Raw genomic sequence first — 56,122 nt, forward strand, 5'->3', positions numbered from 1 at the left:
TGCAACTAGCCTGTGCTGACGCATAAAAAAGCCTTCCTACCCCCTTGCCGCTGGCCGGGGGTGCATGACCGCGCGTTGGCGTTCCTGCTCGAGGAATTTCATGATGATCGGCGCGACGGCTTCGGCCCGGGTGATCAGGAACAGGTGGCCGTCGTCGATTATGTGTAGCTGGGCATTGGGAATTCGCCAGGCCAGCAAGCGCATGTTGATCAATGGGATCAACGGATCGTCGTCGCCGGCCAGCACCAGCGTGGGTTGGTGGATCTTGTGCAACCAGTGGATGCTGGTCCATCCGAGTCCGGCGAACAGTTGCCAGTAGTAGCCCAGCTTGCCGCCCGAACGGACCTTGGAGGCGTGGTGCATGGCCAGCTCAGGGTCGCGCCGGAAGCCGCCGCCATAGATCAGCGGGGCGATGCGGATCACATGGGAGGGTTGCACGTAGCGCCTTGGGCTGGCCATCATCCACAGCACCTTGGGCTTGCCCGGTACCATCACCGCGCCGGCGGCGGTGGCGGCCAGCACCAGCTTCTTGCAGCGCTCCGGGTAGTCGTAGGCGAACTGCTGGGCCAGGGCGCCGCCCCAGGACACACCGATGACGTTGACCTGGCCGTAGTCCAGGTAGTCGAGCATGCGCGCGGTCAGCTTGGCCAGGCCGGGAAAGCGGTAGGGGTGGCGCGGCGTCGACGAGCCGCCGACCCCGGGTACGTCGAAGGCGATGACTTCCAGGTCCGGGTCCAGCGCCTCGATGAAAGGGAATACCAGCTCGAGGTTGGCGCCGATGCCGTTGAAGATCAGCAACGGCGTCAGGTGTGGCTTGCCCGGGCGGACCGCGGTGCGGATGGACTGATCGTCCAGCTCGACGGTCCTGAAGATGTACGGTTGCGGCATGCGCGTGACTCTGTGGTGAAGGTAGCGCCGCGATGCGCCGACTGGCCCATCGCGGCGGTTCGGTTCAACGCTCGTGCACGTATGTTCCCGGTGCGGCCTCGCCTGCGGTATAGGTGCGGTTACCCAGCTTTGTAGGCGCCTTCTTGAGTTCGCCGGCGCGCTCGCCCAGCCAGGCCTGCCAGTGCAGCCACCAGGAGTCGGCGTGCTTGATGGCGTTCTCCTGCCAGGCCACCGGGTCGTCCGGGCGGTCCTCGCCGGTCATGAAGCGTGCCTTGGGGTTGCCCGGCGGGTTGAGGATGCTCTGGATATGGCCGCTGTTGGACAGCACGAACTCGATCTTGCCGCCGAACAGGTGCGCAGAGCGGTAGCACGACTGCCACGGGGTAATGTGGTCGGCGGTGCCGGCGACGCTGTAGATGTCGCAGTCGACCTTCTTCAGGTCGATGGCGGTGCCGCACACCTCGAGGGCGTCGGGGCGGGTCAGCGGGTTATTCTTGAACATCTCGATCAGATCACCGTGGAAGGCGGCCGGCAGGCGGGTGGTGTCGTTGTTCCAGAACAGGATGTCGAACACCGGCGGTTCGTTGCCCAGCAGGTAATTGTTGACCCAGTAGTTCCAGATCAGGTCGTTGGGGCGCATCCAGGCGAATACCTTGGCCATGTCGCTGCCTTCGAGCACGCCAGCCTGGTAGGAGTGGCGCTTGGCCGCCTCCAGCGTTTGCTCGTCGACAAACAGCGCGACCTGGGTGTCGACGGTGGTGTCGAGCACGCTCACCAGCAGGGTGAGGGCGTTGACCTTTTTCTCGCCGAGCGCGGCGTAGTGGCCCACCAGCGCGGTGCAGGTGATGCCGCCGGAGCAGGCGCCAAGCATGTTCAGGTCCTTGCTGCCGGTGATCGCCAGCACCGCGTCGACTGCTTCCTTGAGCGCGTCGATGTAGGTCGAAAGGCCCCACTCGCGCTGAGCCTTGGTCGGGTTGCGCCAGCTGATGATGAAGGTCTGCTGCTGGGAGCGCAGGCAGAAGCGCGCCAGGCTTTTTTCCGGGCTCAGGTCGAACACGTAGAACTTGTTGATCTGGGGCGGTACCACCAGCAGCGGACGGCTGTGCACCTGCTCGGTAATGGGGCTGTACTGGATCAGCTCCAGCACATCGTTGCGGTACACCACCGAGCCTTCGCTGGTGCCGAGGTTTTTACCGACCTCGAAGGCCTCCATGTTCACCTGGCTGGGCATGCCGCCGTTGTTGACGATGTCCTTGGCCAGGTTGGACAGCCCGTCGAGCAGGCTCTTGCCGCCGGTCTCGAAGAAGCGCTTGACCGCGGCGGGGTTGGAAAGGGTGTTGGTGGGGGCCATGGCCTCGGTCACCAGGTTGATGACGAACTGCCCGCGGCTGATGTCCTGGGGCGACAGGTCGCTTTCGCTGATCCAGTCGTTGAGCTCCTTGCGCCAGGCCAGGTAGGTCTGCAGGTAGCGGCGGTACAGGGGGTTCTTGCTCCACGCCGGGTCGGCGAAGCGACGGTCGTCGCCTTCGGGCTGCAGGGCCGACTTGCCCAGCAGCACGTTCTTCAGCTCCAGGCCGAAATGCGCCACGTGCTTGGCGCTGTGCAAGGGCTGGCGTATTGCCTGGCGCAGCACCGTGCGCGCCGATGTCAGCAGATCCTTGCGGCGAATGCCGATAACCGGGTTCAGCCCCAGGGTGTTTTCCGAGGCCTGCCGCTGCAACTCATCGTTGTTCTTGTTACTCATCTACGACGCTCCGTTGTCCTGAGACGAGTACCGGTGTGCTGTGACAGCCCGGTACTGCTACTCGGGTGACCAGTGATAAGGAACAGCGGTGCTGCGACCGGATGCGTGCCGATGATGAGCTGCGTGGGTTTCTGCGTGTGAAGACAACCTGCTTTCGCTCGCGACCTCTACATACCGGCCCGGCCCTGCCTGCCTTCAAGGCGATGCAGGGAACTTGCCAGCTCCATTGGTTACCCGACTTTCGTGTAATGCGCAAGACAGCCAATCTTTGGCTGTCATCAAGGCATTCAAGCAGATGAGATTAGAAAATGCGCTCTAAAGCCTGCGAGCCTTGAGCTAGAGCATCAATTTCACCACCGATTCGGACGGGTCGCGGGATTTGCCGGCCTTGTGCAATTCGTCGAGGTACTCGGCCCACAGCTGCTCCTGGCGCAGGCACAGCTGCTCGAGGTACTCCCAGGTGAACAATCCGGAGTCATGGCCATCGTCGAAGGTCAGTTTCAGTGCATATTGACCGGCCGGTTCCAGACCGCTGAGGCCGACGTTGATCTTGCCAAATTGCAGGATGGGGTTGCCGTGGCCCTGGACCTCGGCGGACGGCGAATGCACGCGCAGGAATTCGGCGGGCAGGTGGTAGACCTCGCCGGGGGCGTAGGTGAGGGTGAGGGTCTTGGAGGCTTTGTGCAGGTTGATGGCGGTGGGGAGGCGGGCCATGGCTGGAATCTCTGGTGAGCTGATGGTGCAAGCTTCGGGAGATTCAGGGGATTGTGCAAGGGGGCTGCTTTGCAGCCCTTTCGCGACACAAGGCCGCTCCTACAGATGATCGCGATTCCCTGTAGAAGCGGCCTTGTGTCGCGAAAGGGCCGCGCAGCGGCCCCCAGCGGTCTTACAGGATATAGCGCGACAGGTCTTCGTTCTGCGCCAGCTCACCCAGGTGGCTGTTTACGTAGGCGGCGTCGATGTGGATCGGCGTCTCGTCGTGGGCGCTGGCCAGGTCGCCGGCGCTGAACGACACTTCTTCGAGCAGGCGCTCGAGCAAGGTGTGCAGGCGGCGGGCACCGATGTTCTCGGTCTTCTCGTTGACCTGGTAGGCGATCTCGGCCAGGCGCTTGAGGCCTTCGTCGGCGAACTCGATGTTCAGACCCTCGGTCTTGAGCAGGGCGCTGTACTGTTCGGTCAGTGAGGCATGCGGTTCCTTGAGGATGCGCTCGAAGTCTTCCGGGGTCAGCGCCTTGAGCTCGACACGGATGGGCAGGCGGCCCTGGAGCTCGGGCACCAGGTCGCTTGGCTTGCTCAGGTGGAACGCGCCGGAGGCGATGAACAGGATGTGGTCGGTCTTGACCATGCCCAGCTTGGTGTTGACGGTGCAGCCCTCGATCAGCGGCAACAGGTCGCGCTGTACGCCTTCACGGGAGACATCGGCGCCGCCGACGTTGCCACGCTTGGCCACCTTGTCGATCTCGTCGATGAACACGATGCCGTGCTGCTCGACCGCTTCCAGGGCCTTGGCCTTGAGCTCTTCCTCGTTGACCAGGCGGCCGGCTTCCTCGTCGCGGACCATCTTCAGGGCGTCCTTGACCTTCAGCTTGCGGCTCTTGCGCTTGCCCTTGCCCATGTTGGCGAACAGGCTCTGCAGCTGGTTGGTCATCTCTTCCATGCCGGGCGGCGCGGCGATCTCGACGCCCATGTTCTCGGCGACTTCGATCTCGATTTCCTTGTCGTCCAGCTGGCCTTCGCGCAAGCGCTTGCGGAACAGCTGGCGGGTGTTGGAGTCGGTGCTGGACTGCTGGGCTTCCTCGCTGAAGCTGCTGACCCGCGCCTGCGGTAGCAGGGCGTCGAGGATACGGTCTTCGGCGGCGTCCTCGGCGCGGTGGCGCACGCGCACGATCTCCTGCTCGCGCAGCATCTTCAGCGCGGCGTCGGCCAAGTCGCGGATGATCGACTCGACGTCACGGCCAACGTAGCCAACTTCGGTGAACTTGGTCGCCTCGACCTTGATGAACGGCGCGTTGGCCAGCTTGGCCAGGCGGCGGGCGATTTCGGTCTTGCCGACACCGGTGGGGCCGATCATCAGGATGTTCTTGGGCGTCACTTCGGCACGCAGCTCGGCAGGGAGCTGCATGCGCCGCCAGCGGTTGCGCAGGGCGATGGCGACGGCGCGCTTGGCGTCGTCCTGACCGATGATGTGGCGGTTCAGTTCGTGAACGATTTCGCGGGGGGTCATGGACATGATGAATGTGGTCCTTCGGCAAAGTGGGTCAGCGTGGAAAAGCCCCATCACCGGGATGGGGCGCCAGAACAGCTGATCACTCGGCCAGGTCCTGCTCCTCGATGGTCAGGTTGTGGTTGGTGAACACGCAAATGTCGCCGGCGATGTTCAGGGCTGTCTCGGCGATCTCACGGGCCGAGAGGTCGGTCTTGTTCAGCAGGGCGCGGGCCGCGGCCTGGGCGTAGGCACCGCCGGAACCCATGGCGATCAGGCCGTCCTCGGGTTCGACCACGTCGCCGTTACCAGTGATGATCAGCGAGGCGTCCTTGTTGGCCACGGCCAGCATGGCTTCCAGGCGGCTCAGGGTACGGTCGGTACGCCATTCCTTGGCCAGCTCGACGGCGGCGCGCACCAGATGGCCGGAGTGTTTCTGCAACTGGGCTTCGAAGCGTTCGAACAGCGTGAAGGCATCGGCGGTGGCACCGGCGAAGCCGGCGATGACCTGGCCGTTGTACAGGCGACGGACTTTCTTGGCGTTGCCTTTCATCACGGTGTTGCCGAGGGAAACCTGGCCGTCGCCGCCCATGACGACTTTGCCGTTACGGCGGACAGAAACGATGGTAGTCAAGGGAGAGTCTCCACGCAGCGGGGCGAAAATGCCTGATGCAGACTCATATGGGGGGAGGGGGGAAGGATTTCAACCAGCGGGGATGAATGGTTGTTTCAGGTCTTTGCCGGCTCCATCGCGGGGCAAGCCCGCTCCCACGCCAGGTCGACCTTGCGTGGGAGCTCCTGCGTGGGAGCGGGCTTGCCCCGCGATAGGCGTTACTCAAGCCTCGTGGCAGACGTGCCCATCGACCAAGGTATAACGCACCGCGCCCGGCAGGCAGTGGCCGATGAACGGGCAGTTCGCACCGCGAGAGAACCACTGCTCGCCTGCCACGGTGGACGCGTTCGGATCGAACAGCACCAGGTCCGCGGCGCCACCCACCTTCAGCTCGCCGGCCGGCAAGCGCATCGCGGCAGCCGGGCCGCTGCTCAGGCGTGCCAGCAGGGTTGGCAGGTCGAGCAGGCCGTCCTCGACCAGGGTCATGGCCAGCGGCAACAGCAGCTCGACGCTGCTGATACCCGGCTCGGTGGCACCGAACGGCGCCAGCTTGGCATCACGCTCGTGAGGCTGGTGATGGCTGCTGATCGCCTGAATCACCCCGGACTTCACCGCCTCGCGCAGGCCATCGCGGTCGGCGGCGGTGCGCAGCGGCGGCTGGACGTGGTACAGGCTGGAGAAGTCGCGCAGCGCTTCGTCGGTGAGGATCAGCTGGTACAGCGCCACGTCGGCGGTGACCGGCAGCCCCAGCGCCTGGGCCTGGGCGATCAACCGGGCGCCGCGGGCGCTGGTGATCTGGGTGAAGTGGGCGCGCACGCCACTCTGCTCGACCAGCAGCAGGTTGCGGGCCAGGGCCACGGTCTCGGCGGTTTCCGGGATGCCCGGCAGCCCGAGGAAGCTGGCCATGGGGCCTTCGTGGGCCAGGCCGCCTTGCGCCAGGTCGCGGTCCTGGGAGTGGAACACCACGGTCAGGTCGAAGGTCGCCGCGTATTCCAGGGCGCGGGCCAAGGTGCGGTTGTTGGGGATTTCCTTCAGGCCGTTGCCGAAGGCCACGCAACCGGTGTCGCGCAGGGCCACCAGTTCGGCCAGTTGCTCGCCTTCCAGGCCCTTGGTCAGGGCGCCTATCGGGTAAACCTTGCTGTTGGCCGCCTCGCGGGCGCGGTCGAGGATCAGTTCGGCGACTGCCGAGGTGTCCAGCACCGGCTTGGTCTGCGGTGGGCAGCACAGGCTGGTGACGCCGCCAGCCACGGCGGCGCGGGTTTCACTGGCGATGTTGCCCTTGCGGCTGTAGCCCGGCTCGCGCAGGGAGACGCCGAGGTCGACCAGGCCCGGCGCGGCTACCAGACCGTCGGCCTGGATCGTGCGGCTGGCGTTGAAACCGGCCGGCGCCGCGCCGATGGCGGCGATGCGCCCGCCGTCCAGGTGCAGGTCGGTGATGCGGTCCAGGCCGCTGGCAGGATCGATGACCCGGGCGCCGATAATGCTGATGGTCACTGGGCGTTCTCCTGGTCGAATTGACGTTGCGCGTTCTGCCCGCTCATGGCCATGGACAGCACGGCCATGCGCACGGCGATGCCGTAGGTGACCTGGTTGAGGATCACCGAGTGCTGGCCGTCGGCCACCGCCGATTCGATTTCCACGCCGCGGTTGATCGGACCCGGGTGCATGACGATGGCATCCGGCTTGGCCCCGGCCAGGCGCGAGGTGGTCAGGCCGAACAGGCGGTAGAACTCGCCCTCGCTGGGCAGCAGGCCGCCGGCCATGCGCTCGCGCTGCAGGCGCAGCATGATCACCACGTCGACATCCTTGAGACCTTCGGCGAGGTCGGTGTAGACCTTCACCCCGTATTGTTCGATACCAATCGGGATCAGCGTCTTCGGGCCGATCACGCGGATGTCCGGGCAGCCCAGCGCCTTGAGCGCGAGCATGTCCGAGCGCGCCACCCGCGAGTGCAGGATGTCGCCGACGATGGCCACGGAGAGGTTTTCGAAGCCGCCCTTGTGCCGACGAATGGTGAGCATGTCGAGCATGCCCTGGGTCGGGTGGGCGTGGCGGCCGTCACCGCCATTGATTACTGCCACGTCCGGGCACACATGCTCGGCGATGAAGTGGGCGGCGCCGGAATCGGAGTGGCGCACGACGAACATGTCGGCGGCCATGGCCTCCAGGTTACGCAGGGTGTCGAACAGGGTCTCGCCCTTGCTGGTCGAGGAAGTCGACACGTTCAGGCTGATCACGTCGGCCGACAGGCGCTGGGCCGCCAGTTCGAAGGTGGTGCGGGTGCGGGTGGAGTTCTCGAAGAACACGTTGCACACGGTCTTGCCGCGCAGCAACGGGACTTTCTTCACGGCCCGGGCGCCGACTTCGAGGAACGAGTCGGCGGTGTCGAGGATCTCGGTGAGCAGTTCGCGGGGCAAACCGTCGAGCGAGAGGAAGTGGCGCAGCTGGCCCTGGTCATTGAGCTGCAGCGGGCGCTTGGCGTCGAGTGGCGTCATCGCGGGGGACTCTTAAAGGGCGGAAGCGGGAGCGAGGTCCTGGCGCTCGAGGGCGAGCGGCGTGGGTCCGGTCAATTTTACCCGTTCATGGGCGGCCAGGGACAGGGTGGCGCCGACTACATTCGGCCGGATCGGCAATTCGCCGGCATCCAGGTCGAGCAGGCAGGCCAGGGTCACGCTGGCCGGACGGCCATAGTCGAACAGCTCGTTGAGGGCGGCGCGGATGGTGCGCCCGCTCATCAGCACGTCGTCTACCAGCACCAGGTGCTGGCCTTCGATCTCGAACGGCAGCTCCGAAGGGCGCACCTGCGGGTGCAAGCCGTTCTGGCTGAAGTCGTCGCGGTAGAAGGACACATCCAGGGTGCCCAGCGGGCCCTGGTCGCCCAGCTCGGCCAGCAGGGCCTGGGCCACCCACACGCCGCCGGTGCGGATGCCGATGAAGCGCGGCTCGCTGATGCCGCGGCGGGCCAGGTGGGCGCGAAGGTCGACGGCCATCTGCCGGATCAGATCGGCGGGATTGGGTAGGCTCATTGCGTGCTCCTCGGAAGGCGGGCGCCGGCTCCAGCCGGCGGCAAAGCGGATTTAAGTGTTGGCCTCCAGCCAGCCTTGCAGCAGCAGGGCGGCGGCGATGGCGTCGACCGGGTTATCGCGGTAGCTGCCGTGGCGCCCGCCTCGGGCCATCTGCTCGCCCTTGGCCTCGAAGGTGGTCAGGCGTTCGTCGTGGGTGTGCACCGGCAGGTTGTAGCGGCCGTGCAGGCGCCGGGCAAATTTCTCGGCGCGTTCGCTCATCTCGCTGGGCGTGCCGTCCATGTTCAGCGGCAGGCCGACAACGATCGCGTCGGGTTTCCATTCCTTGATCAGCTTCTCGACCTGGTTCCAGTCCGGTACGCCGTTCTGGGCCTTGAGCGTGCACAGCTCGCGGGCCTGGCCGGTGATCACCTGGCCGACGGCCACGCCGATCTGTCGGGTGCCATAGTCGAAGCCCAGCAGTAGACGCAGTTCGGCCATCAGGCGTGGCCCGCCTGGCTGGTCAGCAGGCTGAGGTTGATCCCCAGGCTCGCGGCGGCGGCGCCCAGGCGTTGGTCGCTGGCCAGGCCAAAGATGATCTCGGGGTCGAAGGGGCAGTTGAGCCAGGCATTGTCGGCCAGCTCCGCCTCCAGCTGGCCGGCTTCCCAACCCGCGTAGCCCAGGGTGATGAGGCTCTTGCGCGGGCCATCGCCGGTGGCGATGGCGAACAGCACGTCCTGGGAAGTGGACAGCGACAGGCCCTCCAGCTCGACCGTGGCCTGGTAGCTGCGGTCGTTGCTGTGCAGCACGAAACCGCGGTCGGTCTGCACCGGGCCACCCTGGTAGATCGGGATATGCAGGGTGCTGGCGGGCGGCTCGTCGTCCGGGCGCAACTGCTCGAGGATGTCGGCCAGGTTCAGCTCCTGCGGGCGATTGACCACCAGGCCCATGGCGCCGTGGGCATTGTGCTCGACGATGTAGGTGAGGGTCTGGGCAAAGTTCGGATCGGCCATGTGCGGCATGGCGATCAGGAACTGGTGCTTGAGGTAGCTGGGGGCGAGGGTTTTCATGACCGCTAGTGTGGCGCCAGGTGGCGAGGCTGGCAAGGTGCGCGGAGGGCTGTTGGTACTCCCGTGGGAGCGGGCTTGCCCCGCGATGGCGTCAGATCAGGATTGCGCAGTGGCAAGACGGACGCGATCGCGGGGCAAGCCCGCTCCCACGATATTGTCAGCAGCTTCTACGGGTCAGTTGCTCGACAGCTTGTCCCCGCGGGCAAAGCGCCAGGTGCGGATGATCTCCAGGCGGTCGAACTCCGCCAGGTCGCCGGTGAACGGCGCGAATGGCGCCGCCAGGCGCACGATGCGCTGGGCCGCCTGGTCCAGCACCGGCTGGCCCGACGATTCCAGTACCAGCACTTCGTACAACGAGCCGTCGCGGTTGATCGACACCATCATCCGCAAGCTGCCGTACAGCTGCTGGCGCCGGGCCTCCTCGGGGTAGTTGAGGTTGCCGATGCGCTCGACCTTCTTGCGCCACTCTTCCTTGTACCAGGCGCCCTTGTCGCGCAGGGTCGAGGCGGCGTTCAGGCGATGGATGCGCGGGCGCTTGGCATACAGCTGCTGCTCATGGGACAGCTCGGCCTCGAGGCTGGCGATCTGGCTGGACAGCTGCGAGCTGTCGAAGTCCGGCACCTTGGCCTCGGGCTTGGGCTGCGGCTTGCTTTCCTTCGGCCTGGGCTCGACCTTCTGGGTTTTCGGCGCCTGGGTGGCGACCACGGACTTCGCCGGTGCGGGCGGGGTCTCTGGTTTCGCCGCCGGCGGCGGCGTGATCTTGTTGATCTTGCTGTCCTGGAACGGCGCGACCTCGGTGGTTTTGGGCACCGCCTTTTTTTCCAGGGTGCCGCTGCCCTGCTGGTTGTCCTGGGCCTGGAAGTCGGCCTTCTCGGGCGCCTTCTCACTCTTGAAGGTGGCCAGGGTGATGTCCATGGTGTGGCGGATGTCGGCCGGCTTGACCACGGTGAAGCCCACGCCCAGGATCAGCGCCAGGTGCACCAGGGCGGCCAGGAACAGGGTGAAGCCGAGCCTGTCCACCGGGCGAATGCGGGGTGGCAGCAGGTCGGCGGGGATGTCGGCAGGCAGCGTCATCAGGTATCCAGCAACCGCGAAACAGGGCGCAGGTCAGCGAAAAAGGACCGGCATCATACCCCACTCCGCGGGTTTGCCACGTGTCGGCGGTCAGCGCGCCTGCAGCTTGCGATCAATGGCGTCCATCAAACGGCCGCCGATGTCGGTGTTGTAGGCAGCATCGATCTCGCGAATGCAGGTCGGGCTGGTGACGTTGATTTCGGTGAGGTAGTCGCCGATCACGTCCAGGCCGACGAACAGCAGGCCCTTCTCGCGCAGGGTCGGGCCGACCTGGGCGGCGATCCAGCGGTCGCGCTCGCTCAGCGGCCGGGCTTCGCCGCGTCCGCCGGCGGCCAGGTTGCCGCGGGTCTCGCCGCTGGCCGGGATGCGCGCCAGGCAGTAGTCCACCGGCTCGCCGTCGATCATCAGGATGCGCTTGTCGCCGTCCTTGATCGCCGGCAGGTAGGCCTGGGCCATGATCTGCTGGGCGCCGAGCGCGGTCAGGGTCTCGAGGATCACCGACAGGTTGGGATCACCGGCCCGGTGACGGAAGATCGAGGTGCCGCCCATGCCGTCCAGCGGCTTGAGGATCACATCGCCGTGCTCGGCCGCGAATTCTCGGATGATGTCCGGGCGACGGCTGACCAGGGTCGGCGGCGTGCACTGCGGGAACAGCGTGGCGAACAGCTTCTCGTTGCAGTCGCGCAGGCTCTGCGGGCGGTTGACCACCAGCACGCCTTCGGCCTCGGCCTGCTCCAGCAGGTAGGTGCTGTAGACGAACTCCATGTCGAAGGGCGGGTCCTTGCGCATCAGGATTACGTCCAGCTCGGCCAGCGGGCTGTCCTGCTCCTCGTCCAGCTCGAACCAGCGGGCCGGGTCGGCGAACACCTTGAGCGGGCGCATCCGCGCGCGGGCCTTGCCCTGGGCCTGGTACAGGTCGCGCTGTTCCAGGTAGAACAGGCTCCAGCCACGGGCCTGGGCGGCCAGCAGCATGGCCAGCGAGCTGTCCTTTTTGTAGGAGATGGACGCGATGGGGTCCATGACAATCCCGAGGCGAACGCTCATGGGGTAGTTCCTCTTGGCGGCGGGTGGCCGCGATGGCACGAAAGAAAAGTGGCTCAGGGTGGCGCCGGGAGCGCCCACGGTCAAGGGGCGGGCGGATGGAATGGCCCTCTGGACTGTGTTAAAAAGGCCAGGCACATGGCCTGCACGGCCTTTTGGCGAATTCGCTCCCAGGCAGAAGCGCAACTATGGACCAACCCCTGAAGGTGATGGTGATCGACGACTCCCGCACGATCCGCCGCACCGCGCAGATGTTGCTCGGCGAGGCCGGCTGCGAGGTGATCACCGCCAGTGACGGCTTCGACGCCCTGGCCAAGATCGTCGATCACAAGCCCCGGATCATCTTCGTCGATGTGTTGATGCCGCGCCTTGACGGTTACCAGACCTGCGCCATCATCAAGCACAACAATACGTTCAAGGACACCCCGGTGATCCTGCTGTCTTCCCGCGATGGCCTGTTCGACAAGGCCCGCGGCCGGGTGGTCGGCTCCGACCAGTTCCTGACCAAACCGTTCAGCAAGGAAGAACTGCTCGACGCGATCCGTGCCAGCGTGCCCGGTTTCGCCGCGCAGGACCCACACGCACCCTGACGCCGCCCTCGCCGGACGGCGTCTCTATTTCCTGATGGGGAAACAGCATGGCCCGAATTCTGATTGTCGACGATTCGCCGACAGAGATGTACAGATTGACCGAATGGCTGGAGAAAAGCGGCTATGGGGTGCTCAAGGCCGACAATGGCGCCGACGGCGTGGCCCTGGCCCGCCAGGAGAAACCCGATGCCGTGCTGATGGACATCGTCATGCCTGGCATGAACGGCTTCCAGGCCACCCGGCAACTGAGCAAGGACCCGGAAACCAGCGCCATTCCGGTGATCGTGGTGACCACCAAGGACCAGGAAACCGACCGAATCTGGGCCCAGCGTCAGGGCGCCCGCGATTTCCTGACCAAGCCGGTGGAGGAGGAGGCGCTGATCGCCAAGTTGAAAGAAGTGCTCGGCGCTTGACCACCCGGCCCCAGGGCGCGTCGCTGACCGCCTTCGAGCTGTTGCTGGACATCGACCGGCGCTGCCGCCTGCTGGTGGCCGACCAGCCACCGCAGGACACCCGCCTGCAGCAGTGGAGCGGCATCGGCTTTCGCATTGCCGGGCAGTGGTTCGTCGCGCCCATGGGCGAGGTTGCCGAGGTGCTGCGCGAGCCCCGCAGCAGCCGGGTGCCGGGGGTGCAGCCGTGGGTCCGCGGGGTGGCCAACCTGCGCGGGCGGCTGTTGCCGGTGATGGACCTGTGCGCGTTCTTCGGTCTCGGCCCGGCGGCGGCGGGCAAGCAACGGCGGGTGCTGGTGCTGGACCATGAGGAGCTGTTCGCCGGGCTGTTGGTGGACGAGGTGGTCGGCCTGCAGCACTTCGCCCTGAGCAGCCTCGAGCTGTCGCCGCCGCAACCGCTGATTCGCGCGGCCACGCCCTTCGTGCAGGGCCATTTCCCCCGTGAACGCAATTGGGCGATCTTCAGCCCGTTCGCCCTGGCACAGGCCCCGGGTTTTCTCGATGTGGCGTTGTAGAGGATTTTCGACGTGAACAAGCCAGGACCTTCCGTAGCCACCGCAGGCGTCTCGCCAGCCGCCCTGGCCCAGCGCCCGCGCAGCACCGCGCAGATTACCGTGCTGTTCGTGGTGCTGATCCTGTCGATCGTCCTGCTGTTCGCCAACTTCGCTTACCTCAACACCCAGGCCAACCACGACAAGCAGTACATTGGCCATGCCGGCGAGCTGCGCGTGCTGTCCCAGCGCATTGCCAAGAACGCCACCGAGGCGGCGGCGGGCAAGGCGCTGGCGTTCAAGCTGCTCAGCGACGCGCGCAACGACTTCGAGCGGCGCTGGGGCTACCTGCGCGAGGGCGACAAGACCACCGGCCTGCCAGCCGCGCCGGTGACGGTGCGCGACGAGATGGACGCGGTGCGCCAGGACTGGGAGAACCTGCGCAAGAACACCGACACCATCCTCGCCAGCGAACAGACCGTGCTGTCGCTGCACCAGGTCGCGGCCACCCTGGCCGAGACCGTGCCGCAGTTGCAGGTCGAGTACGAGAAGGTGGTGGAGATCCTGCTGCAGAGCGGCGCGCCTGCCAACCAGGTGGCGGTGGCCCAACGCCAGTTGCTGCTGGCCGAACGCATTCTCGGCTCGGTCAATACCGTGCTGGCCGGCGACGAAACCTCGGTGCAGGCCGCCGATGCCTTCGGCCGCGACGCCAGCCGCTTCGGTCAGGTGCTCGAAGGCATGCTCGCCGGCAACCCGGCGATCCAGGTCACCCGGGTCGAGGACGCCGACGCCCGGGCGCGGCTGGCCGAGATCGCCGAGCTGTTCCAATTCGTTTCGGGCTCGGTGGATGAGATCCTCGAGACATCACCCGAGCTGTTCCGGGTACGTGAGGCCGCCGGAAACATCTTCAGCCTGTCGCAGACCCTGCTCGACGAGGCCTCGCACCTGGCCAACGGTTTCGAGAACCTGGCCGGCGGGCGCACCCTGGACACCGTCGGCGGCTACGTGCTCGGCCTGCTGGCGCTGGCTTCGATCATCCTTATCGGCCTGGTGATGGTGCGCGCCACCCACCGCCAGCTGCGCGAGACCGCCGAGAAGAACGAACGCAACCAGCAGGCGATCATGCGCCTGCTCGACGAGATCGAGGAGCTGGCCGACGGCGACCTGACAGTCACCGTATCGGTCACCGAGGACTTCACCGGCGCCATCGCCGACTCGATCAACTACTCGGTCGACCAGCTGCGCGACCTGGTGGCCACCATCAACCACAGCGCCGAGCAGGTCGCCGCCGCCGTGCAGGACACCCAGAACACCGCCCGCCAGCTGGCCAAGGCCTCCGAGCACCAGGCCGAGCAGATCAGCGAGGCCTCCGAGGCGGTGGGCGACATGGTCGAGTCAATCGACCGCGTCTCGGCCCACGCCTACGAGTCGGCCAAGGTGGCCGAGCGCTCGGTGGCCATCGCCAACAAGGGCAACGAGGTGGTGCACAACACCATCCACGGCATGGACAACATCCGCGAGCAGATCCAGGACACCGCCAAGCGGATCAAGCGTCTGGGCGAGTCCTCCCAAGAGATCGGCGACATCGTAAGCCTGATCGACGACATTGCCGACCAGACCAACATCCTCGCCCTCAACGCGGCGATCCAGGCCTCGCTGGCTGGCGAGGCTGGTCGCGGCTTTGCCGTGGTGGCCGATGAAGTGCAACGCCTGGCCGAGCGCTCCTCTTCGGCGACGCGGCAGATCGAGGCATTGGTGCGCACCATTCAGGCCGATACCAACGAGGCGGTGATCTCCATGGAGCAGACCACCGCCGAAGTGGTGCGTGGTGCGCGCCTGGCCCAGGATGCCGGGGTGGCCCTGGCGGAAATCGAGGGTGTGTCGCAGACCATGGCCGACCTTATCCACAGCATCTCCGACGCCGCCCAGTTGCAGACCTCCTCGGCGGGGCAGATTTCCCACACCATGGCGGTGATCCAGCAGATCACCGCGCAGACCTCCGCCGGCTCCGGCGCCACCGCTGACAGTATCCGCCACCTGGCGCGCATGGCCAGCGAGATGCGCCGCTCGGTGTCCGGCTTCACCCTGCCCAAGCCGGTGGAGCGCTCGTGAGCGAGGCGCACCTGAACCCGTCCGGCGAGCGCCACGACACGGTGGCCCTGGCCTGGACCAAGGCGCCGATCCTCGATTGCCTGGGCCAGGCGCGCCAGGCCCTGGAGCGCTTCTCGGCGGAACCGGGCGACCTGTCGATGCTGGCGTTCTTCGTTGACAACCTGCACCAGGTCCACGGCTGCCTGCACATGCTCGCGCTGCCGGGCGCGATGCGCCTGGCCGAGGAACTGGAGCTGCTCGGGCGGGCCATGGCCGACGGTCAAGTGAGCCCACGCGGCGATTGCCTGGGGGCGCTGTTCCGCGGGCTCGAGCAATTGCCGCCGTACCTGGACCGCCTGCGCGGCGCGCGCCACGACCTGCCGCTGGTGGTCATGCCGCTGCTCAACCAGTTGCGGGTCTGCCGTGGTGCCGAGCCCTTGGCCCAGGGCAGCCTGCTGGGCGACCTGGGGCAACGGCTGGCCGGGGCGGCGGACCTGGCCAACCTCGACCTGTCCCTGGGCAGCTGGCGTGAGCACATGCAGGCCGGCCCGGGGCGCGATGCGCTGCGCTCGGTGGTGATGGCCTTGTGCGACGACCTGATGCGCATCAAGGACCGCCTTGACCCCTTCGTCGGCGGCGAGCGCTCGCCCAGCGAGCCACTGGAGTCGCTGCTGCCGCCCTTGCGGCATGTGGCCGATACCCTGGCGGTGCTGGGCTTCCAGCAGCCGCGGCGGGTGATCATCGACCAGGTGCTGGCGCTGCAGGCACTGGTTGAAAAGGACAGCGCCGTGGATGAAGCGCTGCTGATGGATGTCGCCGGGGCACTGCTGTATGTCGAGGCCACCCTCAACGGCATGGTCGGCCCGTTGGAGGAAACCAACCCCGGCAGTTTGCCCGGCTCGGACCTGGCCGAAATCCGCCAGCTGGTGCTCAACGAGTCGCTCAACGTGCTGCAGCAGGCCAAGGACCTGATCGGCGATTGCCTGGAGTCCGACTGGTCGCGCCAGCGCCTGCAGGCCCTGCCCGGCTTGCTGCAGCAGGTGCGCGGGGCGCTGGCGATGCTGATGCTGCCGGCGGCCGCCGAGGTGTTCGCCGGTTGCGCGGGCTATGTGCAGGGCTGGCTGGTGCACCTGGAGGATGAGCCGCAAGCGGACGAACTGGCGCATCTGGCAGATGCCCTGAGTGCCGGCGAAGCCTGGTTGCAATGGCGGGTGGCCGATCCGCTGGCCGACGCCCAGCGCTTCATCGACATGGCCCACGCCAGCCTGGCCGCGCTGGGCGTGCAGTGCGCGCGCGACACGGCAGCCGCCGGCGGCGAGCAGGCGCTGGACGGTATCGACGATGAATTGCGCGAGGTGTTCCTCGAAGAGGCTGGCGAGCTGCTGCCGGAGATCGAGCGCCAATGGCTGCGCTGGCGCGCCGACAATGGTCTGCGCGAGGCGTTGATCGAGGTGCGCCGGGCACTGCACACGCTCAAGGGCAGCGGGCGGATGGTCCATGCCGAAGCCGTGGCCGAGCTGGCCTGGGGCGCCGAGCACCTCCTCAATCGGGTGCTGGAAGGGCGCATCGTGCTCAGCGCCGAAGGCCTGGTGGCCCTGCAGCAGGTGTTCGTGCGCCTGCCCGACCTGCTGGCCGACTTCGCCGCCAGCCAACTGCCGCCCACGGCCGAGATCGAACAGCTGGCCGGGCACCTGCACGCGCTGGCGCTCAACGACACGCCGGCCAGCGCCAGCATCGATGGTCTCGACCCGCAGTTGCTGGAAATTTTCCGCAACGAAGCCCAGGGCCACCTGGCCGGCCTTGATGGCTTCCTGCAGGCGGTCGATGGGCGGGGCAGCGCGGTCAGTGACAGCCTGCAACGCGCCCTGCACACCCTCAAGGGCAGCGCCGCCATGGCCGGCGTGATGCCGGTGGCGGAGCTGGCCACCGCCCTCGACCGCCTGGTGCGCGAATACAAGGGGCACCAGCTACCCCTGCGCGTGGCCGAGATCGAACTGCTGGAGGCGGCGCGTGCGCTGTTCCACCTGGGCCTGGCCCAGCTGGGCAGCACGCCGTTGGCGCCCATCCCCGGGGCCGCCGGGCTTATCGAGCAGGTCGGGCAGACGGTAGACGCCCGGCTGGCCCAGCTCCAGGCCGAACCGCACCCGCCGCGGCGGGCCCGACGCGACCCGCAACTGACGGCCACCTTCCTGACCATGGGCATGGACATCCTGCTCGATGCCGAGGCGCGGCTTGCCAACTGGCAGGGCGATCCTGCGCAGCACCACGAGCTGCACCTGCTGCTCGAGGAAATGACCACCCTCGGTCATGGCGCGCACCAGGCCGAGCTGTGGCAGGTCGATGAGGTCTGCGAAGGGCTGCTGGACCTGTATGGCGCGGTTGAGGAGGGCAGCCTGGCGGTCACGCCACGCTTCTTCGCTGTCGCCCGGCAAGCCCACGAAGCGCTGCTCGACCTGTTCGACGAGATTGCCGCCGGCCAGGACCCGAACCCACGGCCTGAATGCCTGGCAGCCCTGCATGGCCTGCTCGACGATGCCCTCGATCCTGCCGCCCTGGGGCTGGTCGGGGCGAACGGCGTGACAGCGATGACAGCGCCAGGCGAGTTGCCGGACCCCGCGGTGGTCGAGCTGTTCCTCGAAGAAGCCGGGGATATCCTCGACGGTGCCGACCAGGCCTTGCGGCAATGGAAGTCCGATCCGGACAGCCTGTCGCCGCTGTCGGCGCTGCAGCACGATGTGCTCACCCTCAAGGGCGGGGCGCAGATGGCGGCGATCGGCGCCGTCGAGGTGCTGGCGCAGGAACTGGCGCTGCTCTATGAAGGCCTGGTGGACCGTCGGCTAGGTGCCGGCCCGGCGCTGTTCAAGCTGCTCCGGCGCAGCCATGACGCCCTGGCCGAAATGTTGCGCAGCCTGCGCGAGGGCCAGCCACCGCTGTCGGCGGTGGCGTTGCTGGGCGAGTTGCGCGAGTTCCGCCACAGCGCCCCGCCTCCCGTCGCCTCCGAGCCGCAGGAGGACAACGAAGAAACCGAGGGCGACAAGGAGCTGCTGGAGGTTTTCCTCGAAGAGAGCTCCGATATCCTCGAGAGCGCGGCCGAGTCCCTGGCGCGCTGGCAGGTCGACCCGCGCAACACGGTCGAGGTGGAGAACCTGCTGCGCGACCTGCACACGCTCAAGGGCGGCGCGCGCATGGTCGAGATCGCCGCCATCGGCGACCTCGCCCATGAGTTGGAATTCCTCTACGAACTGCTCGCCGCCGGGCGCCTGCCGTCGACGCCGGCCCTGTTCAGCCTGCTGCAGAATTGCCATGACCGCCTGGCGCACATGCTCGACGCGGCGCGCCTGGGCGAGCCGCTGCATGCGGCCACGGCGCTGATCGACTACATCCGCAACTTCTCCAGCGCCGCCCTGACCGACAGCGTGGCCGGCCAGGCCCAGGTCGAGCCGGCCCCCGCCGAAATCCCGGCCGTAGCCCCCGAGCGGGCGGGCGATATGGTCAAGGTCGATGCCGAACTGCTCGACGACCTGGGCAACCTGGCCGGTGAGCACTCGGTCATTCGTGGGCGTATCGAGCAGCAGGTCAACGATGCGCAGTTCGCCCTCAACGAGATGGAAACCACGCTGGAGCGCATGCGCGACCAGCTGCTGCGCCTGGACATCGAGACCCAGGGACGGATTTCCAGCCGTCACCAGTTCGAGGGTGACACCTATGACGATTTCGACCCCCTGGAGATGGACCGCCATTCCCAGCTGCAGCAATTGTCGCGGGCGCTGTTCGAATCCACCTCGGACCTGCTCGACCTCAAGGAGACCCTGCTGCAGAGGGCCCAGGAAGCCTACAGCCTCCTGCAGCAGCAGGCGCGGGTCAACAGCCAGCTGCAGGAGGGCCTGACCGCTACCCTGATGGTGCCTTTCGAGCGGCTGGTACCGCGTTTGCAGCGGGTGGTACGGCAGGTGGCCAGCGAGCTGGGCAAGCAGGTCGAGCTGGTGGTCGGCAACGCCGAGGGCGAGCTTGACCGCAGCGTGCTCGAGCGCATGGTGGCGCCCTTGGAGCACATGCTGCGCAACGCCGTCGACCATGGCCTGGAGGCCCGCGAGGCACGCCTGGCCGCCGGCAAGCCGGAGCAGGGCACCATTCACCTGAACCTGCTGCACGAAGGCGCCGACATCGTCATCGAGATGAGCGACGACGGCGCCGGGGTGCCGCTGGAGGCGGTACGCAACAAGGCCATCAAGCGTGGCCTGCTTGATCCGCAGGCGCGCCTGAGCGACCACGAGATCCTGCAGTTCATCCTGCGTCCCGGGTTCTCCACGGCCGAGAAGATCACCCAGATCTCTGGCCGCGGCCTGGGCATGGATGTGGTCCATGAGGAGGTCAAGCAACTGGGCGGTTCGATGAGCATCGAGTCCAGTCCCGGCAAGGGCGCGCGTTTCCTGATTCGCCTGCCGTTCACGGTGTCGGTGAACCGAGCGCTGATGGTGCACGTTGACGAGGAACAGTATGCCATTCCGCTGAACACCATCGAGGGCATCGTGCGCGTGCCACCGGCGGAGCTGGAGGCCTGTTACCGGCTCGACCCGCCGCGCTACAGCTACGCGGGCCACGACTACGCGCTGCGCTACCTCGGTGACCTGCTGCAGGGCGGCGGCCAGCCCGGCCTGCTGGGCCAGAGCGTGCCGCTGCCGGTACTGCTGACCCATTCCCATGAGCAGTCGTTCGCTATCCAGGTCGACAGCCTGTCGCCCAGCCGCGAGATCGTGGTCAAGAGCCTCGGCCCGCAGTTCGCCGCAGTGCCGGGGCTGTCCGGCGCCACCCTGCTGGGGGACGGGCGGGTGGTGCTGATTCTCGACCTGCTCGGCCAGTTGCGCGGACAGCAACGGCGTCTGGCGCGCCTGCCGGGCGTGGCCGAGGCGGCGCATGCGCTCACTGGCCCGGTGCCCCGGCGGCCATTGCTGGTGATGGTGGTGGACGACTCGGTGACCGTGCGCAAGGTCACCAGCCGCCTGCTCGAGCGTCACGGCATGAGCGTGCTGACGGCCAAGGACGGCGTCGATGCCATGGCGCTGCTCGAGGAGCACCGTCCGGATGTGCTGTTGCTGGATATCGAGATGCCGCGCATGGACGGCTTCGAAGTGGCCACGCGGATCCGTCGCGATGAGCGCCTGAGCCAGCTGCCGATCATCATGATCACCTCGCGTACCGGCCAGAAGCACCGCGATCGGGCCATGGCCATTGGCGTCAATGAATACCTCGGCAAGCCGTACCAGGAATCGGTGCTGCTGCAGAGCATCGCCCACTGGAGCCAACCCCATGCTTGAACATATTGCCGGCCAGCGCAGCAGCCTGACCGGGTTGCTGCTGCCGCTGGGCGACCGCACCTTGGTGTTGCCAAACGTGGCGGTGGCTGAGCTGATCGGACACCGTGTCATTGCTTGTGAGCCAGGGGAGCCGGCCTGGCACCTGGGCTGGGTCGACTGGCGCCAGCAACGGCTGCCGCTGATCGGCTTCGAGGCGGCTTGCGGCGGGCAGACCCCTTGCGGCGAGCGGGCGCGGGTGATGGTGCTCAACGCCCTGGGAGATACCGGGCTGCGCTACCTGGCGTTGCTGCTGCAGGGTATCCCGCGCTCGTGCAAGCTCGACAGCCAGCTGAACTATGTCGACGTGCCGTTGGCGGGGTTGGAGTTGGCGGCGGTGCAGGTGGGCGAGCAGGTGGCGCGGGTGCCGGACCTGGCGGGGCTGGAAAGATTGGTGCGTGACGCGCAACTGCAACCTGCCGCTGGCTAGGATGGTGTCTGGGCTTGCCCCGTGATAGGGGTTTCAGGAACCCGAACGGCGTAGCGAGGTCTGTGCTTGCATGTACTACGGTGAACGTTTCAACGCCTGGACCCACCTGGTCGGTGCGGTGCTGGCCTGTATTGGCGCAGTCTGGCTGATCGTCGTGGCCGGCCTGCAGGGCGATCCGTGGAAGATCGTCAGTTTCTCCATCTATGGCTTTACCCTGCTGCTGCTCTACAGCATCTCCACCCTCTACCACAGCACCCGCGGACGAGCGAAGCGGATCATGCGCAAGCTCGACCACTTGTCGATCTACCTGCTGATTGCCGGAAGCTACACGCCCTTTTGCCTGGTCAGCTTGCGCGGGCCGTGGGGCTGGAGCTTGTTCGGGGTGGTCTGGGGGCTGGCGCTGGTCGGCATGCTGCAGGAGATCAAGCCGCGTTCGGAGGCACGGATCCTGTCGATCATCATCTACGCGCTGATGGGCTGGATCGTGCTGGTGGCGGTCAAGCCGCTGCTGCACAGCCTGGGCGGTGCCGGCTTCGCCTGGCTGGCGGCCGGCGGCGTGTTCTACACCGTCGGCATCATCTTCTTCGCCTTCGACAGCCGGTTCCGCCACTGGCATGGCATCTGGCACCTGTTCGTTATCGCCGGCAGCCTGATGCACTTCGTCGCGGTGTTTTTCTACGTGTCTTAGAAGTCGCCCCACAACTGCTGCGCTACCGACAAAGCCACCACCGGCGCTGTCTCGGTACGCAGCACCCGTGGGCCGAGGCGAGCGGCGTGGTAGCCGCTGACCTTGGCCTGTTCGACCTCCACATCGCTCAGGCCGCCTTCCGGGCCGATCAGGAAGGCCAGCTTTGCAGGTTTTTCGTGACGGGTCAGCGCTTCGGCCACCGGGTGCAGCACCAGCTTGAGGTCGGCCTCGGTGTCCTTGAGCCATTCGGCCAGGGTAACCGGCGGGTTGATGACCGGCAGGGTCGAGCGACCGCACTGCTCGCTGGCGCTGATCGCCACTTGGCGCCAGTGGGCCAGGCGCTTGTCGGCGCGCTCATCCTTCAGACGCACTTCGCAGCGTTCGCTGACGATTGGGGTGATTTCGTTTACGCCCAGTTCGGTGGCCTTTTGAATCGCCCAGTCCATGCGCTCGCCGCGGGACAGGCCCTGGCCGAGGTGAATGCGCAGCGGCGAGTCGGCCTGGCCGGGGACGGCTTGGTCGAGGCTGACGCGCACGCTTTTCTTGCCTACCTCGAGCAGTTGGCCAAGGTATTCCTGGCCGCTGCCGTCGAACAGCTGCACGGCGTCGCCAGCGGCCATGCGCAGGACACGGCCGATGTAGTGGGCCTGGGCTTCGGGGAGCTCGTGTTCGCCAAGGCCAAGCGGGGCGTCGATGAAGAAGCGGGAGAGTCTCATGGTTCTACTCGGAATCTGAATGGGGGCATCGTCCTCTGTAGGAGCGGCCTTGCGTCGCGATAGGGCCGCAAAGCGGCCCCGGAAATTTCTGCTGCGAAGCTGAAAGCCTGGGGCTGCTGCGCAGCCCTATCGCGACGCAAGGCCGCTCCTACAGGGGGACGGAGGGGTTGGGGCCTAGCCCGGATCGCGGAAATCGGGGTGGAAGTCGGCCGGCACCGCCACGCTGACGCTATCACGGGTGGCGATGTCGATCCCTTCGCTGGCCACTTCGGCCAGGAAGTCGATCTGCTCCGGGGTGATCACGTAGGGCGGCAGGAAGTACACCACGCTGCCCAGCGGGCGCAACAGCGCGCCACGTGTCAGGGCATGCTCGAAGACCTTCAGGCCGCGACGCTCCTGCCAGGGGTAGGCGGTCTTGCCGGCCTTGTCCCGGACCATCTCGATGGCCAGGGCCATGCCGGTCTGACGAATCTCGGCGACATGGGCGTGGTCGGCCAGGTGCGCGGTGGCGCTGGCCATGCGCGCCGACAGGGCCTTGTTGGCCTCGATCACGTTGTCTTGCGCGAAGATGTCCAGGGTCGCCAGGGCCGCGGCGCAGGCCAGCGGGTTGCCGGTGTAGCTGTGCGAGTGGAGGAACGCGCGCAGGGTCGGGTAGTCGTCATAGAAGGCCTGGTACACCTTGTCGGTGGTCAGGCAGGCGGCCAGGGGCAGGTAGCCGCCGGTCAGGGCCTTGGACAGGCACAGGAAGTCCGGGCGGATGCCGGCCTGTTCGCAGGCGAACATCGTGCCGGTGCGGCCGAAGCCCACGGCGATCTCGTCGTGGATCAGGTGCACGTCGTAGCGGTCGCAGGCCTCGCGCAGCAGCTTGAGGTACACCGGGTGGTACATGCGCATGCCGCCGGCGCCCTGGATCAGCGGCTCGACGATCACCGCGGCGATGCTGGCGTGATGTTCGGCCAAGGTCTGCTCCATGGCCGCGAACATGTTCCGTGAGTGCTCCTCCCAGCCCATGCCTTCGGGGCGCAGGTAGCAGTCCGGGCTGGGCACCTTGATGGTGTCCAGCAGCAGGGCCTTGTAGGTCTCGGTGAACAGCGGCACGTCGCCCACCGACATCGCCGCGATGGTCTCGCCGTGGTAGCTGTTGGTCAGGGTGACGAAGCGCTTTTTCTGCGGTTTGCCGATGTTCTGCCAGTAGTGGTAGCTCATCTTCAGCGCCACTTCGATGCACGACGAACCATTGTCGGCGTAGAACACCCGCTCCAGGCCAGACGGCGTCATGGCTACCAACCGCTCGGACAGCTCAATCGCCGGCTGGTGGCTGAAGCCGGCCAGGATCACGTGCTCGAGCTGGTCGACCTGGTCCTTGATGCGCTGGTTGATGCGCGGGTTGGCATGGCCGAACACATTGACCCACCAGGAGCTGACCGCGTCCAGGTAGCGCTTGCCCTCGAAGTCCTCGAGCCACACGCCCTCGCCACGGCGGATCGGAATCAGCGGCAGCTGCTCGTGGTCTTTCATCTGGGTGCAGGGGTGCCACAGGACCTTGAGGTCGCGTTGCATCCACTGATCATTGAGGCCCATGGGCACTTCTCCTGGCGTTACGGCTCGGTTTGACCGCGTAAGCCTAAGCAATGCCGGGGGGCAGGACAACCGCTCAATGACGCCAGGCCGGGCGCCACTCCAGTTGGCGCACGTGCACGGTGCACAGCGGCAGGGTGGAGAGGACCAGGCGCTCCAAGGGGCCGGGCACATCGTGCCAGAAGGTTCCGAGCGCGCCGGGACCGGGCATGAACTCGGTGTAGTCATGGTCGCGCAGGGTCAGCCAGTAGGCGGTTGAGACGGCGCTGCCTAGGGTACTGATCTCCACCTCGAGCAGCAGGCAATCGACCGTCTGGCCGAAGATGATCTCGACATCGGATTGGCCCAGGACAATCAGTTCCGTGCCGCTACGTCCTTCGTCGGTCTTGTAGCGCGAGCTGTAGGCGATGCCATTGGAGACGATGTTCAGGCCCGAGGGCGTGCGCCAGGTGATTTCCGGCATCGGCGCTGAAGGCTGCCACCTGGCAAAGTCTTCCGTGTAGATCACCGTTGTTTCTCCGGCCTGGTTCGGGTGTGCTAACCAAGACTGCCTACCCTTGCGACAGTCAGCTACTGACAAAAATACCAGTTGCAAAAAGCACTTGATGTCACTGCGGTGGCAGGGTGGGCAGAGGTGACGTATTCTTAACGCATCTCTCCCGGGGCGTTCCTCCCCGTATCTTCTATCGCTTCTCTAACCGGAGTTCGCCATCATGGCTGCTGCTTGGGTGCGCCTGTGCGCGTTGGTATTGATCGGGGTGTCCAGCGGTGCCGCGCTGGCCAAGGACAAGACGGCGATCGTCGTCGGTGGTGGCCTGGCAGGCCTGACCGCGGCCTATGAATTGCAGGCCAAGGGCTGGCAGGTCACCCTGCTGGAAGCCAAATCTGGCATGGGTGGGCGTTCGGGGCTGGCCACCAGCGAGTGGATTGGCAACAGCAAGACCCAGCCGGTGCTCAACCAGTATCTGGAGCGGTTCAAGGTCGGCACGTTGCCGGCGCCGGAATTCGTGCGAACCCCGGGCTACCTGATCGACGGCGAGTACTTCAGCGCAACCGATCTGGTGGCCAAGCAACCGGCCACTGCCGAGGCCCTCAAGCGCTACGAGAAGACCCTCGACGACCTGGCCCGCTCCATCGAGGACCCGCTGAATCCGGCGGCTAACAGCACCCTGTTCGCCCTCGACCAGATGAACGTTTCCACCTGGCTGGACAAGCTGCAGTTGCCGGCGACCGCACGTCAGCTGGTCAACCAGCAGATCCGTAGCCGTTATGACGAGCCGTCGCGCTTGTCGCTGCTGTACTTCGCCCAGCAGAGCCGCGTCTACCGCAACGTCAGCGACCGCGACCTGCGCGCCGCGCGCCTGCCGGGCGGCAGCCCGGTGCTGGCCCAGGCCTTCGTCAAGCAGCTCAAGACCATCAAGACCAGCTCGCCGGTCACCGCCATCGTCCAGGACAAGGACGGGGTGACGGTGAAGGTCGGCGCCGTGGGCTACCAGGCCGATTATCTGGTCATGGCCGTGCCGCTGCGGGCCCTGGCCAAGATCCAGATGACCCCGGGACTGGACAACCAGCACCTGGCCGCGCTGAAGGGCACCAACTACGGTTGGCGCGACCAGTTGATGCTCAAGTTCAAGAACCCGGTGTGGGAAAGCCGTGCGCGCATGTCCGGCGAGATCTTCTCCAACACCGGCCTGGGCATGTTGTGGATCGAACCTGCGCTCAAGGGCGGCGCCAACGTGGTGATCAACCTGTCCGGCGACAACGCTCGTCTGCTGCAGGCCTTCGGTGACAAGCAGATGGTCGACCAGGTGCTGATCCGTCTGCACGCCTTCTACCCGCAGGCCCGTGGCGCCTTCACCGGCTACGAAGTACGTCGTTACAGCACCGATGCCGGCATGGGAGGCGCTTACCTGGCCTACGGCCCAGGACAAATCAGCAAGTACTGGCGTCTGTGGGAGCGTCCGGTCCAGCGTATCGCCTTTGCCGGCGAGCATACCGACGCACTCTACCCTGGTACCCTCGAAGGTGCCCTGCGCAGCGGCCAGCGCGCTGCGAGCCAGGTCCAGGACCTGGCGGCAGGCAAGTCCTTCGACCCGGCCAAGGCCGCACCGGTTGCCGCCGCAGCCGCCGCTGGAGCAGCGGGTGCCGTGGCGGCAAAGGATAAGGGCGGGTTCTTCTCCAACCTGTTCGGTGGCGGCTCCGACAAGGCTCCGGCCAAGGCGGAGCCTGTGAAGGTCGAGGAGGCCAAGCAGGACAATCCAGGCTTCTTCTCGCGTCTGTTCGGCGGTGCTGACAAGCCAGAGGCGAAGGCCGCGCCGATCGCCAAGGCCGAGGAGATCGCCCCGGCGCCTGCACCGGCCCCGGTCGCCCCGGCACCTGTGGCCAAGGAGGAAGCGGTTAAACCTGCCGCCACCAAGCCTGCTCCAGCCAAGCCTGCGGCCAAGCAGGCACACAAGCCCGGTACCAAGCCGGCGCCGGTGAAGAAGGCTACCGCCAAGTCGGAACCGGCCAAGAAGCCGGTGGTCAACGGCCAGGCCAAGGCCGGCTGATCTCGCTATTGACGCCATCGCGGGCTCCCGTGATGGCGTCGGCACATCCAAACGACTATCGTTAATGTTTCCTTAATAGGAAGCTTGCAGACTAAATATCGGGTTTTTAGATAATCCGAAGCAATTTTTTACGCTTTTATTCGATGCGTTAAGCGCTAGTCTTGTGCGCAGCTTTCACGGGGAATACGCCAACATGCAACTGCGCAACTCATCTTCCCGCTATGGCCTGGTCAGCATCGTCCTGCACTGGGGCGTGGCGCTGGCGGTCTTCGGCCTGTTCGGCCTGGGCCTGTGGATGGTCGGCCTCGACTACTACAACCCATGGCGCAAGACCGGCCCCGACCTGCACAAGAGCATCGGCCTGGTACTGCTGGCTGCCATGCTGCTGCGTGTGCTCTGGCGTTTCATCAGCCCGCCACCGCCGGCGCCGGCCAACCATGGCAAGGTCACCCGCCTGGCCGCCAAGCTGGGTCACCTGGCGCTGTACCTGGGCCTGTTCGCGGTGATGGTCGCCGGCTACCTGATTTCCACTGCCGACGGTGTCGGCATTCCGGTGTTCGGCCTGTTCGAGGTGCCGGCGCTGATCAGCGACCTGCCTGACCAGGCCGACACCGCCGGGGTGATCCATCTCTGGCTGGCCTGGGGCCTGGTGATTTTCGCGGTGCTGCATGCCCTGGCGGCACTCAAGCACCATTTCATCGACCGTGACGCGACCCTGACTCGCATGCTGGGCCGCAAAGCTTGACTCTCAACCTCAATTGCAAAGGAAGGAAGTAAGGATGTTGAAAAAGACTTTTGCCGCTCTGGCGCTCGGTACCGCCCTGATCTCCGCCGGCCAGGCCATGGCCGCCGAATACAAGATCGACAAGGAAGGCCAGCACGCGTTCGTTGACTGGAAGATCAGCCACCTGGGCTACAGCTTCATCCACGGCACCTTCAAGGACTTCGACGGCAACTTCACCTGGGACAGCGCCAAGCCCGAGGCCAGCAAGATCAGCGTCGACCTGAAGACCGCCAGCCTGTGGTCGAACCACGCCGAGCGTGACAAGCACATTGCCAGCGCCGACTTTCTTGATGTGAAGAAGTACCCTCAGGCTAAGTTCGTCTCCACCAGCGTCAAGTCGACCGGTGAGAAGACCGCTGACGTCACCGGCGACCTGACCTTGCACGGCGTGACCAAGCCGGTCACCTTCAAGGCTGTGTTCAACGGTGAAGGCAAGGACCCATGGGGTGGCGAGCGCGCTGGCTTCAACGCCACCACTACGCTGAACCTGAACGACTTCGGGATCAAAGGCCCAGGCCCGACCTCCCAGACCCTGGACCTGGATATCAGTGTCGAAGGTGTGAAGCAGAAGTAGTTCGCTACGCTGGAAACAAAAACGCCGCCCATTGGGCGGCGTTTTTGTTTGGGTTCCGCACGGGACAGGCCCGCGATTGCGCTCTTAACCCTTGCGAGTCAGCAGCGCCGGACGCTCACCCCGTGGGCGGCTCGGCAAGTCGTCCAGTTGCTCGGGCGTCGGGTAACGGTCTAGCTTGGATTCCTTGCGAATGATCACCGGCGCGCTCTGAGACTCGCGCGGGTTGCGCACGGCGGGTTCCTGGCGAGCCGATTCGTCACGGCGGTTACGGCCACCGTTGTTGTCACGACGAGCGCCGCCATTGCTGCCACCACCGTTGCGCGGGCGTTTTTCACCCGAGCCTTGGCCTTGGCGCTGTTGGCCATTACCACGGCCTTGACCTTGAGCCTGGCCACCACCACTGCGTTGGCCCTGGCCTTGTCCGCCATTGCCACCTGGGCGACGGTTGCGGCCTTGATTCTTGGCGTTCTGGTAAGGGCTGACGTAGTCGGCGCGGTTGCCGAAGTTATCCACATCGTCGTCCAGAAACTCTTCCGGGTCACGATCGGCGGGGACCGAGGGGATGGCCTTCTGGCCCTGTGCGACCTGCTGCTGGCGTGGCTTCTTGTCACGCGGCTTGCGCTGCTGCTGGCCTTGCTGCTTGTCGCCAGTCTTTTCCTTGTCGGCCTGCTTCTCGCCCGCAGGTTTGTTGCGGCCTTTGTCCTTGCCCTTGTCCTTGCGTCCGCCACTGCCTTCCTTGCCGCCTTCGCCGCGAGGTTGCTGGTTGCGGCCACCGCGACCAGTGTTCTGCTGGCGCTCGCGGACTTCCGGCTTCTCGGCCTCGACCTGGGAGGCGTCGAAGCCCATCAGGTCGCCGTCCGGGATCTTCTGCTTGGTGACGCGCTCGATACTCTTGAGCAGCTTCTCTTCGTCTGGGGCGACCATCGAGATGGCCTCGCCCGAGCGACCGGCACGGCCGGTACGGCCGATGCGGTGAACGTAGTCTTCCTCGACGTTGGGCAGCTCGAAGTTGACCACGTGGGGCAACTGGTCGATGTCCAGGCCGCGGGCGGCGATGTCGGTGGCGACCAGCACGCGCACGGTGTTGGCCTTGAAGTCGGCCAGGGCCTTGGTGCGGGCGTTCTGGCTCTTGTTGCCGTGGATCGCCGCGGCAGTCAGGCCGTGCTTCTCGAGGTACTCGGCCAGGCGGTTGGCGCCGTGCTTGGTACGGGTGAACACCAGTACCTGCTCCCAGGCACCCAGGGTGATCAGGTGCGCCAGCAGGGCGCGCTTGTGGCTGGCCGGCAGGCGGTAGACACGCTGCTCGATACGCTCGACGGTGGTGTTTGGCGGCGTGACCTCGATGCGCTCGGGGTTGTGCAGCAGCTTGTCGGCGAGGTCGGTGATGTCCTTGGAGAAGGTCGCCGAGAACAGCAGGTTCTGGCGCTTGGCCGGCAGGCGCGCCAGCACTTTCTTGACGTCGTGGATGAAGCCCATGTCGAGCATGCGGTCGGCTTCGTCCAGCACCAGGATCTCGACCCGCGAGAGGTCGACGCTGCCCTGGCCGGCCAGGTCGAGCAGGCGGCCCGGGCAGGCGACCAGGACGTCGACGCCCTTGGCCATGGCCTGGACCTGCGGGTTCATGCCGACGCCGCCGAAGATGCAGGCGCTGATGAAGTTCAGGTCGCGGGCATAGACCTTGAAGCTGTCATGCACCTGGGCAGCCAGCTCGCGGGTCGGGGTCAGCACCAGCACGCGCGGTTGGCGCGGGCCGTGGCGTTGCGATTTGTCGGGGTGGCCACCCGGGAACAGGCGCTCGAGGATGGGGAGCGCGAAGCCGCCGGTTTTACCAGTACCTGTCTGGGCGGCGACCATCAGGTCGCGACCTTGCAACACGGCGGGAATGGCCCGCTGTTGCACCGGAGTGGGCTGGGTGTAGCCCGCTGCCTCGATAGCGCGGACAAGAGCCTCGGAGAGACCGAGGGAAGCAAAGGACATGGGCAATCCTGTTCTCGTGGGGGCTGGGCCCGATGGGGTGTACTGCCTGGCGCGACGGGCATCGGAAGGATGCGATCGCGTCCGGTCCAGCTGGGCGTTCACGGCGCATCCTGGATGCCAGCAGGCGGCGCGCAAGGTGCGCTGCTGCGGGGCGAGATGCCTGTTGCGAGGCCGAGCGTCCGGGCGTGAGCCTGGCGGGAAGGCTCGAGTATAACAGAGCAATCAGGGTGTGCTGCGTTCCTGCTGCTCAACGGCGAAAGGAAAGTCCTGATTGCCCAGGTAGCGGGCGTTGATCGCCGCATAGGCCGGCTCCTGCTTGAAGCGTCGCAGTTCTTCGCTGAACGCCTGTGCCAGATGCTCGCGCCCTGGCTTGCGGGCCAGCCCCAGGTACTGCAGGCGGCGGCTGATCACCAGGGGCAGCGCCTCGACGGTCTGCTCCAGGCCAAGCTGGCGGCTGACATAGCGACCCACCTTGCGGTCGGTCACCAGCAGGTCTATGCGCCCGAGCGCCAGCTTGCCAAAGTTGGCTTGGTGGCTGGGCGCCGGTTCCCGGCGGAACAGCGGCGATTCAGCGAAGGCGCCGTCGTAGACGTAGCCCGGCGAGGTGCCCACGGTCAGCCCGGCCAGGTCTTCTAGGCGTTTGACCGGATGGGGGCGCGAGCGGGCCTGGTAAAGGACGAACTCGACCTCTGACATGGGTTCGTCCGGGTAGACCAGGTAACCCTGGCGCGAGTCGACGCGGAAAATGTCCATTACCGCGTCCGCCTGGCCTTGCTCGACCATGGCCAGGCAGCGCCGCCAGGGCAGGAACTGCCATTGCACCTCGACGCCCAGGCGCTTGAATACCTCTTCGGTAACCTCGTAGTCGATGCCTTTGGGCTGACCGTTTTCCTGGTAGAGGTAGGGCGCCCAGTCGTCGCTGACGATGCGCAGGCGTTCGGCGTGGGCCAACGGGCTCAGGCCGGCGAGCAGCAACAGCAGGAGAGGGAGGATGAGCGTGCGCATGGCGGGAGAGTACGCTGCGAACCCGGACAAGGCCAGTGAACACCGGTCGCGGTGGCCTGCGGCACAAGCGCGAATGAACAAGGCTTTGACCTGCGCCAAAGCCTTGCCCACGACCATCAGCGTGGCAGCTTCAGGTTGTTCCAGATCGCCAGGCTCGGCTCGGCCTGGTTGAGGGTGTAGAAGTGCAAGCCCGGTGCGCCGCCTTGCAGCAGTTGTTCGCACATGCGGGTGATCACTTCCTCGCCGAAGGCCTGGATGCTGGCGGTGTCGTCGGCATAGGCTTCCAGCTGCTTGCGGATCCAGCGCGGGATCTCGGCGCCGCAAGCGTCGGAGAAGCGTGCCAGCTTGCTGTAGTTGGTGATTGGCATGATGCCGGGCACCACCGGGATGTCCACGCCCAGCTTCTGTGCGCGCTCGACGAAGTAGAAGTAGCTGTCGGCGTTGAAGAAGTACTGGGTGATGGCGCTGTCGGCGCCGGCCTTGACCTTGTGCACGAAGTTGGCAAGGTCTGCCTCGAAGTTACGCGCCTGTGGGTGCATCTCCGGATACGCGGCCACTTCCAGGTGGAAGTGGTCGCCGCTTTCCTGGCGAATGAACTCGACCAGGTCGCTGGCGTAGCGCAGCTCGCCACTGGCCATGCCCATGCCGGATGGCAGGTCGCCGCGCAGGGCGACAATGCGCCTGATGCCGGCGGTCTGGTACTCGGCGAGCAGCGCGCGCAGGTCGTCCTTGCTGTCACCTACGCAGGACAGGTGCGGGGCGGCGGGGACCTTCACTTCGCTTTCCAGCTGCAGCACGGTGTTCAGCGTGCGGTCGCGGGTCGAGCCACCGGCACCGTAGGTGCAGGAGAAGAAGTCCGGGTTGTAGCTGGCCAACTGGCGGGCGACGCCCATCAGCTTCTCGTGGCCGGCGTCGGTCTTGGTTGGGAAGAACTCGAAACTGTAGCGGCGTTCTTGTGACATCTCTCGTTCCTTCGGTGGCGCGCCCGGGGCGGCTACCTGCAAATAAAAGCCAGGACGGTTGGGGCCGGCCTGGCTCGGACATCGGTACGACGCGTTGCCAGCCAGCGCCAGGGCGATAGCCCGGCGCTGGCGCCGCTGCTTAGTAGCGGTAGGCGTCCGGCTTGAACGGACCTTCGACGGTCACACCGATGTACTCGGCCTGCTGTGGGGTCAGCTGGGTGACCACGCCGCCGAAGCCGCGGACCATTTCCAGGGCCACTTCTTCGTCCAGCTTCTTCGGCAGCACTTCCACGGTCAGGCGCTCGGCCTTCTTGGCGGCTGGCAGTTCGGCGAACTTCTGCTCGAACAGGAAGATCTGCGCCAGCACCTGGTTGGCGAACGAGCCATCCATGATGCGGCTTGGGTGGCCGGTGGCGTTGCCCAGGTTCACCAGGCGTCCTTCGGCCAGCAGGATCAGGTAGTCGTCGTTCTGCGGGTCGAATACGCCAGCGCCGGTGCGGTGGATCTTGTGCACCTGCGGCTTGACCTCTTCCCACGCCCAGTTCTTGCGCATGAAGGCGGTGTCGATCTCGTTGTCGAAGTGGCCGATGTTGCAGACCACGGCACGCTTCTTCAGGGCCTTGAGCATGTTGGCGTCGCAGACGTTGACGTTACCGGTGGTGGTGACGATCAGGTCGATGCGGCCCAGCAGGTCTTTGTTGATGCCGGCTTCGGTACCGGTGTTGATACCGTCCTTGAACGGCGAGACCACTTCGAAGCCGTCCATGCAGGCCTGCATGGCGCAGATCGGGTCGACTTCGGTGACCTTGACGATCATGCCTTCCTGGCGCAGGGACTGGGCCGAACCCTTGCCCACGTCGCCGTAGCCGATCACCAGGGCCTGCTTGCCCGACAGCAGGTGGTCGGTACCGCGTTTGATGGCGTCGTTCAGGCTGTGACGGCAGCCGTACTTGTTGTCGTTCTTGCTCTTGGTGACCGAGTCGTTGACGTTGATCGCCGGGACTTTCAGCTCGCCCTTGGCCAGCATGTCGAGCAGGCGGTGCACGCCGGTGGTGGTCTCTTCCGTCACGCCGTGGATCTTGTCCAGCATGGCCGGGTATTTCTTGTGCAGGATTTCGGTCAGGTCACCGCCGTCGTCCAGGACCATGTTGGCGTCCCATGGCTGGCCGTCTTTCAGGATGGTCTGCTCGATGCACCACTCGTACTCTTGCTCGGTTTCACCTTTCCAGGCGAACACCGGGATGCCGGCGGCGGCGATGGCGGCGGCGGCCTGGTCCTGGGTGGAGAAGATGTTGCACGACGACCAGCGTACTTCAGCGCCCAGGGCGACCAGGGTCTCGATCAGCACGGCGGTCTGGATGGTCATGTGGATGCAGCCGATGATCTTCGCGCCCTTGAGCGGTTGCTCGGCTTGGTACTTGCGGCGCAGGCCCATCAGTGCCGGCATTTCCGATTCGGCGATGATGACTTCCTTGCGGCCCCAGTCGGCCAGGGAGATGTCGGCGACCTTGAAGTCGGAAAAATCAGCAGGCGTGTTTACAGCGCTCATTGAGAGCCTCCATTCGTAGTGTGCGAATGGGCGCCGTTGTGCGTTAAGCGTCCGCTTGCGCGGACAACGCCCCAACCGAGCCTGACAGGCCGAGCCTGCTGCAGCGCCCCTCGGTCGGGTGGCGGGATGGCCACCACTGCGGGAGACCATGTGAAACGGCAGGGATTATAGCCGCGGGCGTGTGACACACCCAAGACTTTCTGTCGATTAATCGAGACGATAGTCGATGTTCAATGGAGGGTGGCCGAGCGGTCTGCCATCATTAGCCCATGTGAGCCAGGCAGGTCAGGAGTACAGATGAACTTTCACACCCGCAAATGGGTAAAACCCGAAGACCTCAACCCCAACGGCACCCTGTTCGGCGGCAGCCTGCTGCGCTGGATCGACGAGGAGGCGGCGATCTACGCCATTGTCCAGCTGGGCAACCAGCGCGTGGTGACCAAGTACATTTCCGAGATCAACTTCGTCAGCGCCTCGCGCCAGGGCGACATCATCGAGCTGGGCATTACCGCCACCGAGTTCGGCCGCACTTCGATCACCCTCAAGTGCGAAGTGCGCAACAAGATCACTCGCAGGGCCATCCTCACAGTCGACAAGATGGTCTTCGTCAACCTCGGCGAGGACGGGCTGCCGGCGCCGCACGGGCGTACCGAGATCAAGTACATCCAGGATCAGTTCCCGGACAGCGCGGTCGAATAAGCGCTGGAGCGTTCGTGGGAGCGGCGCACCGCCGCTCACTCGCTATTACTCGGTTTGTGTGCTGACCTTGCGCACCACCTTGCCGACCGTCAGCCCCTGCACCAGGATCGACGACAGCACCACGATGTAGGTGATCGACAGCAGCAGGTCACGTTCATCGCCCTGTGGCAGGGACAGCGCCAGGGCCACCGACACGCCACCACGCAGGCCGCCCCAGGTCAGCACGCGGATGGTGCCCTGCGGCACGGTCCGCCAGCGGCGCAGCAACACGATGGCTGGCGCCACGGTCAGCAGGCGCGAGGCCAGCACCGCCAGCGCCAGCACGCCACCGGCCGCCAGGTGCAGCCAGTTGAAGGGCAGCAGCAACAGCTCCAGGCCGATCAGGGCGAACAGCAGGGCGTTGAGCATGTCGTCGATCAGTTCCCAGAATCCGTCCATGTAGCGACGTGTCATGTCGTTCATCGCCAGGTTGCGCCCCAGGTTGCCGATAATCAGGCCGGCCACCACCATGGCGATCGGCGCCGACACATGCAGCTCGTAGCACATGGCCGAGCCACCGATCACCAGCGCCAGGGTCAGCATGACCTCGACCTGGTACTGCTCGACGCTCTTGATCATGCGGTAGGTGGCGTAGCCGATCAGCCCGCCGAACACCACTCCACCGATGGCTTCGCGGGCGAACAGCAGGGCCGTGTCAGACACGCTCGGGGTCTCGCCCAGCTGGATGATGCCCAGCAGCACGGTGAACACCACCACCGCGGTGCCGTCGTTGAACAGCGACTCACCTACGATGGTGGTCTTCAGCGGTTTCGAGGCGTTGGCGGTGCGCAGCGCGCCGAGCACGGCGATCGGGTCGGTTGGCGAGATCAGCGCGCCGAACAGCAGGCAGTAGATCAGCGGCACGTTCCAGCCGAACAGGGCGAACACCCAGTGCGCCAGGTAGCCGATCACCACGGTGGCGATCAGCACCCCGATAGTGGCCAACAGGCCGATCGGCCAGCGGTAGCTGCGCAGGTCAGCGAGGTTGACGTGCAGGGCGCCGGCGAACAGCAGGAACGACAGCATCCAGTGCATCAACAGGTCATTGAAGTCGATCTGGTTCATCAGGCCTTCGACGCGCTCTTCCAGGCCGGGGAAGCCGATCAGGCTCAGGCCCTGCAGTATCAGGGAGAACAGCAATGCGGTGACCATCACGCCGATGGCCGGCGGTAGGCCGATGAAGCGGTAGTTCACATAGGTGAGGAGGGTGGTGAGGCAGATAAACGCGGCAACTAATTCAAGCATCCCGAATCCTGTAACAGTGGCTTCCAAGTCGTTTCCCGAGTAACTCGGGCAGTTCTTGGATGATCTGGCGCGGGGCTCGGGACACACCTTATGACCGGAAATACCAAATTCGTTCCTCAGAACGGATTGCAGATTCTTTATGGGAGCAAGCGTTATAGTGCGTGCAGCCGCCTGGTCATTGCGCAAGGAGCCCCGCGTGCTGGCAACCTCCCTGGTACTGGTCGCAGCCCTGCTCCACGCGACCTGGAACACCCTCATCAAATTCAGCGGCGAACGCCTTCTGGTGATCGCCAGCATGGACCTGGTCGCACTGGTCTTCGCCATTCTGGCGGTGGCGTTCGTCGATTTTCCCCCGGCGGGCATCTGGCCCTGGCTGCTGGCATCGGCGCTGGCCGAGCAGCTCTACCGCTACCTGCTGATCAAAGCCTATCGCGTCGGTGACCTGGGGCTGGTCTATCCGTTGATGCGTGGTTTGTCGCCGTTGGTCGTGCTCGGACTGACCCTGGCTTTTGCCGGCGAGTCGCTCAGCCAGCAGCAGATCATCGGCATCCTGCTGATCCCCTGCGGCATGGCCTGCCTGTTGTGGCAGGGTGGTGGCGGTGATCGCCTGCCCTGGTCGATGCTGCCGGTGGTGGCCCTGATCGGCCTGTGCATCGGCTGCTACACCTGGTTCGACGGCCAGGCCGTGCGCCTGTGGGGCAAGCCCTGGGATTACCTGGTGTGGCTGACCCTGCTCAGCGCCTGGCCGTTCCCGTTGCTGGCCGGGGTGGCGCGGCGGGCACCGTTCGCCATGTTTTGGCGCACTCAGTGGCGTCTCGGGCTGACGGTGGGGGGGTGCGTGCTGCTGAGCTACGCCCTGGTGCTGTGGGCCATGCACCTGGGATCGGTGGCGGAGGCGGCGGCGCTGCGCGAGCTGAGCGTGATCCTCGTGGTGTTGCTGGGCATGCGTTACCTCAAAGAACCTTTTGGCGGGCCGAGACTCCTAGCTTGCGGGCTGGTCCTGGCCGGCATGCTGGTGATGAAGCTGTGAACCGATCCTCTGTGAACAAGGAGTCCTGTAGATGACCGTTGCCCTGTGGTGCATTCTCGTCGCGCTGTTCCTGCCGCCGCTGTGCGCATTGATCGCCAAGCTCAGCAGCGGGTATTTTGGCCTGCGCGCCAATCACGACCCGCGTGCGTTCCTGGACAAGCTGGAAGGGTTGCCTCGACGCGCCCATGCTGCCCAGCTGAACGGCTATGAGGCGTTTCCCGCGTTTGCCGCGGCGGTTCTTGTGGCCGATATCGTCGGCAATGCCGAGCAGGTGACCCAGGATGTGCTGGGGGTGGTGTACATCACCAGCCGGCTGCTCTACATCATCTGCTACCTGGCGGACTGGGCGGTGCTGCGTTCGCTGGTGTGGTTCGTTGGGATGGCGCTGATTGTGTCGTTCTTCGTCGTATCGATCTGAATGGATCGCGGGGCAAGCCCGCTCCCACGCAATCATCGTGGGAGCGGGCTTGCCCCGCGATAGCGTCTGTCAGGGTACTTTCGGCACTTCAGGCAAAGGCTGACCTTTGGGCCACAGCATCCAGATCTGTCCCTGCTGCTTCATGTTCCCCGCCAACTCGCCGGCCTCGTGGCCGGTGCCCCAGAACAGGTCCGCGCGCACTTCGCCGGTGATGGCGCCGCCGGTGTCCTGGGCGCCGACCGGACGCACCACCGGGCTGCCGTCCGGGCGGGTGGTGGAGAGCCACAGCAGGCTGCCCAAGGGGATTACCTTGCGGTCGATCGCGACGCTGTAGCCTGCGGTCAGCGGCACGTTGAGCGAGCCGCGCGGCCCCTCGTTGCTGTCCGGGCGGGTACTGAAGAACACGTAGCTCGGGTTGCTGGCCAGCAGCTCGGGCACGCGCTGCGGGTTGGCCTGGGCCCAGGCGTGGATGCTGCCCATGGTCACCTCCTCTTTCGGCAGCTGTCCCTGTTCCACCAGCCAGCGTCCGATCGGGCGGTACGGGTGGCCGTTCTGGTCGGCGTAGCCCAGGCGCAACTGGCGGCCGTTCTCCAGCTGGATACGGCCCGAGCCTTGAATCTGCAGGAATTGCAGGTCCATCGGGTCGGTCAGCCAGGCCAGCACCGGCGCCTTGGCGCCGTCGCGGTTGATCACCTCGGCGGTGTCGTAGGGTTTGAGCACCCGTCCGTCAAGGCGCCCGCGCAGGCGTTTGCCCTTGAGCTCGGGGTACACGCTGGCCAGGTCGACCACGATCATGTCCTCGGGCACCCCATACACCGGTACATGCGCGCTGTCGGTGCGGGCCAGGCTGCCGGGGTAGACCGGCTCGTAGTAGCCGGTGATCAGGCCGTTGGCGCTGTTCTGCGCCGAACGCAGGGCATAGACCTGCAGATTCTGTTCGAGGAAGGTGCGCACCTGGGCGGCATTCGCCGTTGCCGAGCCGGCTGCTTCGCAGGTGGCGGCCCACACCGGGTCGCGCCTTAGCTTCTCGCAGCCATTGCGCCAGGCGTAGAAGCCGGCCAACAGGTCGTCGTCGCTGACCTGGGGCAGATCCTTGAAAGTAGCTGGTACGTAGGTGGCGATGGCGTGGGGTTCGGGCTTGGCGCTTTCACCGCCGTTGCAGCCGGCCAGGAGCGCCAGGGCGGGCAGTGCCCAAGCGAAATGGCGCAATGCAGATTTCATGTTGTCGATCCTGTGTGGGGAAAAGCATGAAGATTCACCCCTGTTTTCTGTGTGGCTATTGGTCTTTGCCCCCGGGGCGGCGATACTGGCCGCCCGTTTTCCTGGCCGAAGAGACCGTGATGTTCAAGCGATTGACCGTAGTACTGCTCGCCGCCCTTGCCCTGAGCGCCTGTGACGGCGTCGATCCCAACTCGCCGTTGGGCCAGCGCAAGGCGATCTTCAAGCAGATGCTCAAGACCAGCGAAGACATGGGCGGCATGCTGCGCGGGCGCTTGCCCTTCGACGGCGTGAAGTTCGCCGATGGCGCGGCGAAGCTGGACAGCCTGGCCCATGCACCGTGGCAGCACTTCCCACAGGCGCGCGACGCGGGTGATAGCAGCGCGCGGGCCGCGGTCTGGGAGCGCCAGGCGCGATTTCAGGACCTGGCCCGGCAACTGGAGGGCGTCACTGGCGAGCTGGTCGCGGTGACCCGTACCCAGCCACTGGACGCAGCCCAGGTGAAGGCGCCGATGGACAAGGTCGAGGCGGCGTGCAAGGCCTGTCATAGCGAGTTTCGCAATCACTGAGCCAAGGGGCTCTTGTGGGAAGCTATCCGGTTAGCGTTCGAGCTCGTCCACGGCCTCCTGCAGCTCCTTCTTCGCCTCGGCCAGTTTGTCCTTGCGCTTGTTGATCTTCTCCGCGTCGCCCTTCTTCATGGCCTTGTCCAGGTCCTTGGTGCGCTGGTTCACTTCGTGGCGGGCGTCGAGCACCTTCTGCTCGCGTTCCTTGCGCAGACCGGCATCGGTACAGTGCTCGGTGACTTCGTCCAAGGCCTTTGCCAGGCCTGCTTGCTGGTCGCTGTTGCCATGGGCGCGGGCTTGTTCGATCTGTTCGCTGATGGCCTGGCGCTTGGCTGCGCAGCCGGTCAGGCCCGGCTGCTCTTGGGCAGCCAGCAGCGGGCTGGCGGCGAAGCCGAGCAGGGTGGACAGGGCGAGGGACGAAAGCAGTTTCATCGGGGGCTCCATATCGGGCAGGGCAGCGGAAAGCGAAATGCTGCCCTGATCCGCGCAAATTAGAAACCCTCGATTGCATGGTTGCGCAGGTTTCCGACAAGTCCCTGGACCTGCTCGTGGGCGAAAAAAGCCTGCAGTTGCTCGGCACGACCGGGCCCGACGCCAGGTTCGGCAAGCCATTGCTCGATGTTTCTGGAGGCCAGTGTGGGCCAGTCGGGGCCCAGTTGCAGGCTGGACGGCGCGGGTATGCCGAGGCCCCGCAGCCAACGCTGGAAGGGCTGTTGGCGGGCCTGGGCGAAAGCCGCATGCAATTGCCTGGCTCGTGCCTCGGCGATCCCGGGTACCTCGAGCAGCTGCTTCTGATCGAGGCTCAGCCAATCGGTCAACTGCACGATGTGGCCACTTTCGACAAGGCGTTTCCAGGTTTCGGCCCCCATGCCAGGCAGGTCGAGGCCCTGCTTGCCGCTCAACCAGGCAAGGCGGGCGATGAACTGCTGCTGGCATCCCTCGACTGCCTGCCAGCAGCTGAAGGCGTCGTAGGTCGCCGGATCCGGAGCCTGCACGATGGGGCGTCGAGCGGCACGATGCACCACGCTATGCAAGCGTGGGATAGTCATGCCGGCCAGGCTGACCGCTATCTGGTCACCTGGGCGGATATCCAGCTCCTTCCAGCGCGCCAGCGAGCCGAGGCTGAGCTGGTTTATCCGGCGGTCGTCCAGGGTCACTGGCTGCAATATCAGCAAGGGTGTGATGCGCCCGGTCCGGCCGATTCGAAACTGCACATCCCTGACCTGCGCCAGGGCCTGGGTGAAGGGGTATTTCCAGGCAGCGATCCAATAGGGCGCCTGGGCGCGCCAGCGCTGCGCCGCCGGGCGACTGTCCTGGCGCAGGATCACGCCGTCGGTGGCGAAGGGCAGGGGCGAGTGGTACCAGTGCTGGCGCCAGCGCGCGGCTTCGGCAAAGCCATCGATGGCCACGCTCAGCCGCTGGCTGTCGGTGAAGCCCAGTGCTGCCAGGCGTGCGAGGCGCTCGGCCTGGTTATCCGGGCCGTGTGGCCAGTCCCAGACGAACAGTCCGATGCTTGCGCCCTGCTCTTCGCTCATCCGCGTGCGTGCCAGCATCCCGGCGACGGTGCCGCGGGCATTGGCGCTGCCTGCCTCGGCCTGCACATGGTTGTTCAGGCGCCAGTACAGCTCGCCTTGGAACACCGCGTCCAGCGGTTGGGAAAGTTGCTGCACGATGCCGCTCAGCAAGGGGATGTGCCGGCTCCAATCGTGCCCCAGTATTCCATCGCCACGGCTGAGCAGGCCTGTCAGCTGGCCTTGGCGGTAGATCAGCGAGACCGCGACGCCATCGACCTTCGGCTGCATCCAGACATTGCGTTTGCCCTGCAGCCATCGGGCTACGGCCTGCTCGTCGGCGAGCTTGCCGACGCCGGTGTGAGGTATCGGGTGGGGGGCTGTGCCGCGTGCGCTGGCCAGCGGGGAGTCGCTGTGGGAGAGGCCAAAGCAGGCTTGAAGCTCCAGCAGGTGCTGGCGGCTTTGATCGTAGAGCTCATCGGCCACCAGGGCGACGCCTTGGCGGTGATACTGCTCGTCCCAGTGGGCGAGGGTGGCACGCAGCTGGGCGACCTCGGCCTCGGCCTGCGCCGTGTCCCAGGCCGGGCAGGTGCTTGCCTGGGCGACGGGGTGGTGCAACAGCAGTGCAATGAAGATCAGCAGCAATGGCATGGCCGGCATCCTTGCAAGGCGGGAAAGTGTCCTTAGCCTAGGCGGGTGACGGTGTGGGCAGCGGCGGGGATTTGTCAGCCGATATGTCACGAAAAAGCCCCTGTCGATCACTCGGCAGGGGCTTTCCGTTACTGCTGTAGGAGGTTTACAGGCCAGCTGCGTCGCGCAGGGCGGCGGCGCGGTCGGTGCGCTCCCAGGTGAAGGTGGTGAAGGTGTCGTCGCCGACGGTCTTCTGCTGCGGAGTACGGCCGAAGTGGCCGTAGGCCGCGGTCTCCTGGTACATCGGGTGCAGCAGGTCGAGCATGGTGGTGATGGCGTAAGGACGCAGGTCGAAGCACTCGCGCACCAGTTGGATGATCTTGTCGTCGGAAACCTTGCCGGTGCCGAAGGTGTTGATCGAGATGGAGGTCGGCTGGGCCACGCCGATGGCGTAGGACACCTGGATCTCGCAGCGCTCGGCCAGACCGGCGGCGACGATGTTCTTGGCCACGTAGCGGCCGGCATAGGCTGCAGAGCGGTCGACCTTGGACGGGTCCTTGCCGGAGAACGCGCCGCCACCGTGGCGGGCCATGCCGCCGTAGGAGTCTACGATGATCTTGCGGCCGGTCAGGCCGCAGTCGCCCACCGGGCCACCGATGATGAAGTTGCCGGTCGGGTTGATATGGTACTGCGTGCCCTTGTGCAGCAGCTCGGCCGGCAGGGTGTGCTTGACGATCAATTCCATCACCGCTTCCTGCAGGTCTTTCTGTGACACCTCAGGGTTGTGCTGGGTCGACAGGACGACGGCATCGATGCCCACTACCTTGCCGTTTTCATAACGGCAGGTGACCTGCGACTTGGCATCCGGGCGCAGCCAAGGCAGCAGGCCGGACTTGCGCGCTTCGGCCTGGCGCTCGACCAGGCGGTGCGAGAAGCAGATCGGCGCAGGCATCAGCACTTCGGTCTCGTTGCTGGCGTAGCCGAACATCAGGCCCTGGTCGCCGGCGCCCTGGTCTTCCGGCTTGGAGCGGTCGACGCCCTGGGCGATATCCACCGACTGTTTGCCGATGATGTTCATCACGGCGCAGGTGGCGCCGTCGAAGCCGACGTCGGAGCTGTTGTAGCCGATGTCGATGATGACCTTGCGCACCAGGTCTTCCAGGTCGACCCAGGCCGAGGTGGTGACTTCACCGGCGATGATCGCGACACCGGTCTTGACCAGGGTCTCGCAGGCCACGCGGGCGTATTTGTCCTGGGCGATGATGGCGTCCAACACCGCGTCGGAGATCTGGTCGGCAATCTTGTCCGGATGCCCTTCGGACACGGACTCGGAGGTGAAAAGGGAGTATTCGCTCATCTCGATGGGTTCCTGAAATTTACCGATGTTGAATGTCGCCAGTGGCCCGCTGGAAATGCCGGACCTGGATCTGGAAACCGTTACGCAAGCCCACGTAGAGGCTGTCCCCTGGGGCCAGCCCTGCCGCGTTGGCCCAACGGGCCAGGTCGTCCTGCTCGAAGCCAAGCCACAGGTCGCCGCAGGCTTCGCGGGCCCACCCCTGGTCATGGCTGCACAGCTCGGTGACCAGCAGGCTTCCGCCCGCTTTCACCCGTCTGGCCAGCAGGCGCAGGGCCTGGGCCGGGTCGCTGAAATGGTGCAGGACCATGTTCAGCACAACGCAGTCAGCTTCCACATCCGTTGCACCCAGTGCATCGGCCAACTGCAGGTTGACGTTGTTCAGTGCGTGGCGCTCGCATACCTGGCGGGCCAGCTCTAGCATGGTCGGGCTGTTGTCCATGGCCGTGACCTGCTCGAAGCGCCTGGCCAGGTCGGGTAGGAAACCGCCGTCGCCGGGGCCGACCTCAAGGGCGCTGGCGCCATCCTCGAAGCTCAGCTTGTCGAGCAGTGCCAGCAGGCTCTCGCGGTATTGCGGCAGGCCGGCGATGAGGTCTTGCTGGGCGCGGAATTTCTCTTCCACGCGCAGGAAAAAATCCTGGCTGGTGGCGGCGCGACGCTGCTGTACCTGGGCGATGCGGGCCTGCACTGCTTGAGGCAGGGCGAAATTGTCGACTTCATCGAGCAGCGCCGCATGCAGGCGGCCGCCCAGCCGCTGGCTATCGGGCAGGGCACGGCGGTAGAAGATCGCGTTACCCTCGCGACGGGTCGCCACCAGCTCGGCCTGGGCCAGCACCTTCAGGTGATGGCTCATGCCCGACTGGCCGATGTCGAAGATCTGTGCCAATTCCAGCACGCCGAACGAGTCGTTGGCCAATGCGCGCAGTACGTTCAGGCGCAGAGGGTCGCCGCCGGCCTTGCACAGGGCGGCCAGTTCGTCGCTGCGTTGTGGGGTGACGGGCGCATTGAAGTTCATGGGGCGGGAGTCTAGACAGGGGATGCTGTCGTCGCAATAGCAATATCAAAAAGTTTTGATATTGCCTGATCAGTGGCTTCCAGGGATGCCTCGTGGGAGTGGTGTGCCCCGCGATGGCGTCAGATCAGACGGGGGGATGGGCCAGGGCTGACGCCATCGCGGGGGCAGGCTCGCTCCCACAACCCCGCTTTTCTGCTCTTTTGCCAATCAATCACAGGAAAAAAGCCCGACTGCGACCATACGTCATTGCCCCCGGCCCCCCCTGTGGGCGAAAATGGTCGCCTTTTTCGCTTCACCACTTATTTCAAGCCCCAGGAGACTCAGCGATGCCCAGCCGTCGTGAACGTGCCAACGCCATTCGTGCCCTCAGCATGGATGCCGTGCAAAAGGCCAACAGCGGCCACCCAGGTGCCCCCATGGGTATGGCGGATATCGCCGAAGTGCTTTGGCGCGATTACCTGAAGCACAACCCGAGCAACCCAAGCTTCGCCGACCGTGACCGCTTCGTGCTGTCCAACGGCCACGGCTCGATGCTGATCTACTCGCTGCTGCACCTGACCGGCTACGACGTCAACATCGACGACCTCAAGGCCTTCCGCCAGCTGCACAGCCGCACCCCGGGTCACCCGGAGTATGGCTACACCCCGGGCGTCGAGACCACCACCGGCCCGCTGGGCCAGGGCATCGCCAACGCCGTGGGCTTCGCCCTGGCGGAAAAAGTGCTGGCCGCCCAATTCAACCGTGAAGGCCACGACATCGTCGACCACAACACCTACGTGTTCCTCGGCGACGGCTGCATGATGGAAGGCATCTCCCATGAAGTCGCCTCGCTGGCCGGCACCCTGGGTCTGAACAAGCTGATCGCCTTCTACGACGACAACGGCATCTCCATCGACGGTGAAGTCCACGGCTGGTTCACCGACAACACCCCGGCGCGCTTCGAGGCCTACAACTGGCTGGTGATCCGCAACGTCAACGGCCACGACGCCGACGAGATCAAGACCGCCATCGAGACCGCGCGAAAGAGCGATCGTCCGACCCTGATCTGCTGCAAGACCATCATCGGCTTCGGCTCGCCGAACAAGCAGGGCAAGGAAGACTGCCACGGCGCACCGCTGGGCAACGACGAAATCGCCCTGGCGCGCAAGGAACTGAACTGGAACCACGGCCCATTTGAAATCCCTGCCGACATCTACGCCGAGTGGGATGCCAAGGAAGCCGGCGCCAAGGTCGAGGCCGAGTGGAACCAGCGTTTCGACGCCTACGCCAAGGCCTACCCTGAGCTGGCCGCCGAGTTCAAGCGCCGCGCCGCAGGCGACCTGCCAGCCGACTTCTCCGAGAAGGCCCAGGCCTACATCAACGAAGTTGCCGCCAAGGGCGAGACCATCGCCAGTCGCAAGGCCAGCCAGAACACCCTGAACGCCTTTGGCCCGCTGCTGCCCGAGTTCCTCGGTGGCTCCGCCGACCTGGCCGGCTCCAACCTGACCCTGTGGAAAGGCTGCAAGGGCGTCGAAGCCAACGATGCCAGCGGCAACTACGTGTTCTACGGCGTGCGCGAGTTCGGCATGACCGCCATCATGAACGGCGTCGCCCTGCACGGCGGCCTGGTGCCCTACGGCGCCACCTTCCTGATGTTCATGGAGTACGCCCGCAACGCCGTGCGCATGTCGGCACTGATGAAGCAGCGTGTGATCCACGTCTACACCCACGACTCCATCGGCCTGGGTGAAGACGGCCCGACCCACCAGCCTATCGAACAGCTGACCAGCCTGCGCAGCACGCCGAACCTGGACACTTGGCGCCCGGCCGACGCGGTGGAATCCGCCGTGTCCTGGAAGCATGCCCTGGAGCGCAAGGACGGCCCGTCGGCGCTGATCTTCTCGCGCCAGAACCTGCAGCATCAGACCCGCGACGCCCAGCAGATCGCCGATATCGCCCGTGGCGGTTACGTGCTCAAGGACTGCGCCGGCGAGCCTGAGCTGATCCTGATCGCCACCGGCTCCGAAGTGGGCCTGGCCGTTCAGGCCTTTGACAAGCTGACCGCTGAAGGCCGCAAGGTCCGTGTCGTGTCGATGCCGAGCACCAGCGTGTTCGACGCCCAGGATGCCGCGTACAAGCAGTCGGTACTGCCGCTGGAAGTTGGCGCGCGTATCGCCATCGAAGCCGCTCACGCTGACTTCTGGTACAAGTACGTCGGCCTCGAAGGCCGCGTGATCGGCATGACCACCTACGGCGAGTCGGCCCCGGCCAGCGCGCTGTTCGAGGAATTCGGCTTCACCCTGGACAACATCCTGGGCACCGCCGAAGAGCTGCTGGAAGACTGATTCAGACTGTGCGAGGCGAGGGCGTTGCCCTCGTTTCGCGACACAAGGCCGCTCCTACAAGGTATGGCGTACACCGTACCCTGTGGGAGCGGCCTTGCGTCGCGATGGGCCGCAACGCGGCCCCCAAAGCCATCATGCGTTAGCGAGCCATCGAATGCCCCACCCGCGTCCCTACAAAGTTGCACTCAACGGTTACGGCCGCATCGGCCGCTGTGTCCTACGCGCACTGTTCGAGCGGGGGGCGAAGGCCGGTTTCGAGATCGTCGCGCTGAACGACCTGGCCGACCAGGCCAGTCTGGAATACCTGACGCGCTTCGACTCCACCCACGGGCGTTTCCCCGGCGAGGTGAAGGTTGACGGCGACTGTCTGCATATCAACGGCGACTGCGTGAAAGTGCTGCGCAGCGCTACCCCGGAAGGCATCGACTGGGCCGCCCTGGACATTGACTTGGTGCTGGAATGCTCCGGCGCCTACCACACCCGTGCCGACGGCCAGCGCTTTCTCGATGCCGGCGCGCCACGGGTGCTGTTTTCCCAGCCCATGGCCAGCGAGGCGGACATCGACGCCACGGTGGTCTATGGGGTCAACCAGGATTGCCTGACCGGTAGCGAACTGCTGGTGTCCAACGCCTCCTGCACCACCAACTGCGGCGTGCCGCTGCTGCGCGTGCTGGACCAAGCCTTTGGCATCGAATACGTGCAGATCACCACCATCCACTCGGCGATGAACGATCAGCCGGTGATCGACGCCTACCACCACGAAGACCTGCGTCGCACCCGTTCGGCATTCCAGTCGGTGATTCCGGTGTCCACCGGCCTGGCCCGGGGTATCGAACGCCTGCTGCCGGAACTTGCCGGGCGAATCCAGGCCAAAGCGGTACGCGTGCCGACCGTCAACGTCTCGTGCCTGGACATCACCCTGCAGACTTCCCGCGATACCAGCGCCGAGGAAGTCAACCGGGTGCTGCGCGAGGCTGCCCTGGATGGCCCGCTGAAAGGCTTGCTGGCCTACACCGAGCTGCCCCACGCCAGCTGTGATTTCAACCATGACCCGCATTCGGCCATCGTCGATGCCAGCCAGACCCGCGTCTCAGGCCCTCGCCTGGTGAACCTGCTGGCCTGGTTCGACAACGAATGGGGGTTTGCCAACCGTATGCTCGACGTCGCCGAACACTATCTGCACGTCGTACACCCAACCCGCAGCAAACAGCCCTGAAGGACTGCATTCATGACCGTGTTGAAGATGACCGACCTCGACCTGCAAGGTAAGCGCGTACTGATTCGCGAAGACCTCAACGTCCCTGTGAAGGACGGTGTGGTAGCCAGCGACGCGCGTATCCTGGCAGCGCTGCCGACCATCAAGCTGGCCCTGGAGAAGGGCGCGGCGGTGATGGTCTGCTCGCACCTGGGCCGCCCGACCGAAGGTGAGTTCTCCGCCGAGAACAGCCTCAAGCCGGTTGCCGATTACCTGAGCAAGGCCCTGGGCCGCGACGTGCCGCTGGTCGCCGATTACCTCGACGGCGTTCAGGTGCAGGCCGGTGACCTGGTGCTGTTCGAAAACGTGCGCTTCAACAAGGGCGAGAAGAAGAACGCCGACGAGCTGGCGCAGAAATACGCCGCCCTGTGCGACGTGTTCGTGATGGACGCCTTCGGTACCGCCCACCGCGCCGAGGGTTCCACCCATGGCGTCGCCAAGTTCGCCAAGGTCGCCGCCGCAGGCCCCCTGCTGGCCGCCGAGCTGGATGCCCTGGGCAAGGCCCTGAAAGCTCCGGCCAAGCCGATGGCTGCCATCGTCGCCGGTTCCAAGGTGTCGACCAAGCTGGACGTGCTGAACAGCCTGAGCGCGGTCTGCGACCAGCTGATCGTCGGTGGCGGCATTGCCAACACCTTCCTTGCCGCCGCCGGTCACCCGGTCGGCAAGTCGCTGTACGAGCCTGACCTGGTCGAGACCGCCAAGGCCATCGCCGCCAAGGTCAGCGTACCGCTGCCAGTGGACGTGGTGGTCGCCAAGGAATTCGCCGAGAGCGCCGAAGCCACCGTCAAGGCGATCGCCGATGTGGCTGCCGACGACATGATCCTGGACATCGGTCCGAAGACCGCCGAGCAGTTCGCCGAATTGCTCAAGACCTCGAAGACTATCCTTTGGAACGGTCCGGTCGGTGTGTTCGAGTTCGACCAGTTCGGCAACGGCACCCAGGTCCTGGCCAAGGCCATCGCCGACAGCGCCGCGTTCTCCATCGCCGGTGGCGGTGACACCCTGGCGGCCATCGACAAGTATGGCGTGGGTGCCGATATCTCCTACATTTCCACCGGTGGCGGCGCGTTCCTCGAGTTCGTCGAGGGCAAGGTCCTGCCTGCCGTGGCAATCCTGGAAGAGCGGGCCAAGGCCTGAGCGTGAAGGCGCCTGGCAAAGGGAGCGACCTGATGGTCAAGCAATTGCCTGTGATGATCGTGGCCTTGTTGCTGAGCGCCTGTTCCAGCAACAAGGGCAGCGAGGCCGATCCGGCGCAGCCGCCCAAGGGTGGTTGCTACCAGTCCCAGTGGCAGGCGGAGACGGCACCGGTGATCAACAAGCGCTTGGGTCCGGACGGCCTGGAAAAGTACGACGACGAACACCAGCGCAAGGCCCCGGGCTGCCCTTGATCGGGTGGTTGGCAACCTGGCAAGGGTTTCGTGGTCTTGAATACCGGGGCTGCGGCGCAGCCCCCAGCGGAGTAGTTTGATGAAAGTGCTTCTGGCCGCACTGGCCTTGGCGATCCTGGCAGGCTGCTCGCTGCTGCAGCCGGCCCAAACGGCCCCGGCGGACAACTGGACCCGCTGGGTCTGCGACAGCCAGGCCGAAGTGCTGTGGCGCTTCGCCGACGCGCAGCAGGACACAGTCGATGTCCGTCTCGGCGGCGGCGACCAAGTCCATCGGCTCAAGGCCGAGCCGGGTGCCTCCGGCGCGCTGTACAGCGATGGCATGCTGGCCTTCCACACCAAAGGTGACGAAGGCCTGGTGTATTGGGTGGCGACCAACGATCTGATTGGGCGGGGCTGCAAGGCACCGTGACTGGCCGGGCCGTGTAGATGGCCCACACTACTTGAACAGCAACCGCCCCTGCGGCAGGCTTGCATGAAACAAACGACGCTTGTCGGGAGAGAGATACACAATGGCACTCATTAGCATGCGCCAGATGCTGGACCACGCCGCCGAGTTCGGCTACGGCGTTCCGGCTTTCAACGTCAACAACCTCGAGCAGATGCGCGCCATCATGGAAGCCGCAGACGCCACCGACTCTCCGGTCATCGTCCAGGCCTCGGCCGGCGCCCGCAAGTACGCGGGTGCCCCGTTCCTGCGTCACCTGATCCTGGCCGCCATCGAAGAGTTCCCGCACATCCCGGTGTGCATGCACCAGGATCACGGCACCAGCCCAGACGTGTGCCAGCGCTCGATCCAGCTGGGCTTCAGCTCGGTGATGATGGACGGCTCGCTGAAGGAAGACGGCAAGACCCCGTCCGACTACGACTACAACGTCCGCGTCACCCAGCAGACCGTGGCGTTCGCCCACGCCTGCGGTGTGTCGGTGGAAGGTGAGCTGGGCTGCCTGGGCAGCCTGGAAACCGGTCAGGCCGGCGAGGAAGACGGCGTCGGCGCAGAAGGCATTCTGGACCACAGCCAGATGCTGACCGACCCGGAAGAGGCCGCCGACTTCGTCAAGAAGACCCAGGTCGATGCCCTGGCCATCGCCATCGGTACCAGCCACGGCGCCTACAAGTTCACCAAGCCACCCACCGGTGACATCCTGGCGATCGACCGCATCAAGGAAATCCACAAGCGCATCCCCAACACCCACTTGGTGATGCACGGTTCCTCGTCGGTACCGCAGGAATGGCTGAAGATCATCAACGAGTTCGGTGGTGATATCAAAGAGACCTACGGCGTACCGGTCGAGGAAATCGTCGAAGGCATCAAGTACGGCGTGCGCAAGGTCAACATCGATACCGACCTGCGTCTGGCGTCCACCGGTGCCATCCGTCGCTACATGGCTGCGCACCCAAGCGAGTTCGACCCACGCAAGTTCTTCGCCGAGACCGTGAAGGCCATGCGTGACGTGTGCATCGCCCGCTACGAAGCCTTCGGCACCGCCGGCAATGCTTCGAAGATCAAGCCGATCACCCTCGAAGGCATGTTCCAGCGTTATGCCAAAGGTGAACTGGCGGCCAAGATCAACTGATCCGGCACCGTTCAACGAAGGAGCCCGCAGCGATGCGGGCTTTTTTGTGCCCGTATGTCGACTGCCCACCGCTTATACCGTTAGTCGGCTAACATCGGTTCAGATGGCTTACGGCCATCTGCCTGCATTGCGTCTTCGGGGGCCGAGTCTAGAGTAATAATCGGATCCAATCACAAGTCGCAGTTGGACTTACCAAGAGAAGCAGCATGGATGGCGCTTATTCACAATCACCGGAAAGCAGCTCGGTGCTGCTGGTCGTAGACGACTACCCGGAAAACCTCATCAGCATGCGGGCCTTGCTGTCCCGCCAGGATTGGCAGGTACTGACCGCCAGTTCAGGGATGGAAGCCCTGAGCACCCTGCTCGAACACGAAGTCGACCTGGTCCTGCTCGACGTGCAGATGCCCGAAATGGACGGCTTCGAGGTGGCCCGCCTGATGCGCGGCAGCCAACGCACGCGGCTAACCCCGATCATCTTCCTCACCGCCAATGAACAGTCCGAGGCGGCGGTGCTCAAAGGCTATGCCAGCGGTGCTGTGGACTACCTGTTCAAACCCTTCGACCCGCAGATTCTCAAGCCCAAGGTCCAGGCCCAGCTGGAGCAGCAGCGCAACCGGCGCATGCTGCAACGCCTGACCCGCGAACTGGAATCGGCGCGGGCCTTCAATGCCTCGATCCTGGAGAACGCCGCCGAGGGCATTCTGGTGGTGGACGAGTCGGGCTGCATCGGCTTCGCCAACCCGGCCGTCTCGCGCCTGCTCGATACCCCGGTGGACAAGTTGCAGGGCGCGCACATGCTGGACCTGATCCAGCTGCCCTGCGCCAACTTGTGGCACGAGTCGGACTTCTACCAGGCCTACCTGGGCCGGCAGATCTTCCGCGTGCACGACGCCCAGCTGCGTACACTCGCAGGCCAGTTGGTGCCGGTGGCGCTGTCCTGCGCGCCGCTGCCCGCCGAACAGAAGGCCATGGTGGTGACGGTGCTGGACATGTCCGTGGTGCGCAACCTGCACCAGCAGCTCGAATACCAGGCGGTCACCGACCCGCTGACCGGGCTGCTCAACCGCCGCGGGTTCTACCAGGCCGCCGAGAGCGCGCTGCTGCGCAACGAGCGCTCGGACAAGGCCAAGGCCTTGATGTACATGGACCTGGATGGCTTCAAGCGGATCAACGACCTGCTCGGCCATGAGGCCGGCGACAAGGTCCTGCGCTGGGTGGCCGATCAGCTCAAGGAGTGCCTGGGCAGCGAGGCGCTGTTGGCCAGGATGGGCGGTGACGAGTTCACCGCGTTGTTCGACGGACTGCCATACCCCGAGCAGGCCGGACGCTATGCCGAGAAGCTGCTGGAGCGGATGTCGAGCTTCCAGCAGGTGGATGGCCTGGAGGTCAACCTGGGGGTGAGCATCGGCATCGCCACCTACCCGGACTGCGGCGCCAACGTGGAAGGCCTGCTGCGGGCGGCCGATGCCGCAATGTATGCGGCCAAGCAGGCCGGGCGCCAGCAGTACCGTTTCTACGACCAGGAACTCAATGGTCGCGCCCGTTCACGACTGATGCTTGAGGACAGCGTGCGCACGGCCATCGAGCAGAACGACTTCAGCCTGGTCTACCAGCCCCAGGTGGCGTTCGCCGACGGTCGGCTGCGCGGCTTCGAGGCGCTGTTGCGTTGGAAGCACCCGAGTGTCGGTGATGTGCCCCCCGGGCTGTTCATTCCCTTGTTGGAAGAGGCGCGGCTGATCAACCGCCTGGCCAGCTGGATCTATCGCAAGGGCGCCGCGCAGCGCAATGCCTGGAGCGAGCGCTTCGGTTCGCAGCTGGTGCTGGGCATCAGCCTGAGCCGCGCCCAGTTCACCATGCCTGGATTGGTCGATGAACTGGCCCAGGTGATCGACAAGCACCAACTGCAGCCCGATCAGCTGGAGGTGGAGGTGGCCGAGACGTCGCTGATGTACAACATCGACGCGGCGGTGAAGCAGGTGCACCGCCTGCGCGAGCTGGGTATTCGCGTGGCACTGGACGACTTCGGTGCCGGCGATTGCTCGTTGCGCATGCTGCGCGACCTGCCCATCGACACCCTCAAACTTGACCGCCACCTGGTTGCGCGGCTGCCGGACTCGGCGGCGGACATCGCGCTGGTGCGCAGCGTCATTGGCCTGTGCGCGGCCTACGACATCACGGTGATCGCCGAGGGCGTGGAGACCAAGACCCAGGCCGAATGGCTCAAGGATGCCGGCTGCGCCTACGTGCAGGGGTTCCTGGTCGCCCGTCCACTGACCGCCAGCGATGCCGGCAACTTCCCGGTGGTTTTCCCATGGGCGTCGTGATTGGCTAAACTCGCGTCTTCCCGTTCCGAACGCCTGCCATGACCGCCTTACGCTACCTGCAAGCCTACCCGCCGCACCTGCAGGAACAGGTGCGCCAGATGATCGCCAGCGATCGCCTGGGCGACTACCTGCGCCAGCGCTACCCCGAGCGCCATGACGTGCAGAGTGACAAGGCACTGTACGGCTATGCCCAGGAAATCAAGCAGCAGTACCTGCGCAGTGCGCCGCCGCTGGACAAGGTGCTGTTCGACAACCGCCTGGACCTCACCCACCGGGCGCTGGGCCTGAACACGGCGGTGTCGAGGGTGCAGGGCGGCAAGCTCAAGGCGAAGAAGGAAATCCGCGTCGCCTCGCTGTTTCGCGAGGCGGCGCCGCAGTTTTTGCGCATGATCGTGGTGCATGAGCTGGCGCACCTGAGAGAACGCGACCACAACAAGGCCTTCTACCAGCTCTGCCAGCACATGGAGCCGGACTACCATCAACTGGAATTCGACCTGCGCGTCTACCTGACCTATCGGGAGCTGCCGGGCAACACCTGAGGGACAAGCACCCCATGACCACGGAAGTGAGCAAGACCCGCAGCAGCTTCTACCGCCGCCTCTACGTGGCCTGGCTGATCGACAGCCAGACCGCCACCAGCGTGCCGGCGCTGATGGAGGCCACCGGCATGCCGCGGCGTACCGCCCAGGACACCATCGCCGCCCTGGCCGACCTGGATATCGTCTGCGAGTTCGAGCAGCAGGCCGGCGCGCGCAACCATGCCGGGCATTACCGCATCCGCGACTGGGGGGCGATCGACAAGCAGTGGATCATCCAGCACCTGCGCCAGCTGCGCGAAGTGTTGGGTTATCCCTGAAAGGGCTCCCCGTGGGAGCGGGCTTGTCCCGCGATGGTGCGCGCAGAGCTCCCGGCAATCTCAGCCTTTACGCATGCCGATGTGCGGAATATCGTCCTCGAGGTATTCTTCGCCGACCGCTTCGAAACCATGGCGAGCGTAGAACCCCTGCAAATGCGCCTGGGCCGACAGATAGATCGATACGCCAGGCCAGCAATGGCCGGCAGCTTCCAGTCCCTTCAGCAGTAGTGGGTGGCCCAGCTTCATATCGCGCGCCTCGGGGGACGTCACCACCCGGCCAATGACGACTTCGCCGTCCTGCGATTGCGGATCGAGCAAGCGCAGGTACGCCACCAGCCGCTCACCGTCCCAGCCCATCAGGTGCAATGTGTCGCCATACAGGTCGAGCCCGTCGACTTCCTGGTAGGCACAACGCTGCTCGACCACGAACACTTCGGTGCGCAGTTGCAGGATGGCGTAGAGTTGTTCCTTGGCAAGGTCGCCATGGTGCTTGCAGATCCACTCGATGGACATGGATGGGTACTCCTTCGGTTGACCGTCGATCATCGCAAATCCTGCTGGGTTCGACGAGATCGAATGACGGTACCTGGCACTCGGCCAAAATAGAGGCTAAATGACACTATCGCCCGCTGTCGCCAGGATGCGGCTTGTGTAATCTGGACCTCTGTTGCTAGTTGAGACCGCCGTCACCAGCGTGAGCCCCCAACTGCGAAAGGAATTGAGCATGCGGCCACTGCTTTGCGTTCTTGGTTTACTCGGGCTGTTGTGCGCGGGGCCTGCCCTGGCCCAAGGCAAGCTGCGGCTGGTGGCCGACAGCTGGCCGCCGTTTACCGACACCAGCATGCCCGGTGGCGGCCTGGCCACCAGCATCGTCACCACGGCGCTGACCCGCGCCGGCTACGCCATCGAGTTCGAGGAGGTGCCTTGGGCCAGGGCGCTGATGGGCGTGGGCGAGGGGCGCTACGATGTGCTGATCAACGCTTGGTATAACGACGAGCGAACCCTGATCGGCCAGTTCTCGGGCGCCTACCTGGTCAACCGCATCCGCCTGCTCAAGCGTGAGGGCGAAGCGTTCTCCTATGCACGCCAGTCTGACCTTTATCCCTACACCATCGCCGTGGTGCGCGATTACGCCTACTCCCCAGAATTCGACAGCGACGAGCGCCTGAACAAGGTGCCGGTGCGCAGCTTCTCGTCCGCGGTGCGCATGCTGGCGGCCGGCCGGGTCAACCTGGCAGTGGAGGACGAGTACGTCGCGCGTTACAACCTGCAGCGCGAGCCGCAGCCGGTGCGGGAGGGGGTGGCGTTCGTCGACCCGCCGCTGAGCGAGAACAGTCTGCACATCCTGGTCAGCCTCAAGCACCCGGAGCATCAGAAGATTGTCGCCCGCTTCGAGAAGGCGATCGCCACGATGAAGGCCGACGGCAGCTACGACCGGCTGCTGCGCCAGCATGGGTTCTGATCGCGGGGCGATCAGGCGGGTTCGCCTTCCTTGATCAAATGCCCTGCGAGTGTCCGTAACGGTCCCAGTTGTCGGCAGATCAGCGCCAGTTGCGTCTGTACCAGCCGCTGATGCTCGTCCAGCTCCTCCGGCATCTGCTCCAGCGCGTTGGCCAGGGCTTCCTCGGCGTCGCTGTGGATTGCCACCGGCAACCGCGCCGCCAAGCCATTGGCGATTTCGTCGAGGCTGCTGGCCAGGCTCCGCCCGGCGCCATCGATCAACTGCTCGTGGACCTCGGTCGGCAGCACCGTGTCGCGGTGCGCGCCCAGCCCCGAGAGGTAGCTGAGCAAGGTGTGTGACAGCACCAGGAAGCGGAAGCCGACATCGGCTTCCTTACGGAAGTGCCCCGGCTCCATCAGCATGTTGGCCAAGGTGGTGGACAATGCCGCGTCGGCGTTGTGCGCGTTGCGCCGGGCCAGGCGGTAGGCCAGGTCGTCGCGCTTGCCATGGGCATACTGCTGCATGATCTGGCGCAGGTATTCGCTGGCGCAGGCCAGGGTGTTGGCCAGCACCTTGTTCAGCCGCCGGCCCTGCCAGTCAGGCAGGAACAGGAACACCGCGAGAATGGCGATCAGGCTGCCCACCAGGGTATCGAACAGGCGCGGCAGGAACAGGCCGTAGCCATCGCCGATCTGGTTGAAGCAGAACAGCACCATCAGGGTGATCGCCGCCGTGGCCAGGGTGTAGCGGGTGGTGCGGTTGACGAAGAAAACCACCCCGGCGACCACCGCGAACAGCGACTGGATGATCGGGTTGGGGAACAGGTCGAACAGCGCCCAGCCCACGGTCAGGCCGATGGCGGTGCCGAAGATCCGCTGCACCAGCTTGCGCCGGGTCGCGCCATAGTTGGGCTGGCAGACGAACAGGGTGGTGAGGATGATCCAGTAACCCTGGGTCGGGTGGATCAGGTGCACCATGCCATAGCCCACCGACAGCGCCAGCGACAGGCGCAGGGCGTGGCGGAACAGCAGCGAGGTCGGCGTCAGCTGGGTGCGCAAGCGTTTCCACACATCCTTGAGGTTGCGGGGCGAGCGGTCGAGCAGGCTGCTGTCGCTGGCGTCGGCCAGGCTGTCCGGGTTGCTCGCGGCGCTGAGCAGCCGATCCAGGGTGGCCAGGTTGGCGGCCAGTGCCCGCAGCGAGCGCAGCAGGCCGCGCCAGGCCGGGTTGCTCTGGATGCGCAGGTGCTCGAGCGAAGCATTGAGGTCTTCCAGGGCCTCGGGGTAGCCACTGGCGAGCACGAAGGGCTGGCGCAGGCGAATCGAGCGGGCCAGCTCCTGGCAGGAAGAACCCTGTTTGCGCAGCAGGCGCTGGCAGCGGAACATCACATCGCTGTGGAAGAAGGCGTCCGTCAACGCGTTGTAGGGGTAGTGCGAGGCACTGACCCGCTCATGGATGTCCTGGGCCAGGAAGTACAGCTTGAGGTAGCGGCTGACCTTGGAGTTCGGCTGGCTGTTGCCGACCCGGTGCAGGATGATTTCCTTGGCCGCGTTGAGCGCCGCCACAACCTTGCCATTCTGCTTGGCCAGCTCCAGGCGCGTGGCCTCGACGTCGAGTGTGCGCACCGGCTCGAACAGGCTGGCCTTGAGCTTGAGGTAGGTGCCCAGCTCGAAGAACAGCTTGGCCAGGCTCTGCTGCACCGGCTGGTTGGAGAACAGCGCCTGCCACAGCACCGACAGCAGGCCATACCAGGCCGCGCCCGCGACCAGCAGCAACGGCTCGTGCCAAAAGTCGCTGACTTCGCCGCCGCGCTGGTCGACGC

General features: G+C 65.4%; 51 protein-coding genes and 1 riboswitch (1 of these 52 running past the window's edge). Of the genes, 24 read left to right on the forward strand and 27 right to left on the reverse strand.

Annotation, left to right across the window (positions count from 1 at the left end):
- Positions 1 to 36: 36 nt before the first annotated feature.
- From phaZ to gshB, 12 genes are all read right to left on the reverse strand, one after another.
- Positions 37 to 888, reverse strand: coding sequence for a poly(3-hydroxyalkanoate) depolymerase (phaZ, locus tag CC207_RS06395; RefSeq protein ID WP_062360233.1), 852 nt, complete (start codon positions 886 to 888; stop codon positions 37 to 39).
- Between the two features lie 64 nt (positions 889 to 952).
- Positions 953 to 2,632 (reverse strand): class II poly(R)-hydroxyalkanoic acid synthase, encoded by a 1,680-nt coding sequence (gene phaC / locus CC207_RS06400; protein WP_028688363.1) that lies wholly within the window; start codon positions 2,630 to 2,632, stop codon positions 953 to 955.
- A gap of 336 nt (positions 2,633 to 2,968) precedes the next feature.
- Positions 2,969 to 3,346 carry a gamma-butyrobetaine hydroxylase-like domain-containing protein gene (locus tag CC207_RS06405; RefSeq protein ID WP_011536058.1) on the reverse strand — a complete coding sequence of 126 codons (378 nt, stop codon included), beginning with the start codon at positions 3,344 to 3,346 and terminating at the stop codon, positions 2,969 to 2,971.
- A 172-nt stretch (positions 3,347 to 3,518) separates the two neighbouring features.
- The gene (hslU, locus tag CC207_RS06410) at positions 3,519 to 4,862 is read right to left on the reverse strand and encodes an ATP-dependent protease ATPase subunit HslU (RefSeq protein WP_062360228.1); all 1,344 of its coding nucleotides are present in this window, start codon (positions 4,860 to 4,862) and stop codon (positions 3,519 to 3,521) included.
- A gap of 76 nt (positions 4,863 to 4,938) precedes the next feature.
- Positions 4,939 to 5,469 (reverse strand): ATP-dependent protease subunit HslV, encoded by a 531-nt coding sequence (gene hslV / locus CC207_RS06415; RefSeq protein ID WP_028688361.1) that lies wholly within the window; start codon positions 5,467 to 5,469, stop codon positions 4,939 to 4,941.
- Between the two features lie 201 nt (positions 5,470 to 5,670).
- Positions 5,671 to 6,942: a dihydroorotase gene (locus tag CC207_RS06420; protein WP_028688360.1), complete on the reverse strand. Its 1,272-nt coding sequence runs from the start codon at positions 6,940 to 6,942 to the stop codon at positions 5,671 to 5,673.
- Positions 6,939 to 7,943, reverse strand: coding sequence for an aspartate carbamoyltransferase catalytic subunit (locus CC207_RS06425; RefSeq protein WP_028688359.1), 1,005 nt, complete (start codon positions 7,941 to 7,943; stop codon positions 6,939 to 6,941). Before CC207_RS06425 ends, CC207_RS06420 begins: the two co-directional genes overlap by 4 nt.
- 12 nt (positions 7,944 to 7,955) lie before the next feature.
- Complete coding sequence (gene pyrR / locus CC207_RS06430; protein WP_028688358.1) at positions 7,956 to 8,474, reverse strand: bifunctional pyr operon transcriptional regulator/uracil phosphoribosyltransferase PyrR; 519 nt, start codon at positions 8,472 to 8,474, stop codon at positions 7,956 to 7,958.
- A gap of 51 nt (positions 8,475 to 8,525) precedes the next feature.
- Positions 8,526 to 8,951 carry a Holliday junction resolvase RuvX gene (gene ruvX / locus CC207_RS06435; RefSeq protein WP_028688357.1) on the reverse strand — a complete coding sequence of 142 codons (426 nt, stop codon included), beginning with the start codon at positions 8,949 to 8,951 and terminating at the stop codon, positions 8,526 to 8,528.
- Entirely contained in the window at positions 8,951 to 9,520 is a 570-nt protein-coding gene (locus CC207_RS06440) for a YqgE/AlgH family protein (RefSeq protein ID WP_028688356.1), read from the reverse strand. Before CC207_RS06440 ends, ruvX begins: the two co-directional genes overlap by 1 nt.
- Positions 9,521 to 9,694: 174 nt before the next feature.
- Positions 9,695 to 10,594 (reverse strand): energy transducer TonB, encoded by a 900-nt coding sequence (locus CC207_RS06445; protein WP_088851756.1) that lies wholly within the window; start codon positions 10,592 to 10,594, stop codon positions 9,695 to 9,697.
- A 90-nt stretch (positions 10,595 to 10,684) separates the two neighbouring features.
- Positions 10,685 to 11,638: a glutathione synthase gene (gene gshB, locus CC207_RS06450; protein ID WP_028688354.1), complete on the reverse strand. Its 954-nt coding sequence runs from the start codon at positions 11,636 to 11,638 to the stop codon at positions 10,685 to 10,687.
- 185 nt (positions 11,639 to 11,823) lie between these two features.
- Here gshB and pilG point away from each other — a divergent pair, with 185 nt between their 5' ends.
- The 7 genes from pilG (at position 11,824) to CC207_RS06485 (ending at position 21,725) form a co-directional block, all read left to right on the forward strand.
- Positions 11,824 to 12,225 (forward strand): twitching motility response regulator PilG, encoded by a 402-nt coding sequence (gene pilG, locus CC207_RS06455; RefSeq protein ID WP_088851757.1) that lies wholly within the window; start codon positions 11,824 to 11,826, stop codon positions 12,223 to 12,225.
- A 47-nt stretch (positions 12,226 to 12,272) separates the two neighbouring features.
- Positions 12,273 to 12,638 carry a twitching motility response regulator PilH gene (gene pilH, locus CC207_RS06460; RefSeq protein ID WP_028688352.1) on the forward strand — a complete coding sequence of 122 codons (366 nt, stop codon included), beginning with the start codon at positions 12,273 to 12,275 and terminating at the stop codon, positions 12,636 to 12,638.
- Positions 12,635 to 13,189, forward strand: a complete 555-nt coding sequence (locus tag CC207_RS06465; RefSeq protein WP_028688351.1) for a chemotaxis protein CheW — start codon at positions 12,635 to 12,637, stop codon at positions 13,187 to 13,189. The genes pilH and CC207_RS06465 overlap by 4 nt, the downstream gene beginning before the upstream one ends.
- Before the next feature lie 63 nt (positions 13,190 to 13,252).
- Positions 13,253 to 15,277: a methyl-accepting chemotaxis protein gene (locus CC207_RS06470; RefSeq protein ID WP_088851767.1), complete on the forward strand. Its 2,025-nt coding sequence runs from the start codon at positions 13,253 to 13,255 to the stop codon at positions 15,275 to 15,277.
- Positions 15,274 to 20,571 carry an Hpt domain-containing protein gene (locus CC207_RS06475; protein WP_256582031.1) on the forward strand — a complete coding sequence of 1,766 codons (5,298 nt, stop codon included), beginning with the start codon at positions 15,274 to 15,276 and terminating at the stop codon, positions 20,569 to 20,571. The genes CC207_RS06470 and CC207_RS06475 overlap by 4 nt, the downstream gene beginning before the upstream one ends.
- Positions 20,564 to 21,037 carry a chemotaxis protein CheW gene (locus tag CC207_RS06480; RefSeq protein ID WP_028688348.1) on the forward strand — a complete coding sequence of 158 codons (474 nt, stop codon included), beginning with the start codon at positions 20,564 to 20,566 and terminating at the stop codon, positions 21,035 to 21,037. The genes CC207_RS06475 and CC207_RS06480 overlap by 8 nt, the downstream gene beginning before the upstream one ends.
- Positions 21,038 to 21,107: 70 nt before the next feature.
- Complete coding sequence (locus CC207_RS06485; RefSeq protein ID WP_028688347.1) at positions 21,108 to 21,725, forward strand: hemolysin III family protein; 618 nt, start codon at positions 21,108 to 21,110, stop codon at positions 21,723 to 21,725.
- Here CC207_RS06485 and CC207_RS06490 read toward each other — a convergent pair.
- The 3 genes from CC207_RS06490 to CC207_RS06500 form a co-directional block, all read right to left on the reverse strand.
- Positions 21,722 to 22,441: a 16S rRNA (uracil(1498)-N(3))-methyltransferase gene (locus CC207_RS06490; RefSeq protein ID WP_088851758.1), complete on the reverse strand. Its 720-nt coding sequence runs from the start codon at positions 22,439 to 22,441 to the stop codon at positions 21,722 to 21,724. The genes CC207_RS06485 and CC207_RS06490 overlap by 4 nt on opposite strands.
- A 174-nt stretch (positions 22,442 to 22,615) precedes the next feature.
- Entirely contained in the window at positions 22,616 to 24,022 is a 1,407-nt protein-coding gene (locus CC207_RS06495) for an adenosylmethionine--8-amino-7-oxononanoate transaminase (protein ID WP_028688345.1), read from the reverse strand.
- A gap of 73 nt (positions 24,023 to 24,095) precedes the next feature.
- Positions 24,096 to 24,527 (reverse strand): hypothetical protein, encoded by a 432-nt coding sequence (locus tag CC207_RS06500; RefSeq protein WP_143496085.1) that lies wholly within the window; start codon positions 24,525 to 24,527, stop codon positions 24,096 to 24,098.
- A 205-nt stretch (positions 24,528 to 24,732) separates the two neighbouring features.
- Between CC207_RS06500 and CC207_RS06505 the strand changes: the two genes are divergently transcribed.
- From CC207_RS06505 to CC207_RS06515, 3 genes are all read left to right on the forward strand, one after another.
- Positions 24,733 to 26,568: a flavin monoamine oxidase family protein gene (locus CC207_RS06505; protein ID WP_088851759.1), complete on the forward strand. Its 1,836-nt coding sequence runs from the start codon at positions 24,733 to 24,735 to the stop codon at positions 26,566 to 26,568.
- A gap of 193 nt (positions 26,569 to 26,761) precedes the next feature.
- Positions 26,762 to 27,313 carry a cytochrome b gene (locus tag CC207_RS06510; RefSeq protein WP_028688342.1) on the forward strand — a complete coding sequence of 184 codons (552 nt, stop codon included), beginning with the start codon at positions 26,762 to 26,764 and terminating at the stop codon, positions 27,311 to 27,313.
- Between the two features lie 34 nt (positions 27,314 to 27,347).
- Positions 27,348 to 27,926 (forward strand): YceI family protein, encoded by a 579-nt coding sequence (locus CC207_RS06515; RefSeq protein ID WP_028688341.1) that lies wholly within the window; start codon positions 27,348 to 27,350, stop codon positions 27,924 to 27,926.
- 84 nt (positions 27,927 to 28,010) lie between these two features.
- Here the strand turns inward: CC207_RS06515 and CC207_RS06520 are convergent, their stop codons facing one another.
- From CC207_RS06520 to ahcY, 4 genes are all read right to left on the reverse strand, one after another.
- Positions 28,011 to 29,903: a DEAD/DEAH box helicase gene (locus CC207_RS06520; protein ID WP_028688340.1), complete on the reverse strand. Its 1,893-nt coding sequence runs from the start codon at positions 29,901 to 29,903 to the stop codon at positions 28,011 to 28,013.
- Between the two features lie 222 nt (positions 29,904 to 30,125).
- Complete coding sequence (locus tag CC207_RS06525) at positions 30,126 to 30,908, reverse strand: ABC transporter substrate-binding protein (RefSeq protein ID WP_088851769.1); 783 nt, start codon at positions 30,906 to 30,908, stop codon at positions 30,126 to 30,128.
- Positions 30,909 to 31,024: 116 nt separating this feature from the next.
- Positions 31,025 to 31,870 (reverse strand): methylenetetrahydrofolate reductase [NAD(P)H], encoded by an 846-nt coding sequence (gene metF / locus CC207_RS06530; RefSeq protein WP_028688337.1) that lies wholly within the window; start codon positions 31,868 to 31,870, stop codon positions 31,025 to 31,027.
- A gap of 139 nt (positions 31,871 to 32,009) precedes the next feature.
- Positions 32,010 to 33,419: an adenosylhomocysteinase gene (ahcY, locus tag CC207_RS06535; protein ID WP_088851760.1), complete on the reverse strand. Its 1,410-nt coding sequence runs from the start codon at positions 33,417 to 33,419 to the stop codon at positions 32,010 to 32,012.
- A gap of 21 nt (positions 33,420 to 33,440) precedes the next feature.
- A riboswitch (S-adenosyl-L-homocysteine riboswitch) is annotated at positions 33,441 to 33,537 on the reverse strand.
- A gap of 179 nt (positions 33,538 to 33,716) precedes the next feature.
- On the opposite strand from ahcY, the gene CC207_RS06540 reads away from it, so the two are divergent.
- On the forward strand, positions 33,717 to 34,118 hold the full coding sequence (locus CC207_RS06540) for an acyl-CoA thioesterase (RefSeq protein ID WP_028688335.1): 402 nt from the start codon (positions 33,717 to 33,719) through the stop codon (positions 34,116 to 34,118).
- 45 nt (positions 34,119 to 34,163) lie between these two features.
- Here CC207_RS06540 and CC207_RS06545 read toward each other — a convergent pair whose 3' ends face one another.
- The gene (locus tag CC207_RS06545; protein ID WP_028688334.1) at positions 34,164 to 35,402 is read right to left on the reverse strand and encodes a sodium:proton antiporter; all 1,239 of its coding nucleotides are present in this window, start codon (positions 35,400 to 35,402) and stop codon (positions 34,164 to 34,166) included.
- A 196-nt stretch (positions 35,403 to 35,598) separates the two neighbouring features.
- Between CC207_RS06545 and CC207_RS06550 the strand changes: the two genes are divergently transcribed.
- Together CC207_RS06550 and CC207_RS06555 are read left to right on the forward strand one after the other, a co-directional pair.
- Positions 35,599 to 36,432, forward strand: a complete 834-nt coding sequence (locus CC207_RS06550; RefSeq protein WP_088851761.1) for a DMT family transporter — start codon at positions 35,599 to 35,601, stop codon at positions 36,430 to 36,432.
- Between the two features lie 31 nt (positions 36,433 to 36,463).
- On the forward strand, positions 36,464 to 36,850 hold the full coding sequence (locus CC207_RS06555; protein WP_028688332.1) for an MAPEG family protein: 387 nt from the start codon (positions 36,464 to 36,466) through the stop codon (positions 36,848 to 36,850).
- 69 nt (positions 36,851 to 36,919) lie between these two features.
- Here CC207_RS06555 and CC207_RS06560 read toward each other — a convergent pair whose 3' ends face one another.
- Positions 36,920 to 38,071, reverse strand: coding sequence for a murein transglycosylase A (locus tag CC207_RS06560; RefSeq protein WP_088851762.1), 1,152 nt, complete (start codon positions 38,069 to 38,071; stop codon positions 36,920 to 36,922).
- Positions 38,072 to 38,190: 119 nt separating this feature from the next.
- Between CC207_RS06560 and CC207_RS06565 the strand changes: the two genes are divergently transcribed.
- Positions 38,191 to 38,637, forward strand: coding sequence for a cytochrome c (locus tag CC207_RS06565; protein ID WP_028688330.1), 447 nt, complete (start codon positions 38,191 to 38,193; stop codon positions 38,635 to 38,637).
- Between the two features lie 30 nt (positions 38,638 to 38,667).
- Here the strand turns inward: CC207_RS06565 and CC207_RS06570 are convergent, their stop codons facing one another.
- The 4 genes from CC207_RS06570 to CC207_RS06585 form a co-directional block, all read right to left on the reverse strand.
- Positions 38,668 to 39,063, reverse strand: a complete 396-nt coding sequence (locus CC207_RS06570; protein ID WP_028688329.1) for a DUF1090 domain-containing protein — start codon at positions 39,061 to 39,063, stop codon at positions 38,668 to 38,670.
- Positions 39,064 to 39,122: 59 nt separating this feature from the next.
- Positions 39,123 to 40,793 (reverse strand): NAD-dependent DNA ligase LigB, encoded by a 1,671-nt coding sequence (gene ligB, locus CC207_RS06575; protein ID WP_088851763.1) that lies wholly within the window; start codon positions 40,791 to 40,793, stop codon positions 39,123 to 39,125.
- A 145-nt stretch (positions 40,794 to 40,938) separates the two neighbouring features.
- Positions 40,939 to 42,129 (reverse strand): methionine adenosyltransferase, encoded by a 1,191-nt coding sequence (metK, locus tag CC207_RS06580; RefSeq protein ID WP_028688327.1) that lies wholly within the window; start codon positions 42,127 to 42,129, stop codon positions 40,939 to 40,941.
- A 19-nt stretch (positions 42,130 to 42,148) separates the two neighbouring features.
- Positions 42,149 to 43,141: a metalloregulator ArsR/SmtB family transcription factor gene (locus CC207_RS06585; protein ID WP_028688326.1), complete on the reverse strand. Its 993-nt coding sequence runs from the start codon at positions 43,139 to 43,141 to the stop codon at positions 42,149 to 42,151.
- A 326-nt stretch (positions 43,142 to 43,467) separates the two neighbouring features.
- Between CC207_RS06585 and tkt the strand changes: the two genes are divergently transcribed.
- The 9 genes from tkt to CC207_RS06630 all read left to right on the forward strand — a co-directional run bounded on the left by tkt (position 43,468) and on the right by CC207_RS06630 (position 52,862).
- Positions 43,468 to 45,465, forward strand: a complete 1,998-nt coding sequence (gene tkt, locus CC207_RS06590) for a transketolase (RefSeq protein ID WP_028688325.1) — start codon at positions 43,468 to 43,470, stop codon at positions 45,463 to 45,465.
- Positions 45,466 to 45,619: 154 nt separating this feature from the next.
- Positions 45,620 to 46,681, forward strand: a complete 1,062-nt coding sequence (epd, locus tag CC207_RS06595; RefSeq protein WP_028688324.1) for an erythrose-4-phosphate dehydrogenase — start codon at positions 45,620 to 45,622, stop codon at positions 46,679 to 46,681.
- 12 nt (positions 46,682 to 46,693) lie between these two features.
- Entirely contained in the window at positions 46,694 to 47,857 is a 1,164-nt protein-coding gene (locus CC207_RS06600) for a phosphoglycerate kinase (RefSeq protein WP_028688323.1), read from the forward strand.
- A 32-nt stretch (positions 47,858 to 47,889) separates the two neighbouring features.
- Positions 47,890 to 48,108, forward strand: coding sequence for a hypothetical protein (locus CC207_RS06605; protein ID WP_088851770.1), 219 nt, complete (start codon positions 47,890 to 47,892; stop codon positions 48,106 to 48,108).
- 79 nt (positions 48,109 to 48,187) lie between these two features.
- Positions 48,188 to 48,517, forward strand: a complete 330-nt coding sequence (locus CC207_RS06610) for an MliC family protein (RefSeq protein ID WP_028688321.1) — start codon at positions 48,188 to 48,190, stop codon at positions 48,515 to 48,517.
- 100 nt (positions 48,518 to 48,617) lie between these two features.
- Positions 48,618 to 49,682 (forward strand): class II fructose-bisphosphate aldolase, encoded by a 1,065-nt coding sequence (fba, locus tag CC207_RS06615; protein ID WP_028688320.1) that lies wholly within the window; start codon positions 48,618 to 48,620, stop codon positions 49,680 to 49,682.
- Positions 49,683 to 49,888: 206 nt separating this feature from the next.
- The gene (locus tag CC207_RS06620; protein ID WP_088851764.1) at positions 49,889 to 52,006 is read left to right on the forward strand and encodes a bifunctional diguanylate cyclase/phosphodiesterase; all 2,118 of its coding nucleotides are present in this window, start codon (positions 49,889 to 49,891) and stop codon (positions 52,004 to 52,006) included.
- A gap of 38 nt (positions 52,007 to 52,044) precedes the next feature.
- Positions 52,045 to 52,545 (forward strand): M48 family metallopeptidase, encoded by a 501-nt coding sequence (locus CC207_RS06625; protein ID WP_023631708.1) that lies wholly within the window; start codon positions 52,045 to 52,047, stop codon positions 52,543 to 52,545.
- Between the two features lie 14 nt (positions 52,546 to 52,559).
- Positions 52,560 to 52,862 (forward strand): helix-turn-helix domain-containing protein, encoded by a 303-nt coding sequence (locus tag CC207_RS06630; RefSeq protein WP_028688318.1) that lies wholly within the window; start codon positions 52,560 to 52,562, stop codon positions 52,860 to 52,862.
- A 60-nt stretch (positions 52,863 to 52,922) separates the two neighbouring features.
- Here CC207_RS06630 and CC207_RS06635 read toward each other — a convergent pair whose 3' ends face one another.
- On the reverse strand, positions 52,923 to 53,375 hold the full coding sequence (locus tag CC207_RS06635) for a GNAT family N-acetyltransferase (RefSeq protein WP_088851765.1): 453 nt from the start codon (positions 53,373 to 53,375) through the stop codon (positions 52,923 to 52,925).
- A gap of 211 nt (positions 53,376 to 53,586) precedes the next feature.
- On the opposite strand from CC207_RS06635, the gene CC207_RS06640 reads away from it, so the two are divergent.
- Positions 53,587 to 54,324, forward strand: a complete 738-nt coding sequence (locus CC207_RS06640) for an ABC transporter substrate-binding protein (RefSeq protein ID WP_028688316.1) — start codon at positions 53,587 to 53,589, stop codon at positions 54,322 to 54,324.
- A gap of 11 nt (positions 54,325 to 54,335) precedes the next feature.
- Here CC207_RS06640 and yccS read toward each other — a convergent pair whose 3' ends face one another.
- Positions 54,336 to 56,122, reverse strand: the 3' portion of a protein-coding gene (gene yccS / locus CC207_RS06645) for a YccS family putative transporter (protein ID WP_028688315.1). The gene runs 397 nt beyond the window's last position; 1,787 of the gene's 2,184 nt are visible here — the last part of the coding sequence; its start codon lies beyond the right edge, outside the window; it ends in the stop codon at positions 54,336 to 54,338.

Source organism: Pseudomonas sp. DrBHI1, from assembly GCF_002205115.1.
GTDB lineage: Bacteria > Pseudomonadota > Gammaproteobacteria > Pseudomonadales > Pseudomonadaceae > Aquipseudomonas > Aquipseudomonas mosselii.

Excerpts from the sequence above, each read along its gene's own strand:
- CC207_RS06405 (WP_011536058.1), bottom strand. The coding sequence starts at position 3,346 with ATGGCCCGCCTCCCCACCGCCATCAACCTGCACAAAGCCTCCAAGACC.
- pilH (WP_028688352.1), top strand. The coding sequence starts at position 12,273 with ATGGCCCGAATTCTGATTGTCGACGATTCGCCGACAGAGATGTACAGA.
- CC207_RS06555 (WP_028688332.1), top strand. The coding sequence starts at position 36,464 with ATGACCGTTGCCCTGTGGTGCATTCTCGTCGCGCTGTTCCTGCCGCCG.
- phaC (WP_028688363.1), bottom strand. The coding sequence starts at position 2,632 with ATGAGTAACAAGAACAACGATGAGTTGCAGCGGCAGGCCTCGGAAAAC.
- hslU (WP_062360228.1), bottom strand. The coding sequence starts at position 4,862 with ATGTCCATGACCCCCCGCGAAATCGTTCACGAACTGAACCGCCACATC.
- ligB (WP_088851763.1), bottom strand. The coding sequence starts at position 40,793 with ATGCCATTGCTGCTGATCTTCATTGCACTGCTGTTGCACCACCCCGTC.
- CC207_RS06425 (WP_028688359.1), bottom strand. The coding sequence starts at position 7,943 with ATGACGCCACTCGACGCCAAGCGCCCGCTGCAGCTCAATGACCAGGGC.
- CC207_RS06440 (WP_028688356.1), bottom strand. The coding sequence starts at position 9,520 with ATGAAAACCCTCGCCCCCAGCTACCTCAAGCACCAGTTCCTGATCGCC.
- CC207_RS06600 (WP_028688323.1), top strand. The coding sequence starts at position 46,694 with ATGACCGTGTTGAAGATGACCGACCTCGACCTGCAAGGTAAGCGCGTA.
- CC207_RS06515 (WP_028688341.1), top strand. The coding sequence starts at position 27,348 with ATGTTGAAAAAGACTTTTGCCGCTCTGGCGCTCGGTACCGCCCTGATC.
- CC207_RS06560 (WP_088851762.1), bottom strand. The coding sequence starts at position 38,071 with ATGAAATCTGCATTGCGCCATTTCGCTTGGGCACTGCCCGCCCTGGCG.
- CC207_RS06605 (WP_088851770.1), top strand. The coding sequence starts at position 47,890 with ATGGTCAAGCAATTGCCTGTGATGATCGTGGCCTTGTTGCTGAGCGCC.
- CC207_RS06620 (WP_088851764.1), top strand. The coding sequence starts at position 49,889 with ATGGATGGCGCTTATTCACAATCACCGGAAAGCAGCTCGGTGCTGCTG.
- tkt (WP_028688325.1), top strand. The coding sequence starts at position 43,468 with ATGCCCAGCCGTCGTGAACGTGCCAACGCCATTCGTGCCCTCAGCATG.
- CC207_RS06445 (WP_088851756.1), bottom strand. The coding sequence starts at position 10,594 with ATGACGCTGCCTGCCGACATCCCCGCCGACCTGCTGCCACCCCGCATT.
- epd (WP_028688324.1), top strand. The coding sequence starts at position 45,620 with ATGCCCCACCCGCGTCCCTACAAAGTTGCACTCAACGGTTACGGCCGC.
- CC207_RS06505 (WP_088851759.1), top strand. The coding sequence starts at position 24,733 with ATGGCTGCTGCTTGGGTGCGCCTGTGCGCGTTGGTATTGATCGGGGTG.
- fba (WP_028688320.1), top strand. The coding sequence starts at position 48,618 with ATGGCACTCATTAGCATGCGCCAGATGCTGGACCACGCCGCCGAGTTC.
- CC207_RS06545 (WP_028688334.1), bottom strand. The coding sequence starts at position 35,402 with ATGCTTGAATTAGTTGCCGCGTTTATCTGCCTCACCACCCTCCTCACC.
- CC207_RS06490 (WP_088851758.1), bottom strand. The coding sequence starts at position 22,441 with ATGAGACTCTCCCGCTTCTTCATCGACGCCCCGCTTGGCCTTGGCGAA.
- CC207_RS06630 (WP_028688318.1), top strand. The coding sequence starts at position 52,560 with ATGACCACGGAAGTGAGCAAGACCCGCAGCAGCTTCTACCGCCGCCTC.
- ruvX (WP_028688357.1), bottom strand. The coding sequence starts at position 8,951 with ATGGCCGAACTGCGTCTACTGCTGGGCTTCGACTATGGCACCCGACAG.
- CC207_RS06480 (WP_028688348.1), top strand. The coding sequence starts at position 20,564 with ATGCTTGAACATATTGCCGGCCAGCGCAGCAGCCTGACCGGGTTGCTG.
- metK (WP_028688327.1), bottom strand. The coding sequence starts at position 42,129 with ATGAGCGAATACTCCCTTTTCACCTCCGAGTCCGTGTCCGAAGGGCAT.
- CC207_RS06610 (WP_028688321.1), top strand. The coding sequence starts at position 48,188 with ATGAAAGTGCTTCTGGCCGCACTGGCCTTGGCGATCCTGGCAGGCTGC.
- CC207_RS06570 (WP_028688329.1), bottom strand. The coding sequence starts at position 39,063 with ATGAAACTGCTTTCGTCCCTCGCCCTGTCCACCCTGCTCGGCTTCGCC.
- CC207_RS06495 (WP_028688345.1), bottom strand. The coding sequence starts at position 24,022 with ATGGGCCTCAATGATCAGTGGATGCAACGCGACCTCAAGGTCCTGTGG.
- CC207_RS06520 (WP_028688340.1), bottom strand. The coding sequence starts at position 29,903 with ATGTCCTTTGCTTCCCTCGGTCTCTCCGAGGCTCTTGTCCGCGCTATC.
- CC207_RS06585 (WP_028688326.1), bottom strand. The coding sequence starts at position 43,141 with ATGAACTTCAATGCGCCCGTCACCCCACAACGCAGCGACGAACTGGCC.
- pilG (WP_088851757.1), top strand. The coding sequence starts at position 11,824 with ATGGACCAACCCCTGAAGGTGATGGTGATCGACGACTCCCGCACGATC.
- gshB (WP_028688354.1), bottom strand. The coding sequence starts at position 11,638 with ATGAGCGTTCGCCTCGGGATTGTCATGGACCCCATCGCGTCCATCTCC.
- ahcY (WP_088851760.1), bottom strand. The coding sequence starts at position 33,419 with ATGAGCGCTGTAAACACGCCTGCTGATTTTTCCGACTTCAAGGTCGCC.
- CC207_RS06635 (WP_088851765.1), bottom strand. The coding sequence starts at position 53,375 with ATGTCCATCGAGTGGATCTGCAAGCACCATGGCGACCTTGCCAAGGAA.
- CC207_RS06540 (WP_028688335.1), top strand. The coding sequence starts at position 33,717 with ATGAACTTTCACACCCGCAAATGGGTAAAACCCGAAGACCTCAACCCC.
- CC207_RS06640 (WP_028688316.1), top strand. The coding sequence starts at position 53,587 with ATGCGGCCACTGCTTTGCGTTCTTGGTTTACTCGGGCTGTTGTGCGCG.
- pyrR (WP_028688358.1), bottom strand. The coding sequence starts at position 8,474 with ATGAGCCTACCCAATCCCGCCGATCTGATCCGGCAGATGGCCGTCGAC.
- CC207_RS06525 (WP_088851769.1), bottom strand. The coding sequence starts at position 30,908 with ATGCGCACGCTCATCCTCCCTCTCCTGCTGTTGCTGCTCGCCGGCCTG.
- CC207_RS06510 (WP_028688342.1), top strand. The coding sequence starts at position 26,762 with ATGCAACTGCGCAACTCATCTTCCCGCTATGGCCTGGTCAGCATCGTC.
- CC207_RS06485 (WP_028688347.1), top strand. The coding sequence starts at position 21,108 with ATGTACTACGGTGAACGTTTCAACGCCTGGACCCACCTGGTCGGTGCG.
- phaZ (WP_062360233.1), bottom strand. The coding sequence starts at position 888 with ATGCCGCAACCGTACATCTTCAGGACCGTCGAGCTGGACGATCAGTCC.
- metF (WP_028688337.1), bottom strand. The coding sequence starts at position 31,870 with ATGTCACAAGAACGCCGCTACAGTTTCGAGTTCTTCCCAACCAAGACC.
- CC207_RS06625 (WP_023631708.1), top strand. The coding sequence starts at position 52,045 with ATGACCGCCTTACGCTACCTGCAAGCCTACCCGCCGCACCTGCAGGAA.
- CC207_RS06565 (WP_028688330.1), top strand. The coding sequence starts at position 38,191 with ATGTTCAAGCGATTGACCGTAGTACTGCTCGCCGCCCTTGCCCTGAGC.